This is a genomic window from Providencia sp. PROV048 (assembly GCF_033688165.1).
Taxonomy (GTDB): domain Bacteria; phylum Pseudomonadota; class Gammaproteobacteria; order Enterobacterales; family Enterobacteriaceae; genus Providencia; species Providencia hangzhouensis.
The window spans coordinates 1,153,432-1,211,102 of the sequence record NZ_CP096360.1 but is presented as its reverse complement, the minus strand read 5'-3'; the positions used below and the strand labels follow the sequence as shown (position 1 = coordinate 1,211,102).

The 57,671-nt window shown below is 39.2% G+C and carries 35 protein-coding genes and 1 pseudogene (2 of these 36 only partly in view); 10 read left to right on the top strand and 26 right to left on the bottom strand.

Annotated features, from left to right (window positions below):
• Window positions 1–1,588: the 5' portion of a bifunctional UDP-sugar hydrolase/5'-nucleotidase UshA gene (gene ushA / locus M1F26_RS05105; RefSeq protein WP_096863262.1), read on the bottom strand. The gene continues 77 nt to the left of window position 1, outside the view; 1,588 of the gene's 1,665 nt are visible here — the first part of the coding sequence; the start codon lies at window positions 1,586–1,588; its stop codon lies off the left edge, out of view.
• A 258-nt stretch (window positions 1,589–1,846) separates the two neighbouring features.
• Between ushA and M1F26_RS05100 the strand changes: the two genes are divergently transcribed.
• From M1F26_RS05100 to M1F26_RS05090, 3 genes are all read left to right on the top strand, one after another.
• The gene (locus M1F26_RS05100; RefSeq protein WP_140171215.1) at window positions 1,847–3,070 is read left to right on the top strand and encodes an MFS transporter; all 1,224 of its coding nucleotides are present in this window, start codon (window positions 1,847–1,849) and stop codon (window positions 3,068–3,070) included.
• A gap of 286 nt (window positions 3,071–3,356) precedes the next feature.
• The gene (gene ybaL / locus M1F26_RS05095; protein ID WP_140171217.1) at window positions 3,357–5,105 is read left to right on the top strand and encodes a YbaL family putative K(+) efflux transporter; all 1,749 of its coding nucleotides are present in this window, start codon (window positions 3,357–3,359) and stop codon (window positions 5,103–5,105) included.
• Between the two features lie 113 nt (window positions 5,106–5,218).
• Window positions 5,219–6,010: an RHS repeat domain-containing protein gene (locus M1F26_RS05090; protein ID WP_140171218.1), complete on the top strand. Its 792-nt coding sequence runs from the start codon at window positions 5,219–5,221 to the stop codon at window positions 6,008–6,010.
• A 73-nt stretch (window positions 6,011–6,083) separates the two neighbouring features.
• On the opposite strand, the gene M1F26_RS05085 is transcribed toward M1F26_RS05090, so the two are convergent.
• From M1F26_RS05085 to M1F26_RS05070, 4 genes are all read right to left on the bottom strand, one after another.
• Window positions 6,084–6,434, bottom strand: coding sequence for a DUF1937 family protein (locus tag M1F26_RS05085; RefSeq protein ID WP_140171220.1), 351 nt, complete (start codon window positions 6,432–6,434; stop codon window positions 6,084–6,086).
• A gap of 110 nt (window positions 6,435–6,544) precedes the next feature.
• On the bottom strand, window positions 6,545–7,321 hold the full coding sequence (locus M1F26_RS05080) for a DeoR/GlpR family DNA-binding transcription regulator (RefSeq protein ID WP_004260363.1): 777 nt from the start codon (window positions 7,319–7,321) through the stop codon (window positions 6,545–6,547).
• 35 nt (window positions 7,322–7,356) lie between these two features.
• Entirely contained in the window at window positions 7,357–8,586 is a 1,230-nt protein-coding gene (locus M1F26_RS05075; protein ID WP_140171222.1) for an NAD(P)/FAD-dependent oxidoreductase, read from the bottom strand.
• Window positions 8,583–9,983, bottom strand: coding sequence for an NAD(P)/FAD-dependent oxidoreductase (locus M1F26_RS05070; RefSeq protein ID WP_140171224.1), 1,401 nt, complete (start codon window positions 9,981–9,983; stop codon window positions 8,583–8,585). Before M1F26_RS05070 ends, M1F26_RS05075 begins: the two co-directional genes overlap by 4 nt.
• A gap of 241 nt (window positions 9,984–10,224) precedes the next feature.
• Between M1F26_RS05070 and M1F26_RS05065 the strand changes: the two genes are divergently transcribed.
• The gene (locus tag M1F26_RS05065; protein WP_140171357.1) at window positions 10,225–11,664 is read left to right on the top strand and encodes an FGGY family carbohydrate kinase; all 1,440 of its coding nucleotides are present in this window, start codon (window positions 10,225–10,227) and stop codon (window positions 11,662–11,664) included.
• Window positions 11,665–11,686: 22 nt separating this feature from the next.
• Window positions 11,687–12,937: an ethanolamine utilization protein EutH gene (eutH, locus tag M1F26_RS05060; protein WP_200129243.1), complete on the top strand. Its 1,251-nt coding sequence runs from the start codon at window positions 11,687–11,689 to the stop codon at window positions 12,935–12,937.
• A gap of 340 nt (window positions 12,938–13,277) precedes the next feature.
• Here eutH and M1F26_RS05055 read toward each other — a convergent pair whose 3' ends face one another.
• The 9 genes and pseudogenes from M1F26_RS05055 to apt all read right to left on the bottom strand — a co-directional run bounded on the left by M1F26_RS05055 (window position 13,278) and on the right by apt (window position 23,742).
• A complete protein-coding gene (locus M1F26_RS05055) occupies window positions 13,278–14,591 on the bottom strand; it encodes an inosine/guanosine kinase (RefSeq protein WP_140171228.1) in 1,314 nt (437 codons plus the stop codon).
• 106 nt (window positions 14,592–14,697) lie between these two features.
• Window positions 14,698–15,819, bottom strand: coding sequence for an LPS O-antigen length regulator Wzz(fepE) (gene wzz(fepE), locus M1F26_RS05050; protein WP_140171230.1), 1,122 nt, complete (start codon window positions 15,817–15,819; stop codon window positions 14,698–14,700).
• A gap of 123 nt (window positions 15,820–15,942) precedes the next feature.
• The gene (hemH, locus tag M1F26_RS05045) at window positions 15,943–16,908 is read right to left on the bottom strand and encodes a ferrochelatase (RefSeq protein WP_140171232.1); all 966 of its coding nucleotides are present in this window, start codon (window positions 16,906–16,908) and stop codon (window positions 15,943–15,945) included.
• Between the two features lie 181 nt (window positions 16,909–17,089).
• Window positions 17,090–17,734, bottom strand: a complete 645-nt coding sequence (gene adk / locus M1F26_RS05040) for an adenylate kinase (protein ID WP_102139393.1) — start codon at window positions 17,732–17,734, stop codon at window positions 17,090–17,092.
• Window positions 17,735–17,926: 192 nt separating this feature from the next.
• Window positions 17,927–19,795, bottom strand: a pseudogene (gene htpG / locus M1F26_RS05035) (molecular chaperone HtpG).
• A 362-nt stretch (window positions 19,796–20,157) separates the two neighbouring features.
• Window positions 20,158–20,757: a recombination mediator RecR gene (recR, locus tag M1F26_RS05030; protein ID WP_004260396.1), complete on the bottom strand. Its 600-nt coding sequence runs from the start codon at window positions 20,755–20,757 to the stop codon at window positions 20,158–20,160.
• Entirely contained in the window at window positions 20,757–21,086 is a 330-nt protein-coding gene (locus tag M1F26_RS05025; protein WP_004260403.1) for a YbaB/EbfC family nucleoid-associated protein, read from the bottom strand. Before M1F26_RS05025 ends, recR begins: the two co-directional genes overlap by 1 nt.
• 48 nt (window positions 21,087–21,134) lie before the next feature.
• Entirely contained in the window at window positions 21,135–23,078 is a 1,944-nt protein-coding gene (dnaX, locus tag M1F26_RS05020; RefSeq protein ID WP_140171236.1) for a DNA polymerase III subunit gamma/tau, read from the bottom strand.
• Window positions 23,079–23,190: 112 nt separating this feature from the next.
• Window positions 23,191–23,742: an adenine phosphoribosyltransferase gene (gene apt / locus M1F26_RS05015; RefSeq protein ID WP_036958374.1), complete on the bottom strand. Its 552-nt coding sequence runs from the start codon at window positions 23,740–23,742 to the stop codon at window positions 23,191–23,193.
• Window positions 23,743–23,884: 142 nt separating this feature from the next.
• On the opposite strand from apt, the gene priC reads away from it, so the two are divergent.
• The gene (gene priC / locus M1F26_RS05010) at window positions 23,885–24,433 is read left to right on the top strand and encodes a primosomal replication protein PriC (RefSeq protein WP_004260412.1); all 549 of its coding nucleotides are present in this window, start codon (window positions 23,885–23,887) and stop codon (window positions 24,431–24,433) included.
• 18 nt (window positions 24,434–24,451) lie between these two features.
• Window positions 24,452–24,628, top strand: coding sequence for a DUF2496 domain-containing protein (locus M1F26_RS05005; RefSeq protein WP_140171237.1), 177 nt, complete (start codon window positions 24,452–24,454; stop codon window positions 24,626–24,628).
• A gap of 5 nt (window positions 24,629–24,633) precedes the next feature.
• Here the strand turns inward: M1F26_RS05005 and mscK are convergent, their stop codons facing one another.
• The 3 genes from mscK to acrR all read right to left on the bottom strand — a co-directional run bounded on the left by mscK (window position 24,634) and on the right by acrR (window position 29,136).
• Window positions 24,634–28,011 (bottom strand): mechanosensitive channel MscK, encoded by a 3,378-nt coding sequence (gene mscK, locus M1F26_RS05000; RefSeq protein WP_140171239.1) that lies wholly within the window; start codon window positions 28,009–28,011, stop codon window positions 24,634–24,636.
• A gap of 108 nt (window positions 28,012–28,119) precedes the next feature.
• Window positions 28,120–28,473, bottom strand: coding sequence for a DsrE/DsrF/TusD sulfur relay family protein (locus M1F26_RS04995; protein WP_140171241.1), 354 nt, complete (start codon window positions 28,471–28,473; stop codon window positions 28,120–28,122).
• A 12-nt stretch (window positions 28,474–28,485) separates the two neighbouring features.
• Window positions 28,486–29,136: a multidrug efflux transporter transcriptional repressor AcrR gene (gene acrR / locus M1F26_RS04990; protein WP_094960963.1), complete on the bottom strand. Its 651-nt coding sequence runs from the start codon at window positions 29,134–29,136 to the stop codon at window positions 28,486–28,488.
• 134 nt (window positions 29,137–29,270) lie between these two features.
• Here acrR and M1F26_RS04985 point away from each other — a divergent pair, with 134 nt between their 5' ends.
• Together M1F26_RS04985 and M1F26_RS04980 are read left to right on the top strand one after the other, a co-directional pair.
• A complete protein-coding gene (locus tag M1F26_RS04985; RefSeq protein WP_318837656.1) occupies window positions 29,271–30,458 on the top strand; it encodes an efflux RND transporter periplasmic adaptor subunit in 1,188 nt (395 codons plus the stop codon).
• 15 nt (window positions 30,459–30,473) lie between these two features.
• Window positions 30,474–33,632 (top strand): efflux RND transporter permease subunit, encoded by a 3,159-nt coding sequence (locus tag M1F26_RS04980; protein ID WP_004260435.1) that lies wholly within the window; start codon window positions 30,474–30,476, stop codon window positions 33,630–33,632.
• A gap of 60 nt (window positions 33,633–33,692) precedes the next feature.
• Here the strand turns inward: M1F26_RS04980 and M1F26_RS04975 are convergent, their stop codons facing one another.
• The gene (locus M1F26_RS04975; protein WP_140171243.1) at window positions 33,693–39,587 is read right to left on the bottom strand and encodes a TcdA/TcdB pore-forming domain-containing protein; all 5,895 of its coding nucleotides are present in this window, start codon (window positions 39,585–39,587) and stop codon (window positions 33,693–33,695) included.
• A 257-nt stretch (window positions 39,588–39,844) separates the two neighbouring features.
• Between M1F26_RS04975 and M1F26_RS04970 the strand changes: the two genes are divergently transcribed.
• Window positions 39,845–40,780: a filamentous hemagglutinin N-terminal domain-containing protein gene (locus tag M1F26_RS04970; RefSeq protein WP_112307166.1), complete on the top strand. Its 936-nt coding sequence runs from the start codon at window positions 39,845–39,847 to the stop codon at window positions 40,778–40,780.
• 73 nt (window positions 40,781–40,853) lie between these two features.
• On the opposite strand, the gene M1F26_RS04965 is transcribed toward M1F26_RS04970, so the two are convergent.
• From M1F26_RS04965 to dgt, 8 genes are all read right to left on the bottom strand, one after another.
• A complete protein-coding gene (locus tag M1F26_RS04965) occupies window positions 40,854–42,239 on the bottom strand; it encodes an SLC13 family permease (RefSeq protein ID WP_140171245.1) in 1,386 nt (461 codons plus the stop codon).
• 393 nt (window positions 42,240–42,632) lie between these two features.
• Window positions 42,633–48,521: a TcdA/TcdB pore-forming domain-containing protein gene (locus M1F26_RS04960; protein WP_180359479.1), complete on the bottom strand. Its 5,889-nt coding sequence runs from the start codon at window positions 48,519–48,521 to the stop codon at window positions 42,633–42,635.
• A gap of 211 nt (window positions 48,522–48,732) precedes the next feature.
• A complete protein-coding gene (gene eno / locus M1F26_RS04955; RefSeq protein WP_004260453.1) occupies window positions 48,733–50,034 on the bottom strand; it encodes a phosphopyruvate hydratase in 1,302 nt (433 codons plus the stop codon).
• A gap of 65 nt (window positions 50,035–50,099) precedes the next feature.
• Window positions 50,100–51,737: a glutamine hydrolyzing CTP synthase gene (gene pyrG, locus M1F26_RS04950; protein WP_004260455.1), complete on the bottom strand. Its 1,638-nt coding sequence runs from the start codon at window positions 51,735–51,737 to the stop codon at window positions 50,100–50,102.
• Between the two features lie 574 nt (window positions 51,738–52,311).
• The gene (mazG, locus tag M1F26_RS04945) at window positions 52,312–53,106 is read right to left on the bottom strand and encodes a nucleoside triphosphate pyrophosphohydrolase (RefSeq protein WP_140171249.1); all 795 of its coding nucleotides are present in this window, start codon (window positions 53,104–53,106) and stop codon (window positions 52,312–52,314) included.
• Window positions 53,107–53,590: 484 nt separating this feature from the next.
• Window positions 53,591–55,822, bottom strand: a complete 2,232-nt coding sequence (gene relA, locus M1F26_RS04940; protein ID WP_140171250.1) for a GTP diphosphokinase — start codon at window positions 55,820–55,822, stop codon at window positions 53,591–53,593.
• A gap of 16 nt (window positions 55,823–55,838) precedes the next feature.
• The gene (gene rlmD / locus M1F26_RS04935) at window positions 55,839–57,170 is read right to left on the bottom strand and encodes a 23S rRNA (uracil(1939)-C(5))-methyltransferase RlmD (protein ID WP_140171252.1); all 1,332 of its coding nucleotides are present in this window, start codon (window positions 57,168–57,170) and stop codon (window positions 55,839–55,841) included.
• A 175-nt stretch (window positions 57,171–57,345) separates the two neighbouring features.
• On the bottom strand, window positions 57,346–57,671 hold the end of the coding sequence (gene dgt, locus M1F26_RS04930; RefSeq protein WP_140171254.1) for a dGTPase. It continues 1,201 nt past the right edge of the window; the window shows 326 of its 1,527 coding nt (coding positions 1,202–1,527); its start codon lies off the right edge, out of view; the stop codon is at window positions 57,346–57,348.

Sequence of the window (57,671 nt, the reverse complement as noted above, 5' to 3'; positions counted from 1 at the left end):
CTTTGAGCACTTCCGCATCGACAAAGCCGGTATTAACATAATTAGGGTGGTTATCAATTTTCGGGTAACCGTCCCCACCAATTGCATTGAAATTCAACGTTGCCATACGATACGTCTTGGCCGGGTCAACAGGCTTCCCATCAATTTTGACATCACTAATCGTGCCATCTTTATTCAGGGTTAAATTCACATTGTAGAACTGACCATACGCGCCTGCATCTGGTTTCATATTCGCAACCGCAGTCAGATATGGGATAACTTCATCACCTTTGAAGTCCACATAAACTAACTCATTGGCAAACGGTTGAACCTTAAGCACATCTTTATAAGTGATATCGCCACTTTCGATAGAGTCACGAACACCGCCGCCGCTCATAATCGCAAAATCAGCCCCTGCGCGTTCTTTTTGTGCGGCTAACAGAAGGTGCCCCATATTGGTTTGCACAAAACGCACTTTACTGCGATCACCTTCAAGTTTACCTTCAACTGAGCCCACTTTAACACTCAATTGCTTGTCACCTTTTTCTTGATAAGGTGTCAGTAATTTCATCATGTCAGGGTTATGAGCAATTTCTTGCGTATAGTAAACTCGCTCGCTAGTCCCATCTTCTTTTGTGACTTTTTTCTTCAAGTTAATTGGGATTAACTGGTAGTGCTTCAGGGTAAACTTACCGTTTTTAAATTCAAAATCCGCACGGCCAACATATTTACCCCATTCATGGGCTTGCACAATCCAAGTTCCATTTTGGTTATCTGGCGCACACGGTGTACCGGGTACATAGTCTTCCTGTTTGTAGTTTTTCTTTTCTTGAGACATACAAACAGGGTCTTGTGAGTGACCACCCACTATCATATCCAAATAACCAGCGGGTAAGCTGCGTGCCATTTCTACATCGCCTGGGGCATTCGAACCATGGTTGCCATCATCATAATGCCCCATATGGGTTGCTGCGATAATAATGTCTGGTTTTTCTGTCGCACGGAGCTCTTCAACCACTTTTTTGGCTTCGTCCGCAGGCACACGGAATTCGACATCAGGGAAGTTGGCAGGGTTACCAATACGCACGGTGTCATCAGTGGTTAAACCCATAACCGCAATTTTTACACCTTGTTTATCAAAGATTTGATAAGGTTTGAAAAGGCGTTTACCTGTACTGGTTTGATAAATATTGGCGGATAAAAACGGAAAAGTTGCCCATTTTTCTTGCTGACGCAGCGTTTCAAGTGGGTTATCAAACTCGTGGTTTCCTAATGCCATTGCATCGTAACCGACTAAGTTCATTCCTTTAAAATCAGGTTCTGCATCTTGTAAATCAGACTCTGGTACACCGGTATTAATATCGCCACCAGAGAGCAGTAAAACACTGCCACCTTGCTTAGCAACTTCGTCACGAATTTCATCAACTACCGTTTTTTGCGCTGCTAAACCATATTCACCGTGGTCGTTGTGCCAAAAGTGGCCATGATGGTCATTGGTATGCAAAATGGTAATATTGTATGTTTTGTCTTTTTCCCACGCATTTGCCATAGTTGCGGGTATTAACGCTAACGATACCGTTAATGCGCATGCCTTAAATGCAAACTTCATACATTTCTCCCTGCTGGTATAGGAATTTTTATACAGTCATATTAGATTATAGTTTGTCACTACCTGCTGTCTTATAGCATAAAAATATGAGCAGGATTTGATACCTATTGCAGAATAAGAAATTCGTTTCATAAAAATGAGATCGCCATCAAACAATTAACGAGCACTAGTTATTCACGTGATTTATTTATTCATTTAAATAAATTGTATTTCAGTTATATTAATAACAATTATGTAACACAAAAAGTTGATAATGACATGAGTGAGCAAACCACAACCCCCAACAACCCAAGCCCGTCAAAGCCATTAAATAAAACAGGGAAAACGCTCTTTAGTATCCTAACTGCGATCAGTGTTTCTCATTTACTCAATGACATGATCCAGTCACTGATCTTAGCCATTTATCCTTTATTACAATCTGATTTCTCATTGAGTTTTGCCCAAATCGGGATGATTACCCTTACTTATCAGATTACCGCATCACTGTTGCAACCGATTATTGGCTACTATACGGACAAACATCCACAACCTTATTCCTTGCCAATAGGAATGAGCTTCACGCTAACGGGGTTAATCTTGTTAGCGATGGCAGAAACCTTCCCGACCATATTACTTGCAGCAGCATTGGTTGGAACTGGTTCTTCTGTCTTCCATCCTGAATCTTCTCGTGTTGCTCGTATGGCTTCAGGGGGTCGTCATGGTCTGGCACAATCATTTTTCCAAGTCGGAGGCAACTTGGGCGCCTCCCTTGGGCCACTACTTGCAGCACTAATTATTGAACCCTACGGAAAAGGCAATATTGGCTGGTTCTCGCTCGCTGCTCTGCTTGCAATTGTTATTTTGTTGCAAGTCAGTAGCTGGTACAAACAACAACACCGCGCAGCAAGTAAAAAGCCGATCAGTGCAGGGAATGTTAAAGTCTTACCACGAAAAACAATTATTGGCTCTTTGGCAGTACTGTTAATTCTGATTTTTTCAAAATATTTCTATTTGGCGAGTATCAGTAGCTATTACACCTTTTATTTGATCGATAAGTTCGGTGTTTCTGTACAAAATGCTCAAATTCATTTGTTTGTTTTCTTATTTGCCGTTGCCGCAGGTACTATGATTGGTGGGCCAATAGGTGACAAAATAGGACGTAAATACGTTATTTGGTTCTCAATCCTTGGAGTTGCGCCATTTACCTTAATTTTACCCTATGCATCTCTTTATTGGACTGGGGTGCTTACCGTAATTATTGGTATGATTTTAGCCTCTGCATTTTCGGCTATTTTAGTCTACGCACAAGAGCTGATCCCCGGTAAAACCGGCATGGTATCAGGGTTGTTCTTTGGGTTAGCATTCGGTATGGGGGGCGTTGGCGCCGCCGTTTTAGGCCATATCGCAGACCAGACCGGTATTGAACAAGTTTATCATTATTGTGCTTTCTTACCCTTACTTGGGATTTTTACAGTATTGCTGCCAAATATTGGCAAAAAATAGATTTATTTTCTTATTTTATCCATACTTACCTAAAAATAAGTATGGGTCTTTCCTTCCATAATTCAGATTAATTTCAGATAAAAATCTCATAAACACACAGCTTGTAACGATTTAGCTCCTTTAACCTGTCTTTTTTTTAAAAACATTTCATTTTTTTAAGGAAATTTATCTCAAAAAAAGTTAGAATATAAAAACATGCAATTTGCATTTTAAAATGAAGGCCTCATTTTAAAAGTCAACGGCATGTACCCACCTTTCTATTTTTATATTCACCAGAGGAGACTAAATGGAGCATTCAACGCCCTTAATCACAACCATTGTTGGTGGTCTCGCCCTTGCATATTTGTTAGGTATGATCGCGCAGCGATTAAAAATTTCCCCTTTAGTTGGCTATCTTGCGGCCGGTGTTCTCGCAGGCCCATTTACCCCTGGCTTTGTTGCTGATGCAGCATTGGCGCCTGAACTTGCTGAAATCGGTGTTATCTTACTGATGTTTGGGGTAGGCCTACATTTTTCATTAAAAGATTTACTTGCTGTTAAAGCTATCGCCATTCCTGGAGCCATTGCACAAATCGCAGTAGCAACCTTACTGGGTCTTGGCCTGTCCATGTTATTTGGCTGGGGAATATTTACAGGTGTTGTATTCGGCCTGTGTTTATCAACCGCCAGTACCGTCGTATTACTACGTGCTTTAGAAGAACGCCAACTGATTGAAAGTCAGCGTGGGCAAATTGCTATAGGCTGGCTGATTGTTGAAGACCTCGCCATGGTCTTAACACTTGTTCTTCTGCCTGCTGCTGCGGCTATCATGAACACCGATGACGCTAGCTTCAGTGAACTCACGTTAGGCCTTGCATGGACAATAGGTAAAGTTGTTCTATTCATATTTATTATGATTGTCGTGGGGCGTAAAGTTATCCCATGGATTTTATCACGTACCGCATCAACAGGTTCTCGTGAACTGTTTACTCTTGCCGTACTAGCACTTGCATTGGGTATTGCCTATGCCGCTGTGGCTATTTTCGATGCCTCATTTGCCCTCGGTGCGTTCTTCGCAGGGATGGTATTAAATGAGTCTGAGCTCAGCCACCGTGCTGCACAAGACACGCTGCCATTACGCGATGCCTTTGCCGTCCTGTTCTTTGTCTCAGTTGGGATGCTATTCGACCCAGTGGTATTAATTGAGCAACCGCTAGGGATTTTAGCCGTTCTCGCCATTATCATTATTGGTAAATCCGCAGCCGCCTTAGTACTTGTTAGGATGTTTGGTCATTCTCGGCGAACCGCATTAACTATTTCTGTTAGTCTTGCACAAATTGGTGAGTTTGCCTTTATCTTAGCCGGTATGGGCTTAACCCTAGGCGTAATGGATAAAGACGCACAAAACTTAGTATTAGCAGGCGCAATTGTCTCGATTATGCTAAATCCTGTGCTATTTAGCTTATTAGATAAGTACCTTGAGAAAACTGAGACTATCGAAGAGCAACTGCTGGAAGAGACTCTGGAAGAAGAAACCCAAGTTCCTGTCGATATCTGCGGCCACGCAATCATCGTCGGTTATGGTCGAGTAGGTGGCATGCTTGCAGACAAACTGCGTAGAAGGGAAATTCCGGTTGTTGTTGTTGAGGATACCCGCGCTCGGTTTGAAGAACTTGCTGAAAATGGCTTTAGTGCAATTTTAGGCAATGGTGCAAATAAAGATATCATTAGCCTTGCGCGTATTGAATGTGCCAAAACATTGCTTTTAACCATTCCGAATGGTTATGAAGCTGGGGAAATTGTCGCAACAGCAAAAGAAATGAACCCAGATATCACTGTGATTGTTCGCGCCCATTATGATGATGAAGTCAGTTTTATCAAAGAACGAGGGGCTGAGCATATCATTATTGGTGAACATGAAATTGCTAAGTCCATGGCAACACTCATGTGCAATGATGTGGAAGAGTTCGGTTGTTCTATCGATGATTTTATTGATAACGACAATAAAAAAGTTGAAGGCAAAAACTTAGATGAATATCTAAAACCTAGCCACTAAACACCACCCTATCTTTAAAGCCGTAGCCTTTGGATTACGGCTTTTTTACGCAAACTTTTTGCTCATCTCTTAGGTAGTATTCCGTAAACATAAATCATCTAGGAACTTACCGAATGAAAAAAACAGTTTTACTTTCTCTATTAACCTTGCTTGCTTCATCTGCTTATGCCGTTGAAAACTGTAGTGATGAACAACGGAATATGCATGATGATAATTTGCATTTGATGACGCAAAAAATCGTGTATGGCCCTATCAAAACAATTAAAACCGTAAACTATAGCTCAGCCCATATAGGTTCATCCTTAGACAGTAAAACTCTTAAAATGGCATTTTTACCTTGCGGTGAACTAGAAAGCTATCAAAGTGAATCAAAATGGTTTTTAAATGGAGAGCTCAATTCATCACTGAAAAGAACAATCCAGAGAAAACCAACTTATCAAATGGTGAACCTGATTTCATTAGGTCAACCCGTGCAGAATATGGAAAGCAAGTTCACTTTTGAACAAGATCCATCCGGCAAAATATCAGCAGTCAAAACTCAAGATCAGGCAGGCAAAGACTACACTGTCACTGCTAAGTATAACAATGGCAAAATAGATTCGACAAAAGGGTTTTCTGAAGGGATGGAGGTGTTTTACCAATATTCTTATGATGACCAAGGTAGGTTAGCCGCTATTCATGGAAATTCAGGGCGTGATACTCGCCAATTTACTTATGACTCTGATGGCTTCTTTCAGAAAGAAACTCGGACAATTAAAATTGATACTGATGAGATAACTACCATTATTGAATGCCTAGAAACTGATAAATATGGTAATTGCTTAACTGAAACAGTAACCAACTCACATAGTAGCCAGCCAGCCCCTTTAATTGAGACGTTTAAATACCAGTACCAATACTATTAAAATTAATTAATATTCCACAAAAAATCCATGACGATAAAACGTCATGGATCATCAAGATAACTATAAATAAACGTTATTCTGCTATTTGTAGTTTAAACTCATCCCCTGTCCAAACCGGCAACCCTTGGTCTTTAAAAAACTGAATTTCCGCTGCAACACCACCGCTCTTTTCCCAGCCTGGCAATGTCAGCACAATTAAACCATCACAGCGCTTTAGAAATTCCATATCAATAGAAGACCATGCGACTTTTAGCCCTTGTGAGGCCAAGTATTGGTTAATTGGATGGGTCATCGTGATTTGGCTATAAGTAGCGATACCTTTAAGCGCAAGTTCTGCCGCAAATTTAGTACATTCAGCAAAGCGCATTTCTACGACACTGCTGTCGGGGTCTGAATAAGGGCAAGCAATAAAATAGAGGCTCATAATCATTCCTAGTATTGGCGTTAATCAAATTTTGGGTAAAGTAACCCTATGAAAAATAATTAAATATATTTCATAGGGTGTGTTTATAATTGAATGATGAAAATTAAAGCTTATTCAACATCCGCAACAATAATTTTCGTTTTAGGATGTTTTTTATTCTCAGGTAATTTAAATTCTTTGCTGGTTGTCACCAAATAATCAATATTGTCCCAACTCGTCACAAAATTAATCGCATGCTTATTAGCCTTTGTGCCATCCGCTAACACCATTAATTTATCGCTGTTTTCCATCATCTTTTGCGCAATTGCGGCTTCATCGACGTGCTGGTCCATCACACCATGCAATGCATGTATCGCCCCTGCCCCAATCACTGCGTAATCTGCAAAAAACTCAGCAATATTTTTTAGCGCAATAGCACCTAAGCATGCGTTTTGTGCGGCGTTAAATTGCCCACCAATCAAAATTGTTTCGATAGTTACGTTTTCTTGTAACGTATTTGCCAATAAAGGCGAATTCGTAATAACCGTTAAATTATCAATCAACTTGATTCTTTGGCTAAATTCAAAGGTCGTCGTGCCAAAATCGATAAACAATGTGTCTCCGGGTTTAATCAGCTCCGCGGCTTTCGCTGCAATCGCTTTTTTCTCATCAACCGCGGCTTGGGCTCTTTCCGTAAAATTACGTTCAAATTTTGACTGAATGTTTACGGCTCCACCATGGACTTTTTTTAGTAACTTTTGTGTTTCAAGTTTACTAAGGTCACGACGGATAGTTTCTTGCGCGACATTAAAATGTTTAGCAAGCTCCTGTACGTAAACCTGCCCTTGAGTAGAAAGTAACTCAATGATGGTTTGATGACGTACTTTTGAGGAACGTCCCTCACACATAGTTTAATCCTTCTTAACCATTTAACTTTCCAGCACTATACAACAGTGATGCTAATTTCAGTAGCGTCCCGTTGTATTTTTGTTAAATCAATATTTTTCAGTAAAATACGTCGTGTTGGTAAACAGCGATGGCGTTTTTCATATAACAGGGTATTTCCTGCCATAACTCGAATAGTTCCGCTCACGGGTTGTTCAACTTTGATATTAAAATCAATTTGTCGCACTGATAAATTATCAATATCAATACATGCAGGAACACTAAAACAAATTTTCGAGTCAAACTGCACAGGAATATGTTGGGTTTCTTTTAATTGTTGTTGATGATGATTTGCTAATAAATCGTCAGCGATCCGTTCTCCTGTCACTAAGCCTTCTTGATAACATTGGTCGCCCATATCGGCCGGATGCAACATATTGCCCGCAGCATAGTAACTGGCATCTGAGCAACGTCCATATTGGTCTGTTACCGGTTTCCCTGTCGCCGCATCAAACCCCAAATGACTTTTACGGATTAACGTGTTTTCACCGACAAATTGCCCGGTAAAAATGACCGAATCACACATAATTTTGTGGCTTTTACCTTTGGTTTCAACAATCACATATTCCACGCGATCTAATCCACCAATCTCCGTAATCTTACTGTTTAGATGAATGGGAGTCCCCATTGCCTTGGCAAATAACGTCGCGGGTTTAAAGGCTAAAATCCGTTCGCCACTTTCAATCATCGCTTGGGCTTTAACGCCTGCGTTTTTTAATGTCCATAGCGCCGAAAAACTCACTAATTCACTGCCAACTATCACAGGATTACGGCAAGGCTTCTTACCATTTAGATAAACAAATTGCTGTAATGCTCCGGCTGTTAATACCCCTTGAGGGCGCAAGCCTGAAACTAAGCGCGGGTGTCTAGGTGTTTCTCTGACCCCTGTTGCTATCAGAACCCGCTTAGCTTGCATTTCGACAAGGCCTTCTGGTGTTGAAACCGTTAATTTTCCATTAGGCTGTAATGCCGTTACCGTACTACGGGTGAAAATCGGCGTATTTCCCAGTTGATTGACAATTTTTTCTGCAAATTGATTGCCTTTCATCGGGCGCTTGAATGCGAGTATGCCAAAAGTTGGGTGTTGGCAATGACGCGGAACACCGCCTGCCTGCGCTTCACGTTCAATAATGGCGATATTTTGAATACCGCGACGACGCAAAACCTGTGCCGCAGCAACACCAGTAGGACCCGAGCCAATGATAATCACATCATAATTTAAACTCATTTTACGGCCTCCACTGCCAGTGTGTGGTCGAAACGACCATTAATGATTTCAGCCACCTGGCTACTACAATAAAACCCATTACAGCGCCCCATCATCACTCGCGTTCTGCGGCGTAAAGCGCCTAAACACTCGGGAGGAATATCCGAATCAAATGCGGCTTCAATCTCCCGCTGAGTCACTAATTCACAATGGCAAACAATACCGCCATTGCTTTTGCATTGGTAATCCCGTTGATGATATTCAGAAATCATTGGCATAGTGGGCCAAATGAGCGCTTCTGGCGGTGATAATTCAAAAAGTGGTGTGAAGTTTTCTTGATACAATTTACCAAGATAGCTCGCCACACCTAACGCTGAGGTTAAGCCTGTGGAACGAATTCCCCCCGCACATATCCACTGCTTTTCAGGGTAATCATTAATGCGGTAATATTTTTCTTCTGTCGCAGGACGTAACCCCGCATAGGTTGCGGTCACACTGTAATTGTGCAATGAAGGTAACATACGTGAACCTTGGGCAATTAAGTCCTCAAGGACTTCCTGTTTTACTTCTGCCTTCCAACGGTCATCTTGTTCTTCCGCTGTTGGGCCAAGTAAGAGGTTGCCAAAGATGGTTTTTGATAGCAAAACACCTTTTGTGATAGCCGTTGGCACAGGCAAGATAATCGCATTGATATCTGCCGCTGCGGCTTTATCATAAACAAGAAACTGCCCTTTACGTGGTTTTATTTGAAACGGTGATGGGTGGCAAATGGATTCAACAATATCCCCATTAATTCCTGCACAGTTAATGACTAAACGGGCAGAAAACTCACCTTTTGATGTGGTTAAATTCCATACTCCATCATTAAGTGCTCCGCCGCTTACCTCACAATGAAAACGGTATTCAGCCCCATGTTTCACAGCTTGAGTTAAATACGAAAGCGGTGTACTCCATGGGTCGATAACCGCCTCACCGGGAACAGAAACGGCTGCTAGAGCACCTTCCGCTAAATGTGGTTCTCTACGATAGAGCTCTTCTTTATCAATAATTGCCACATCTAATACATTGTTAGTGTGCGCTTGTTCGACTATCGAAGGTAATTTACTGAGTTGCTCATCATTCCATGCAACCACTAATGCTCCTGTTTCAAGAAGAGGTAAATTCATTTTTTCTCTAATTTCAATGAATTCACGATACCCTTCTTGCATGCACTCAAGCTCTAGACTCCCTGGTGTGGCGTCAAAACCTGTGTGTAATAGCGCACTATTTGCCTTACTTGCTCCCGAAAGGATGTCACCTCCACGTTCAAGTAACAACGTGTTGGCACCCATCAGTGTGAATTTACGTGTCACAGCACAGCCAATGACACCACCGCCGATGACAATGACATCCCAAATTTTTTTATTATTAATATCCATGGCTGAGATCCTTAACTTAAAACTTGTACACATAAAACCACACAATTCCCACAATCACAATAAATAAAACAACACAAAGCACAACAACAACCAAAAACTTACTCACATTGTTACTTTATTGTGATTTTTGTCACATTAGTGAAACTTACTGTGAGTTTTTTGTGGATTTTATTTCCGATTGAACGATAGTAAGCAAAAAAACAGACCTATTTACAACATTTATAACACTGGGAACATTGTGATGCTCAATCAACGTTATGCGGCTATCGATCAGGGAACAACGGGAACCCGGGTCGTTGTCTTTGAAGAAGGCGGCCATTATCACTCCCCTATGAGCATTCCTCATAAGCAAATCACATTAAATAGTGGTTGGGTTGAACACGACCCAGAGGAAATACTGGCAAACATCATTAAGTGCTTACACAGTTGTGAAGTTGTTGATGCTATTGGGCTTTGCCACCAAGGCGAAAGTATTGTGGCGTGGGATGCGGACAGCAAGCGCCCTTTATACAATGTGATTGTTTGGCAAGACTTACGGACAGAAAAAACTATCTCAATGCTCAAGGAAGCAGGGTTAGAGCCGCTGGTACAGTCTAAGTCAGGCTTACCGCTAGACCCTTATTTTTCCGCCAGCAAAATGGGTTGGATTATTGAAAATGTCGTCGGTGCGAAAACATTAGCGGATAAAAATAAATTACGCATTGGTACGATGGATGCATTCTTCCTCGACCGCTTATGTGGCGTATTTGTCACCGACTACAACTCAGCGTCTCGAACTTCATTACTCAATATTCATACCTTGGAGTGGGACCAAGAGCTATGTGACATTTTTGGTGTTCCCATCCATTGCTTGCCGCCTATTAAAGACAATATTGGTGACTTTGGCGCAATAAATCTTGATGGGCACCTCACACCAGTCACCGCCATTATTGTTGACCAATTTGCCGGCACATTCGGCCATGGTTGTCGTGAAAAAGGTGATGCCAAAATCACCTTCGGCACAGGCGCGTTCTTGCAAGCACTTACTGGCACCGATATTCCACAAACTCATAACAGTGGTTTATTACCGACACTCTGTTGGAAGTTTCCCAACCAACCCCCTGTCTTTGGCTTAGATGGCGGCGTATACAACGCAGCATCTGCCATTAATTGGGCTCGCAAAATCGGTTTGTTTGACTCATTCGATGAACTGGGTGATTTCAGGGCTGAATCCGCCATTAAACGTGGTCTTGCCTTTGTCCCAGCGTTATCTGGTTTAGGGTGCCCATACTGGGATCGCAGTGCCGCAGGTCTCTGGGCTGGGTTTTCATTAGATACTGACAAAAAAGACATGATGCAGTCTGTCTTGGAAGGTATAGCAGCACGCTCCGCTGAAGTTATTTTTGCAATGGAAAAAATTTCACCGCTAGGCCAATCAATCTCAGTCGATGGAGGGCTTTCTTCAAATCAATATTTTAAGCAATTTTTAGCTAATTTATTACAAAAAGACATTGAAGCACCAGCAAACCGTGAAGTAACCGCACTAGGCGCTGCCTTATTGGCTCGCAAAGGCATAGGGATCACTCACGAAATGGCGGTAAGACGCAACGCTACTGTGACACATCCTGATGGAACGAATATGCAAGGTGTGATGGAACAATATCGCGACATCATTGCCCGTTCTCGCCAATTAAGACACTAAAATAATAAAAGGAAACCCTGCCATGGCTGAATTCGGAAATTACATTATTTATTTGATTATGTGCGGAGCCATCATTGGCGCAGTCGCATCTATTGTGAAACCAACCAGTGAACTGGGGAAAGAGTTTGTTAACGGGATCTTTTCTATCGGCCCCGTATTTCTTGCTCAAGCGGGGATCATGGCCGCAGTTCCACTACTCTCACAGTTAATATCTTATGTACTCGGCCCCGTGTTTTCATCGGTCGGGTCTGATGTTTCAATCGCGGCTTTATCAATTATTGCGGTTGATATGGGCGGTTACCAGCTAGCTGATGCTTTGACAACTAATCGAGATATGTGGATCACGGCAATGTTGATCGGTTATACCTCAGGTGCCACCATTGTTTACCTGATCCCTGTAGGATTAACAATGTTAAATCGCAAAGATCATAAGTATCTTGCGCTTGGTGCAATGGCTGGGTTGATCTCAATACCATTTGGCGTACTCGCTTCACTGCTATTAATTACGTTCAATAATATTCCAGTCAGGGACATTATTTCTACGAACTCACCAGCGGCACATCAATTAACCTTAGATTTCTTTACCATGTTGCAATACTTGATGCCGCTGTTTGTATTCTGTTTTTTATTGGCTGCTGGGCTAAAATATCGCCCGATGTTAATGGTAACCGGCTTCCTGATTTTCGGTAAAATCATGGATGCATTCGTCAAATTAGTCTTAGCATTTTCCATTGTTGAGCACTTTACCGGAGTATTCACCAAAGTTTTCGGTGCATGGGGCTTCGACCCACTGTTTGCAGACCAAAATGAGCTATTCCGTGCCATCGAAATTGCAGGTTATATCGGTATTATGTTAGCGGGTACATTCCCAATTTGTTATTTGTTCCAACGCTACTGTAAACCTTTAGTACGTGCATTAAGTAACCGTTTAAAACTGAGTGATACGGGTTCTTTAGGATTTATTATGGTTATGGCAAACATTATTGCTACTTATCACTTATTCAAAGAAATGCGTGCGAGGGATAAAGTATTATGTGTCGCATTCGGTGTTTGTGCACAGGCAACCATCGGTGACCATCTTGCTTTCACCGCTAACTTCCAACCCACTCTCGTTTTACCTATTTTACTTGGTAAGTTGGTAGGCGGCTTCTTAGCGGTATTTATTGCGATTAAAATCTCAGTACCGCAGGCGATGCGTTATGAAGCTGAAGATGCCAAAGCAGCCGAAATAGTTAAAGAAGAAAGTGAACTCGCTGTTGCTAAACAACATTAATTAGCATTAACCATACTTATATATTTAAAGATAATTAGCTGTATGCCAAATATGAATACTCATAAAGTAGCATACAGCTTTTATTTATTAGTCTGAAATTAACTCAAACTCTCATCAATTATTAATATTGTACTCACTATATGGTTATCTATATTAGTCATCATTAACCATTACATTATTTATAGATACATAATTTGAAGGTAAATAATTACCTTAATTAATAAAATTTAGTGACAACAACTCATCAAAATAATTGTTCAAAAAGAAAGGCACCTCAATAACAATTATATTGAAGTGCCTTAAAATCGATATCATTAATTAAAATGAGAATTATTTCGCTTTAACGTTCCCAATAAGACTCTTCTAAGCTATCTTCTTTTTCAGGTAAGCCACGAGTCAAACGAGGCGAATGCTGAGTTAATACTTGATAACTTACACGATTAGCATATTTACATACTTGAGCTAAAGAAGAATACGTTAAGTATTGGCGCTCATGTTTACTGGAATTAGGCACATTAGAACGGTGGTAAGAATTGGCGGTAATATCGTGAAGTAATGCCGATAAAGCCCCGTCTCCCGCCCCATTTGTGTTCATTATTTTCTCAGGTCCCCCCATATAAGGCTCGATATGAGAGAAAATTCGTAATGGAACTTGGCAATCTTGCTGGCGCATTGCTCGGCTAAACTCGTACAAGTTAAATTCTGCAATTGCCCCCGGTAATAGTGGATGTTGCGTCGTACGTTTATAGGCGTCTTCGGTGTAGCCTGCCATATACAGGCCTGATGAGCCCGCCGTACATAAAACTAAATCTACCCAGTCTAATGCCATATTAGAGGCAAGTAATGGGTCACTCAGCCCTGTAAGTTCCTGCGCTTCGTCTTCATTCATTGCAACTACTGAAATATGTTCCGCTAAAAAATTACGCCAAAACTGAGGGTCTTGAGCAATAACAAATTTAGTTCCGAGTGTTAACACGACGGGGACATTGTGCTTTTTCGCATACGCAATAGCCTGCATAGTTGCATCAGGCATGGTTTCTCCGGGTTTACAGCGGACTAAATAAGCTGTTAATACCAACGCAGAAGCCCCGGCAATAATGTCCTCGGGAATGCTATTTGGGTGCAAGCGATTCATATGGCCAGGGCTGATAGCAAACGTTCGCTCGCCATTTTCAGTGATCAAGGTAAAACAGCGCCCGATAGGCCCGTCCACACCTTGTAGAAAATTCAAATCCATGCGACTTGAGGTGTGACATAAATAGCGATACGCATAGCTACCAATTTGGATGCTATTGCACATTGTGCCCAATAAAACTGACCTGTCATCGGCTAAAACCGAATAGTTGTGCAGCGTATTGCCAATCGTTCCACCTGCAAACTCATGAGTAATCAAGGCATTATCTGTAAGTTCTTTATACAAAGCTTCGGCGACATCGTCTTCAATAACCAGCGAATGCCCCTTACTCAATTGATAGCGCTGAATGAAGTCGTCATCCACTTTCGCTTCAATATCGACTAATGTTTGGTCGATACCAACAATATAGGACTTACAATTCTCATCATCCGCCAATGTTTCTTTTAAAGGCTGTAATAAAGGATCTCTGAGACTAACAGGAAAATAGTGTTTTGACTTGCGTTGACCGGGGAATTTCATAATTAGAAGATTAACAATGGAACATCACCCTATTCTAGCACGATAAAATAAAGCCAGCACCTGCAAAGAAGGCACTGGCCCCATTGTTTGTCATTTGGAAGTTATTTTATTGATTTTGATATTTATAATCGCGATAAAGCTCCCGACTTAACACAAATGCACAGCTCAAAATTAAACCGAGTATTGCGCTTAATGCAACAATTAACGATGATTTTGGTGAATCTTTATGCAACGGTAAGTCTGGCGTTAAAATAAACTTAACGGGTGTAAAATCTAATTCTTTAGCGGTTACTTCTTGTAAATTATCAAGGTAAATTTTACGGTTCTGTAAATTTTCGCTCATCAATGCCAAATCACGATTTTGAGTTTCAATCAGTAATTTTTTCTCTAAAGCTTCAGTCCCTAACGCAATAGGGTAATCAGGGTCATCATTGATAGCAACAGATTCGCTGGCGATCGGTTTTTCAATTCCAGCGGCTTTTGCAATATCAACAGCTCGTTTAAGCCTTTCAACCTTAACATCGTATTCAGTTTGAATTTTGCTGACTTCACGTTTTAGTGACTCACTGGCATAAATAAGTTTCTCTGAAATCATATTATCGATTTCAACTTTTAGCTGTTGCCTTACTTTCGATGCACTATAACGAATATAGCCTTCAAGTAAATCTTGGGCTTCAGTTGGCAACGGAGCAGTGAAGCTTAAAACAATATCATTTGAAGTACTGTTTTTTTCTTTTGACAGATCTTGAATTTTAATATCATTCGAAATGATTGAATTTACTAGCCTTTGCTGAGCGATAACATCATCTTTTGGGTCAATTTTCTCTGCCAGATTATGGTAATAATCAGTACTTCTTATATAACTTTCTTGATTAACTTTCGAACGATACTGGTCAACAAATGCATTAAAAATACGTTGAGCACTTAAATCAATCGGAATATCTAATACATCCAGTTGAGCTTTAAATGCGTTAACTTCTTTGAGCTCTTCAGATGCAGGAGGAATGACAATAGCAGTACTGCTCCATTTTTGAGGTAATAGTTTTACAACACCAACACTCACCACAATACAAACAACCGTAAATATAAGAATCAAAAATTTATGTTTTAACAAAATGGAAAACAAGGCCATTAAATCAATTTCATCGTTTTGCTGTATTTGAAATTGATGAGCAGAAGGTGACTTCTGCTCTATATTACCTTGTGGTGGCTGCTGCTTATTGCTCATATTAATTCCAAAAGACATAACATTTATTCAATCATTTATAATTTCAGATAAGTGATTATAGTCTATAATCAGCTTATTGATATATCGATAAGCAAACTTTTCTGCATTATTTTACTGAATTGATTACTTTAGAACATCTTGAATTATTGAATTAATCATATGAATGCTATTCGGATTATCATTTAATGCCGGTATGTAATTATATTTATTACCACCACTACTCATAAAAAACTCTTTATTTTGCTCGCTAATTTCTTCTAATGTTTCTAAGCAATCAACTGAAAAACCAGGGCAAATGACCTGAACTGACTTTACGCCTTGGGAGGGTAACTCATGCATCGTTTTATCCATATAAGGCATCAACCAAGGCTCACGTCCAAAACGCGACTGGTAGGTCAGCATGACTTTATCACTTGGGTAATTTAACGCCTCACGGAGCACCTCTGCCGTTTTTTCGCACTCTTGCTGGTAAATATCACCTGTATCGCAATAACGCTGTGGAATGCCATGGAACGACAATATTAGCCTATCGGGTTCACCATGCAGGGCAAAGCTTGCTTCTATCGAGGCCACTAAAGCTTGAATATAAGCAGGATGTGTCGCATAGCTACGAATGAATTGCACGCTTGGAATGGTACGTCTACTTTCAAACGCTCGGGTTAATGCATCATAAACCGCTGCAGTTGTCGTGCAGGAATACTGTGGATACAGTGGAAGAACCACTAAGTCGGTAACACCTTGGTCTAGCAAACTATCTACCGCACTTTTAATTGAAGGCGAACCATAGCTCATGCCTATCTCTACAGCAATATTAGGCAATAACTCTGCTAACTTTTGTTTTTGACGCAAAGAATAAACCAGTAATGGTGCCCCCCCTTCTAACCAAATAGACTTATATAACTTCGCCACTTTAGAAGAGCGAAGAGGCAAAATCGCCCCATGTAAAATCGGCTTCCAAATCAAGCGCGGTACATCAATAACGCGTTTATCACTAAGAAATTCAGCTAAATAGCGTTTCACTGCTGAGGTTGTTGGGGCATCAGGGGTTCCTAAGTTTGCTAACAAAATGCCGTATTTTTTTTCTGACATGAAACAACTCCTAATTGATAATTATTCCCAACTTTAACACAGTTAATTAACGATTTTTGTCACCAAGTGGTATAAAAAACAAAGGCAGCGATCATCGCTGCCTCCATATAATACCTTATACTTAAAATAATTCGAATTGCAGTTACGATTACTGCAACACAAAGCATGGTAAGTACAAATATTAACCTAAGATTTTTGCTAGTTCTTCACTAACTTCTGCCACTTTACGAGTACCGTCTAATTTGAAGTACTTGGTATTACCTTGTTTAGCTTCATTTTGGTAATACGCAATTAAAGGTGCAGTTAATGCATGATATTCAACCAGACGCTTACGCACGGTGTCTTCTTGGTCATCTTTACGGATGGTTAATTCTTCACCTGTTACATCGTCTTTGCCTTCAACCTTTGGTGGGTTGAAGTTGATGTGGTAAACACGGCCTGATGGCGCATGTACACGACGGCCAATAATACGCTCAACAATGATTTCGTCTGGTACATCAAATTCCAGTACGTTATCAACAGTGATACCCGCTTCTTTCATCGCGTCCGCTTGTGGGATTGTACGAGGGAACCCATCCAACAAGAAGCCATTGCGGCAGTCATCTTGTTTGATGCGCTCTTTAACTAATGCGATAACTAATTCATCAGTAACTAATTTACCGTTATCCATCAGCTCTTTAGCTTGTAAGCCGAGTTCGCTCCCTGATTTAACAGCTGCACGTAACATGTCACCTGTTGAAATTTGAGGGATCCCAAACTTTTCCATAATAAATTGAGCTTGAGTGCCCTTACCAGCGCCTGGAGCGCCAAGCAGAATGATACGCATTGCGTAAACCCCTTGCTATTTAGATTTTTATAATTTGAAAAGAAAACAAGCTACCATACCATTAGCATACGGCTTTACTCAAGAACACACGTAAACGATTTCGCATTTATCTTTTTTCGCAAAAGAAAAAAACCACGCTAAAGCACAAGCAAAAGCGCGGTTTATGCTCAATATCGAAAATATCAAATTAAATTACTTTAGAAGTAATTCATTGATTTTACGAATAAATAGGTTTGGATCTTCCAATGTACCACGTTCTGCTAATAATGCTTGATCCAACAATACATCTACCCAATCAGCAAACACAGATTCATCTGACACTTCTGCGGCTTTTTTCACCAATGGATGTGTTGGGTTCAATTCGAAGTTATATTTTACTTCTGGCGCGGCTTACCCTGCTGCTGCAAACAGTTTTGCCATTTGTGTGCTCATTTCATCCGCATCTGTCGTAACAATGGCAGGCGTATCCGTTAAGCGATGTGTGAGTTTAACTTCTTTAACACGCTCACCAAGGAATGATTTAACGCGTTCAACAAATGGCTCTAATTGCTTATCCGCTTCCTCTTGCTCCGCTTTGTTTTCATCCGCTAGCTTATCTAATGACTCGTCTGCTTTACTCACGGATTGGAACTGTTTACCGTCGAATTCAGACAGATAGTTCATCATCCATTCGTCAATACGGTCAGATAACAGTAGGACTTCAATACCTTTTTTACGGAATAGCTCAAGGTGTGGGCTGCCTTTCGCCGCCGCATAGCTATCTGCAGTGATGTAATAAATTTTATCTTGGCCTTCAACCATGCGGCTTACATAATCTTCTAAAGATACGTTCTGTACGCTGCTATCGGTATGAGTTGTTGCAAAACGCAGAAGTTTAGCAATAGTTTCACTATTTGCCATATCTTCCGCAGGGCCTTCTTTCATCACCAAGCCAAATTGTTGCCAGAAGGTTTGGTATTTTTCTGTGTCAGATTTAGCCAGTTTCTCAAGCATTTGCAGAACACGTTTCGTTAATGCGCTGCGTAAACTACGAGTTAATGCGCTGTCTTGCAGTATTTCACGAGACACGTTCAGTGGTAAATCATTGGAATCCAACACCCCACGAATAAAACGCAGGTAATTAGGCATAAACTGTTCTGCGTCATCCATAATAAATACGCGTTGAACATAGAGTTTCAAGCCGTGCTGTTGGTCACGATTCCATAGGTCAAATGGCGCTTTAGACGGCACATACAGCAAGCTCGTATACTCTTGCTTACCTTCTACACGGTTATGTGACCATGTTAGTGGGTCTGCGTAGTCATGGGAAATATGTTTATAGAATTCAGCGTATTCTTCGTCTGAAATTTCAGATTTGCTACGAGTCCACAATGCTTTCGCTTGGTTAATTTTTTCCCAAGTTACCGTACCGTTTTCTTCATTTTTTTCTTCGATTTCAACTGGTAAAGCAATATGGTCAGAATATTTGCTAATCACTGAACGTAAGCGCCAGTTATCCAGATATTCCTTTTCATCATCGCGCAAATGCAAAGTGATTTCAGTGCCGCGTTCCGCTTTTTCAATATCAGCGATGGTGTATTCACCTTCACCAGCAGATTCCCAGAACACACCTTCATCGACAGGGGCACCAGCTGCGCGGCTACGTACAGTCACTTTATCAGCCACAATAAATGCAGAATAGAAGCCCACACCAAATTGACCAATCATTTGGCTATCTTTGACTTGGTCACTACCTAATGACTCTAAGAATGCTTTTGTGCCTGACTTCGCGATAGTGCCGAGGTTTTCAATCACCTCTTCACGGCTCATACCGATACCGTTATCACTGATGGTCAATGTACCTTTTTCTTTATCGGCACTAATACGCACGCGCAGGTCTCCATCGTTTTCATACAGTTCTGGTTTAGATAATGCACGAAAACGCAGTTTATCCGCCGCATCTGATGCGTTGGAGATTAATTCACGTAAGAAAATCTCTTTATTTGAATAAAGAGAGTGGATCATTAATTGGAGGAGTTGTTTAACTTCTGATTGGAAACCACGAGTTTCCTGTCCTTTCATACTCATTAATCGCCTCTATTTCATCAATCTAATTGGATAGGTTTGACTTATCGATGCAGATTAGTTGGGGGCAAAAAAATAGAATTCAACCACTAACCACAAATTAGAAGCTAAATTAATATGAATGAAAGGAAATGACCGAAGACTACGATGCTTTTGCTTGAAGGATATTTTTGAATTAAGGGTTTTGCTTTGAGGGGTTTGCCTTTAAATTTTAAAAACAGCACCTCACCATCATCCTCTAAATAATTTGTGCCGTAGCTAGGCGTCGAATGCATTAATCCCTGGGAGCATACACAAGTATGTGACTAGGGTTGATGCATGAAGACAACAACGCTACGGCGCAAAGAATGACGAGGACTTTAGAGCCGTTGGCGCCCCGCCAACGAGTGAGAAAGTGTGGTTCCATCAACCATTTCCAACTCCCCCCCCACAGGCACCCCGTGTGCAATTCGGCTCGCAGCCACCCCATATTGCGCGCACATTTGGCCAATATAGTTTGCTGTCGCTTCACCTTCAACCGTTGGGTTGGTTGCTAAAATCACTTCATTGATAGTCTCTGATGCCAAACGCTCTTCTAGTCTATCAAGACCGATATCCATTGGGCCAATACCATCAAGTGGTGACAAATGCCCCATCAGCACAAAATAACGCCCGGAAAATTGCCCGGTTTGTTCTATTGCATAGATATCTGCTGGGCTTTCAACAATACAAATCAAACCATTTTGTTGGCGGCGAGGGTTATCGCAGATATTACAGACCTCTTGTTCTGTAAATGTTCTGCAATCACGGCAGTGACCTATTTCAGACATGGCACGAGTGAGCGATTGCGCTAAACGCATTCCCCCACTGCGGTCACGCTGTAAAAGATGAAAAGCCATTCGCTGCGCTGACTTGGGGCCAACCCCAGGGAGACAGCGCAGAGCTTCCATCAAAGATTCAAGAAGCGGACTTGTTTGCATTAGAATGGCATCTTAAAGCCTGGTGGTAATTGCATACCACTGGAAACACTTGCCATTTTTTCTTTCTGCGTTTCTTCGATACGACGAGCAGCATCATTAAATGCCGCAGCAATCAAGTCTTCTAACATTTCTTTGTCGTCTTCGAGTAAGCTAGGGTCAATTTCAACACGGCGGCAGTTGTGTGAGCCGTTAATCGTCACTTTAACTAAGCCAGCACCAGATTCGCCTGTAGCTTCTAGTTGAGCGATTTCTTCCTGAACTTTTTGCATTTTATCTTGCATTTGCTGGGCCTGTTTCATCAGGTTACCCAATCCACCTTTACCAAACATAGTTATCTCTCACAACTGAGGCTACAGCTTAACAATGAGACTGTAGCGTTAAACGGGGCGAATACTCTCTTCATCTAATTGCGCATCAAACATTGAGCGCAGTTTTTGAATCGTTTTATCCGCAATAATAGACTGGCGCGCTTGTGCCAGTTTTTCTTCATAAATCGCCTGTCGCCATTCTAGCGGGGTTTTCACCTCGCTATTATCATCATGAACGATTTTCAGTTCAACAGTACGACCATATAGTTCGCTCAGAGCTTCTTCCAATGCTTTATGTGCCGATGGTTTATCGAGGTGCTTCTGAGCCGAGCGCAAATGTAAAACAATTTGCGACTCACTTAATTCTTCTATATATGAATTCAAAGCTAATTGTTCAACCAGTTTGGGAATATTTAATTTTGCGATTTTCCCAGACCAGCTATCACGAATTCGCCCTTCCTCAATAATTTTAGCGGCTAATTCAGGCGTTTTTTCATATTCCAACGCCTCTTTGATTTCACTTGGCGTTGTTATTGCCTCTTTTGGTGCCATCGCCTCTTCATTTTGAGGCTTCCATTGGTACTGCTTTGATTTTTGTGGTTTTGCTGCCTGAGCCGCTTTATTTACCACATTTTGTTGATGTTTGCTGGTCACGGCGGCCAGCCTTTCCAGTGCTGATGCCGCCGGCTTAGCCCTTTCAGGCATCACCGGTTTAGCCTTTTTTGGGCTAGGATCCTCACTTTGTGGAGATTGTAGCGCCTGCCTAGCCTTCAATAACTGTAATGTTGGGCTATTGTCTGGCAGATTTTCTGCTCGTGCTTGAACAGGAGGCACCCTTTGCACCATATTTGGTGCAGCAGGCGATGCCGATTGAACAGCCGCCTGCGTAATAACTTTTGGTGGAGCTTCAATTTCAGCAATCACATTTTTCGGATGAAAAGCTAATGCACGTAACAATGCCATTTCAACCCCCATACGCCGCTCAGGAGCATAAGGGAGTTCTTTTCTTCCAACTAATAACGTTTGGTAAAACAGTTGGAGATCTGCAGGAGAAATTACCCTTGCGACCTGCCGTAGCCGCCCTTCTATCGATGATGGGTCTGTTTCTTGTTCAGCAGGAAGCAGTTGGATCATCGCGATACGGTGTAATTGCGACAAAACTTCCACCAGCAAGTTTTCCCAATCCGCACCGCGACTAGCAGCTTGCTCTACCTGTTCCATCACCGCCATGCTATCGGCACGTACTAACGCTTCAATAATCGCTAATGGCTGTTCATCATCAAGGGTTCCTAGCATTTGGCTAACTATATCAGCCGTTACTTTCCCTTGCCCCATCGCAATGGCTTGATCAGTTAAGCTTAATGCATCACGTAAACTGCCATCCGCCGCTCTTGCAATGAGCTGGCGAGCTCGTTGGTCATGTTCAATATTTTCTGCATTCAGAATAAGTTCAAGCTGTTCACTGATTTGCGTGACATCTAATGCTTTTAGGTGGAATTGCAAACAGCGAGACAAAATGGTCACGGGGAGTTTTTGCGGGTCCGTCGTCGCTAACAAAAACTTCACATGTTCAGGCGGTTCTTCAAGGGTTTTTAATAACGCATTGAAACTATGACGAGACAACATGTGTACTTCGTCAATTAAATAAACTTTGAAGCGCCCACGTGCCGGCGCGTATTGGACGTTGTCTAATAATTCACGAGTATCTTCGACTTTAGTTCGGGAAGCCGCGTCAATTTCAATTAAGTCAACAAATCGCCCTTGTTCTATTTCAAGGCAGTTGGCACATTTACCACAAGGTGATGCAGTGATCCCTGTTTCGCAATTAAGGCCTTTGGCAAATAGGCGAGCAATCGTCGTTTTTCCTACACCACGTGTACCGGAGAAAAGATAGGCGTGATGAAGCCGCTGATGCGTTAGCCCATTAGCGAGTGCAGTCAAAACGTGCTGTTGGCCAACAACGTCTGAAAATTTTTGGGGGCGCCACTTACGGGCAAGTACCTGATAGCTCATGGATTCCACTGTCATTTAACATGGTACGTGAATATATATAATCATAGTACCATGCTACCACAGCCTCAACCTATACAGCGAGACTGTGATAAAAATAGAGGGAAAATAAAGATTAGTGGCCTGGGAATTCAACAAGGCTATAAGAAGAAACACCTTCTTTTTGCAGGCGCTCAACGCCGCCAAGGTCAGGTAAACAGATGATAAATGCGGCATCAACAACATTAGCACCGAGTTGTTTGATCATTTTAACTGTCGCTTCCACTGTACCACCTGTGGCAAGTAAGTCATCAACCACTAAGACATTATCTTCAGGGCTGATACTATCTTTATGGATTTCAAGTGTATCCGTGCCATATTCAAGGTCGTAAGTCATACTCAATACTTCACGTGGTAATTTCCCTTTTTTACGTACAGGGACAAAACCTACGCCTAAACGTAATGCAACTGGAGCGCCGAATAGAAAACCACGCGCTTCAGTTCCTACAATTTTAGTGACGCCTTTATTTTGATAATGTTCCACTAACATATCAATCGTTGCTTGGTATGCAGCAGGGTTATTTAATAAAGTCGTAATGTCACGAAAGATCACACCTTCGATTGGATAATCTTGGATAGATGCGATACTTTCTTTAATCAATTGCAGTTGTTGCTCTTTAGCGGTCATAATAAAAGCCATGTAGTAAACACGAAAGTGTAGAATCTATGTAAAGTACCATAAAAATGCAATAAGAAGCCGTCAATTTGGCATCAGTTTTGTTGCTGAATATCAATTTTCCGCTATTTTTCACATTTAATGAGAACAAAAAATGAAAATTCCCGCTCTTTTGGATGCGTTAAAAAAGCAAATTGATGAATTGAAAACACGAGTGGAGCCCATAAAAGACCTTGAGTTTTCACATTCACGTTTCGATATGCAATTGTTTAGCCGCAAATCAACCCGTTTAGGGGATTGCCAAAATGAATTGCAGACGTTGTACCAGCAATTGTGCCATAGCGTAACGTTAAACCACACTGAGCAAGTTAATTTTCTTACTGAAAAAATCGTCCATCAAATGCAGGCAATTTCACGAGAGATCTCTACACAAGCTTTACGCGAAAAAGAATCAAATTTTACTAAGAAAAAGGAACAAGTTGATTTATATGAACGTTTATCACAACACCAAGACTATGAACGACGCTTGCAGGCCATGGTGAGTGAAAAAGAACTTCATTTAAGTGAGCTAACCGACCACCGTTCGCAGCACCAGTGCCAAAAAGAACTCGCTGTACTCGCAGGCCGTTTGTACCGTTGCCGCCAAGCACTTTTGCGTATTGAAAAAGCCATTGAACATCAAGAAAATCAATATTTTGATTAAATCTTAGAAGGAATCAGTATGAGTTCACTCAAGGATGCTCCACAAGAAATCCAACTTGCTGTTGATTTAATCTACTTATTAGAGACGTCTGAGATAGACACCGATGTAGTTCTCAAAGCACTTGAAATCGTGAAAAATGATTATATTGCAAAACAAGTGCAAGCAGCAAAAACTGCCTGCACCAAAGAAACTTAATGAGTTTAGTGCGTTTTATCATCACTATCTTTAGGTGTTCGCTTCACTTCTTGCACTTCATCACCTTTACTATTGTGTAAATGCACTTCTAACTGATTGAATGCAATATCAATATCATTTTCTCGACATAGTTTGTCTATCGCACGGTTCACTTCATCGCTGGTTACGCCACGGTCACCAATCTGCCGTACATAAAAACGTAATTCGTGATCTAACGTGCTTGCACCAAAACTGGTGAAATAGACATTAGGAGCAGGTTCAGTCATTACCTTGCTATTATTGGTTGCCGCAGACAATAAAACGCGTTTCACTTTATCAAGATCAGAGCCATATGCCACACCGATCGCTATGGTGATACGTGTGACGGTGTCCGATAGCGACCAGTTGATCAACCGTTCAGTCACAAAAGCCTTATTAGGAATGATCACTTCTTTGCGATCAAAATCAACGATGGTTGTCGCACGAATGCGAATTTTACTAACTGTTCCTGAATAGGTCCCAATAGTGACGGTGTCGCCAATACGGATCGGCCGCTCAAACAGTAAAATGATCCCTGAAACAAAGTTGGCAAAAATTTCCTGTAAGCCAAACCCTAACCCGACGGTCAAAGCTGCTGCCAACCACTGCAATTTGTTCCATGTCACGCCAATCATACCTAATGAGGCAATCGCGCCAATCCCCACGATAATATAAGTTAATATTGTCGTGATCGCATAAGTAGAGCCCTGACGGAGTTTTAACCGTGATAACACCAATACTTCCAGTAACCCAGGGAGATTTCGCGTCATCACCCAAGACACAATGATAATCACAAGAGCTAAAATTAAATTCGCTAAGGTTACGAATTGTAAGATATTTCCCCCTTCTGCCGATGTGGCGGTATAGCTCCATAAGTTCACGCTATCTAAGAAAGAGAAAATGGTGATGAAGTCAGACCAAATTGCATAAAACGCTAACGCAAAGATAATAAACAACACCATCGTTGTGAGACGTAATGATTGCTGGCTAATCAGCTCAATAGTCATTGGTGGCTCTTTAATTGGCTCGTTTTCAGTATCTTCTTGCTTCGACATCGCACGGCGTTCTATGGCACGTTGATATGCTAATTTACGAGCAACCAGTGTTAAGCCTCTCAAACACGCGCTATAAGTGATATACCATAGGAGTAATAGGTATAAACTGTCGATCCAACGGTTTGCCAAGCGCAATGTGGTGTAATAATACCCCGCCATCATTAAGCCCACTAAAATTAATGGCGAAAATGTCAACAATGTCACAACGATACTGCGCGTTAAGTGACTCCCTTTCTCTTGCCAAACTTGTTTGCAAAATGGAATAGTAAAGATGCACAGTAGAATAAGAGAAACCAGCACGATCAACTGGCCAATCACGTCCTCAGACACTTTCAGTGGGTTGCTAACACCATAAGTAGAAAAGAAAATGAGTGGCAATAGAGGAATAGATAGCCTGATCATCCTGCGTCGAGTCTGGGATATTTTTTCTTTTTCGATACCAAAGTGTTTTTGTGCAATACCTTGTGGTTTTAATACTCGGAAAGTCAGCTCAAATAATGCCCAAAATATCGCCAATTGTTGGCAAAATTGCCAAAAGAATGGCCCTTGCACATTCCCTGTTTTCAAAAACCAATAGCCAAATGCCAGTAAAAACAGTGAAATAGGTAATGTTTGCATTAATGTTAACAACAGTGCCAACGGGGTACTTAATACACTGTCATTACGTAAGCTGGAAAGCCGTTGGTCAATATCCTGCAGTCGGTTACTAATTTTGCGATTAAACCAAATAAACAGTAATGCGACTAAAACCAGTGGAACAACGACCAATAATGAAGCCGTCACTCCACGCTTAATACTACGATTCGATAAACTAAAATCAAAATTATGAATCTGTGCTGCCGCAGCTTCAGGAAAACCTTTAACCCATTCCAAATCCATCGGTTTATTACTATTCACCCAGAATATTTGCTGCGCCAAGGTATTTTCAAGAGACCCCACTACACTCAATAATTGGTTTTGATCAAGTTGCAAGTTGATTGCTTGGGAAATTTGCCCGCCAAGCTGCTGGTTGAGTTCATCTAATAACCCACGACGTACTTCCAATAGTTTCAATAACGTAGATTTATCCTCAGCGGATAATAATGCGCTATTTGCCAGCTCATCCCCTGTTTTTACCTCAAATTGCTGTTCCAACTTAGTAATATAATCATTAGGTTGATAAAGCTCATCACGCTGTTGGTTAATATCAAATTGCTCAAGCCGCAAATCAGCAATCGTTGTGGGTAAATTTTTCGTTAAAATGTCTGGCGGCAAGTCAATTTGTTGTTGAAATAAAATTCGTGAGAGCAATAAGCTACCGCGTAATACATTAATTTGCTCTTTTAAATTTCGTTCGGACTGCGTCGCTCTTTCAAGCCATGTTTTAACTCGAATACCATTTTGCACCAGTTTATTGCTATTTTCGGTCACTGCGATTAAACGGTCACTGAGCGCATTATTAATCGCAATTTCTTTTTGAATAATGGGATTCTGTTGCGCTTCAATATCGGTTTCAGAAGTACTCAGCGCCTCGCGTACCGTTGATTGGGAGTCATTTAGTCGGCGATGGCTAATCGCATTTTGTACTTGCTGAATATGGTGTTCCAATTGCTCAATATATGCTGCGGTATAATCACGTTGTTTTTGCAGCACATCTTGTAATTGAGTGTTAGCCTGTAGAATACGTTTTTGATATTCATTTTGTTGCTGCAATAAATACTGTTCAACTTGCAGCATGGTAATTTGAGTAGGTCTTAAATTTACAGATTCATTCAATGAACTATTTAGCTCATTGCGAATTTCTTGTAAGCGCCTCGCATTTTCCAACATCATCGCTTGTGCCCTTTCAGGCTGTGTCTGTAAGCCAATTAATTGGCTACTATAGGTTGCAAGGTCATTTTGTTCTGTTTGCAGATTTTCTAAATAAGAGGCTTGTAATGCTTCTAGTTGTGAAAGAGAACTATCTTGTATTTTTCGTAGGAAATTTTCGGTGCGTTGCTCATTTTCATTTTTTATTTGCAACAAACCTTGTGCTGCTTGTTTCGATTCTTCACTCGCGCTATTCAGTTTTTTTTGCAGTTCAGCCGTTCGCTGTTCGAGTTTATCCAGCTCGTTATAAAAATCTGAGGTTTTTTCCAGATCAGCGAGAGCAAGTTTATCTTCCTCACTGAGTGAACTTTTTTTATTCAATGCGTTGAGCGCATTTTTTATTTCATTCTTATCAGGTAAGTTATTTGATGTTAATGCCGTAATTGAACTGGAAAAAGATATGATGAAAAAAAACAGTGTTATTGATACTAACTGCCGCCACTTCCATTGTTGTTTCATCATAATGGCATTCCTTTATACAAATAATAATATTGTTTAATTAAACCAAAGTGCCGATAGTCGCCTACCAACACTTACTTTCACCTAATTAAACACATTTTACGTAAAATGTTAGAAAGTTAATACTTTATCTGCCGTTAATGTCCAGCTTGCAAGCTCGACTAACGTGCCTACCTCAACACCATCAGCAAGGGTTAACTCACTTACACCTCGGGCATCTGTACAAGTTTTACATAATTTAATGGGGACATTTTGTGCCGTTAAAATCTCTAACATTTGTTGAAGATTATAGCCTTCTTTCGGCTTTTGAGCTGCCAAACCTGCGGTCACAGCATCTGACATCAGAAATATTTTTAAATCTAACTGCGGCTCTTGCTCTTTTAACGTTATCGCTAATCGCAATGAGTTGAACAATATTTCACTGCCGTAAGGTGCGCCATTAGCAATAATCAAAATAGAGGTCATATTGTACTCCACTTATTCAGTTTGAATGGGTTTTAACCGGATTGCGGTATTACATTTTAGTGTTTCTAATAGTGTATCAACCAATGTAATTGTATGTTGATTAGTATTAAAATTTTCTGATTGGAGTAGCCAGTTTTCTAACAAACCAGACATTAATGAACGGATCATAATCGCAGCACATTCCACATCAAGATCAGCAGGAAGTTGACCTGCATCAATACAGGCAGTCAAGTTATCAACTATTCGACATTGACTTGCGACATAATTAGCGCGTTTAAAATCAACTAACTCTGCCATTTCGCCAACTAATTCACACTTCAAAAAGAAAATTTCCATCAAAGCGCGGTTTTTAGGGCTTTCAATAAAATCAGTCAAAATATAAACTAATAATTCTCTTAGTATTGAAAGTGGATCATTGGTATATTTAGAACGATAATATTCTTCAGCTTGTACTATTTGGTTATCACCAAATTCACAAGCTTGATAAAAAAGATCAACTTTGTTTTTGAAATGCCAATATATTGCACCTCGGGTAACCCCCGCTGCTTTTGCAATATCGGCTAATGATGTGGCAGAAACTCCTCGTTCAGAGAATGTTTTGATGGCAGCATCTAATATTTCCTGACGGGTTTCTTCAGCCTGTTGTTTAGTTTTTCGTGCCATTGTGACCCGTTTCTATCGAAAGCTGATTTACATACATTCGTGTATGTTTGTACTATAGCATAGTGATAAATCATATTGTTTACCATTTTTCTTATTTTTGTTTTGAACTCATATTGATTAATTGAGGTTAACTTATGCGAAAAAACAGAGGGGTGTTACCTCTGGCTCTGTTAGTTCTTTCAGGTGGCTTGGCTTTATCTGGTTGTAACGATGAACAACAAGGTGGCGGAGAACGCCCGGCGCCTGAAGTAGGAATTGTTACGCTTAAAGCCGAACCTCTGACTCTCAAAACCGAGTTACCAGGCCGTACATCCGCATTTCGTGTTGCCGAGGTTCGCCCTCAGGTTAGTGGCATCATATTGAAACGCAACTATAAAGAAGGTAGCGACGTAGAAGCAGGGACATCTTTATACCAAATTGACCCAGCACCATTCCAAGCAACCTATGACAGCGCAAAAGCGGAACTTGCAAAAGCACAAGCCAATGCGAATCTGGCTGCATTAACGGTGAAGCGTTATAAACCATTGTTAGGTACTAATTACATTAGTCGTCAGGAATACGACGAAGCGACCTCAACCTATGCACAAGCACTTGCTGCCGTCAAAGCGGCTGAAGCTGCGGTTGAAACGGCACGTATCAACCTGAATTATACCAAAGTAACTGCACCGATCAGCGGCCGTACCGGTAAATCGAATGTGACTGAAGGGGCTTTAGTATCCACAGGACAAGCCACTGAATTAATGCGTGTTCAGCAACTTGATCCTATCTATGTTGACGTAACACAATCGAGTGACGATTTTTTACGTCTCAAAAATGAGATAGCGAAAGGCGCTGTACAGCGAGAATCAGGGAAAGCACCTGTCTGTTTGATCAACAACAACGGTCAAGAATACGCACAAAAGGGTGTTCTGGAATTCTCTGATGTCACTGTTGATGAAACAACAGGGTCTATCACCATGAGAGCCATGTTCCCTAACCCGAACAAAGAGTTACTTCCAGGTATGTTTGTTCGTGCTGTATTAGAAGACGGTGTTATTGAAAAGGCGATTCTAGTTCCACAACAAGGCTTGACTCGTACGGCTCAAGGAACTTCTCAAGTCATGGTTGTTGGCGCAGAGAATAAAGTTGAAGTCAGAAAAGTTAAAGCAGGACAAGCAGTTGGCAACAAATGGCTGGTAACTGAAGGTCTACAAGCAGGTGATCGTGTCATTGTCATCGGCTTACAAAAAATCAAACCAGGAATTGTTGTGAATCCTAAGGAAGCAAACTTAGAAACGCAATCCATAGACAATCAGGCAAAACCTGAAGAAAAGTCTAAATAAGGGAGCGGCTGATTAATGCCTAAGTTTTTTATAGAAAGACCAATTTTTGCGTGGGTAATTGCAATTATCACCATGCTTGCTGGTCTGTTGGCAATTATCCAGTTACCTGTTTCGCAGTACCCGACCATCGCGCCACCGGCTGTTTCTATTTCAGCTAACTATCCGGGAGCGGATGCTGAGACGGTACAAAATACAGTAACGCAGGTTATCGAACAGAACATGAACGGTATCGATAACTTGGTATATATGTCATCGAGCAGTGATTCATCAGGTTCTGCTAGCATTACGCTAACATTTGAAGCAGGAACTGATGGTGATATCGCGCAAGTACAGGTGCAAAACAAATTGCAACTGGCGATGCCATTGTTGCCACAAGAAGTTCAGCAGCAAGGTATTAGTGTCGATAAATCAACTAGTTCATTCTTAATGGTTGCGGGTTTCGTTTCTAGCGATGGCTCAATGGGGCAATACGATATTGCCGACTACGTAGGGTCAAATATTAAAGACCCACTTAGCCGAGTTAACGGTGTAGGTGAAACTCAACTGTTCGGTACCCAATATGCAATGCGTATTTGGTTAAAACCAGAGCAACTCGTTAAGTACAACATGACCACAACAGATGTCATTAATGCGATCAAGGTACAAAATAACCAAGTCGCAGCAGGGCAACTCGGTGGTTCACCGTCTGTAGCAAACCAGCGTTTAAACGTTTCTATCATTGCGCAGACACGTTTAAATAGCCCTGAAGAATTTAGCAATATTCTATTACGTGTAAACCAGGATGGTTCACAAGTGCGTATTAAAGATGTTGCTGATGTCCAATTAGGTGCTGAAAACTATAGTACGATTGCCCGCTTTAATGGTAAGCCAGCAGCAGGTATCGGTATTAAACTGGCAACCGGAGCTAACGCTTTAGATACGTCTAATAACGTCCGCGCTGCGCTTGAGGAAATGAAGCCTTTCTTCCCTCAAGGATTAGAGATTGTTTATCCATACGATACGACCCCATTCGTTAAAATTTCAATTAACGAAGTGGTTAAAACGTTAGTAGAAGCAATCATGCTGGTTGTTGTCGTTATGTATTTGTTCCTACAAAACATCCGTGCAACACTGATACCAACGATTGCAGTACCTGTCGTATTGTTAGGTACCTTTGCTATCTTGTCGGCATTTGGTTATTCCATAAACACCTTGACCATGTTCGCGATGGTACTCGCCATCGGGCTTCTCGTCGATGACGCCATCGTCGTTGTTGAGAACGTTGAGCGTGTTATGCAAGAAGAAGGCTTGTCACCAAAAGAAGCGACCAAAAAATCAATGGGTCAAATCCAAGGTGCGTTAGTCGGTATTGCAATGGTGCTGTCTGCGGTATTTATTCCTATGGCCTTCTTTGGAGGTTCTACAGGGGCAATTTACCGTCAGTTCTCAATTACCATTGTATCCTCCATGATCTTATCAGTACTGGTTGCGATGATCTTAACGCCAGCACTGTGTGCCACCATGTTGAAGCCAATTGAAAAAGGCAGCCATGGTAGCCAAAAAGGATTCTTTGGATGGTTTAACCGCACATTTGAAAAACAAGCACACCACTACACCGACAGTGTAAGCCGTATGCTTAACGGCACGGGCCGTTATTTAGTGATTTACCTGCTGTTAGTGGTTGGTATGGCGTTCATGTTCGTCCGCTTACCGTCCTCTTTCTTACCAGCGGAAGACCAAGGGGTATTCTTGTCAATGATCCAATTACCACCGGGATCAACGCAAGAACAAACCCAAGCGGTATTGGATGAAGTGAATAACTACTACCATACCGAAGAAGCCAAAAACGTTGAGTCGGTCTTTACCGTTGGGGGCTTTAGCTTCGCAGGTCAAGGTCAAAACATGGGTCTCGCTTTCGTCGTTCTGAAAAATTGGAGCGAACGTAAAGGCGATGAAAACCACGTTGATGCGATTGTACAACGTGCGAATATCGCACTGTCACAAAAACAAGAGGCACTGATTTACGCCTTTAACCTACCAGCGATTGTTGAGTTAGGTACCGCAGACGGGTTTGACTTTGAGTTAGTCGATAAAGGTAACTTGGGGCATGATAAACTGATGCAAGCCCGCAACCAGTTACTTGGATTAGCTGCTCAGCACCCAGAAATGCTTCAAGGTGTTCGTCCAAATGGTCAGGATGATACCTCGCAATACCGTATTTATATTGACCAACAAAAAGCACAGGCTCAAGGTGTCGCTATCAGTGATATCAACGCAACATTGAGTTCTATGTTTGGTGGAAGCTACGTGAATGACTTTATCGACCGTGGTCGTGTGAAGAAAGTTTACGTACAAGGTGACGCAGAAAGCCGTATGTTACCTTCTGACATCAGTAACCTGTATGTTCGCAATAACCAAGGTAAAATGGTTCCGTTCTCTGCCTTTATGGACGAATCCAAAGATCCTTGGAAGTATGGTTCACCGCGTTTAGAGCGTTATAACGGTGTCCCTGCGATGAACATTCAAGGTCAGGCAGCTCCAGGGAAAAGTACTGGTGATGCGATGCTGTTAATGGAAAAACTCACCACTGAAAACCTGCCTGAAGGAATTGGTTACGAGTGGACAGGTATGTCATATCAAGAACGCTTAGCAGGTAACCAAGCCCCTGCTCTGTACGCAATCTCCTTGATAGTGGTCTTCCTGTGTTTGGCGGCTCTCTATGAAAGCTGGTCAGTTCCATTCTCAGTTATGTTAGTCGTTCCATTAGGTATTATTGGTGCGTTACTGTTTACCAGTGTTCGTGGTCTAGACAACGACGTTTACTTTAAAGTGGGTCTCTTAACAACCATTGGGCTCTCGGCGAAAAACGCAATCTTGATTGTTGAATTCGCCAAAGACTTGATGGAAAAAGAAGGTAAAGGGTTAGTCGAAGCAACACTGAATGCAGTTAAAATGCGTTTACGACCAATTCTGATGACATCTTTAGCATTTATGTTAGGTGTTATCCCACTGGTGTTTAGTAACGGTGCAGGTTCTGCATCCCAGAACTCAGTAGGTACTGGTGTTCTTGGGGGAATGTTTGCCGCAACCTCATTGGCTATCTTCTTCGTTCCTGTATTCTTCGTGGTGATCCGTCGCCGTTTCTCGAAGAAATCAGAAGATATTGAACACAGTCATCCACCAACAGCACAATAATTGCTGATCGATAAATCGAAAAGAGCCACTTATGTTGTGGCTCTTTTTTTATATATTAATTTAATACTGACTTGTTGTAGATAACATGGCGAAATGAGGTTTATCCTGCTCTTTGGGTGCAGTTTGAATTTCAAAGTCTTCCTGAGTAAAATCTATTCGATTCAACAACTCCCCTAATAAAGCTATCTTATCATTGATATTAAAATAGCTTCTGAAATGCATTGATAAAGACATTAAACCGTGACTCGCCAAAGCTTGTTCAGCTAATAAACTCACATCAATGTGTTGATCTGTTCCATCAATTCTAAGTTGTAGATGACGATAAGAGTGAGCCTGTAAACCATAAATTCCACGGATATAAAGAGATGTATTATTTATTGAATCTGTAATAACCAAGTCATCTCCTTGGCGATTAATAAAAATCTCCTTCAATTGGTTTTTTATGGGTAGGATAAGCAAATCAACAATTCGGTCTACCGAATAATTATCAATAATAATCGTTTGATAACGCTGCCAATCTACTTTTTTAAACTGATAAGTATCGGAGCCCTCACCACCATTAAGAATTAAAACAGAAACATCGCCTAATGCTGCAGGAATAACGACATCATCCTCCGGTGTTCCTTTAATAATTAATGATAAGCCTAATTGTTCATGAGATGATGTTGGATGATAAATAATTGCATTTTCTTCTGTTAACAGCATTAAGCCACCCGCTATTTTTTGCACTGACTTAAAAGTAAGCTCAGGGTATAAATCAACATGCTTAGGTAATTTATTGGGAAATCGAAGAACACCCTGACTATCGAAAATATTGTTAAACTTCATCTCTCCAATCGCGTTTATTCGATATAGCTTCTTTGATTTTGAATCAAAAATAACGCCATATTGTTTATCGTGATCAAAATCGATAATTTGTAACTCACTTTCTAACGAAAATGAAGGCGCAACAACAACCATCTCGTTAAAATACCATGCTGGTAATATGCGTTCCCCATTAGTATCTTTTAATCCAAACAATGCAATGGGGTCCTTTTCATTGGAAAATTGAGCAAAACGCTCCCACTTCAAAGGCTCTCTCGCAAACCAGTCTTTATTGAGGGCAACTAATTGTGTACTACCATTCGCACCCAGCTGCCTAACAAAGCCTTCTTTTTGGATAACAAGGAGCTCCCCTTGCCAGTGCGTGACATTTTCTATTCCACTCAAATTTAAACGAAAGGCGGCACTTGGCTTATTTGGATTAATATTATCTTGCCCTAACCCTTTCTGATAAAAAATGGAGTCTTCTTTTCGGCTATAAAAGAAAAAGACTTCCTTTCCATTTTCATTTAATAAACTTCCTAATAATTCCAAGTCCTTAGGAGGAAACCAATACCATAAATCATACCTCGGATTATAACGTCCCAGGCTTGTTGCAAATATTTTTGCAAGTGTAGGTTTAATTCTATAACGCTTTAATTGAGATATCGCCTCTTTACCATCGCTAATAGATAGAGCAAACCTCTCTCGCCAAACTTTTTCTAATGGCGTATTTTTTGCGAGCTCACAATCAATATATTTTAAATCTTCTTCACTTATCGAAATAAACTCATTCAAGAATAGCCGTTCATTCACATTTTTTCTTTCTAAATTGGCTTTAACCAATGTTCCACTCTCATTGCGTAGCCAGTAATGATGCCAAAAACCATTTTCATCAGTGCCCGATATCATCACCGTGTTCGCAATGCTGGGTTTGATGGTAATTGTCTTTTGATATTCAGGACTCATATATCGACAGGCTAAGTAGTCATGGCTACTAAATTGCTTACGTTGTTCAAATGATAATAATGTTTGTGTGTCATGTAAGTTATCGAGTAATAACCTGTTATTCACAACGCTCACGAGCTCTAATTTATCACTCTGTATTAGCCTATAGGTATTTTCAACCGTACTGCCAGTACTTCTTTCTGTTAGTGTTATATACAGTTGGTCATCAACCAATGTGACTTTAATAATTTCTGCATCTAGACCTAAAACCATATTCGCTTTAAGTTGAGTCAGTAAAGAACCTGTATTTATATCAACCTGCCAAATTACTGATTCCACTGATGAATAAAAATAGGCTGTATCCCTATTAATTTTTATTAGTTGTGCCGAATGATTTTCTTTATTTTTTGAGTGAGTAAAAATGACCCGATCATGTTGAACATCATAAAATGCACGTCCCACGTTTAAACCGTTATATTGATAATTATCGATGGCAACATACTGGCCGTTAAGCTTATTTTTAATTGATAAATCATGAAGATGCTGTTTAATTGTCTGGCTTTTGTTTATCCATTGACTACCATCTACATTAATAATCTTTGCAGTCTTATTAATAAAATCTATTTCACATACTTCATGTTGAGCATTGACAAGTAAAATCGAATTACCCGCCACCGATGTATCAACATTGATAGTAATGCCGCTAATTTTAATGTGATCATCCATGATTTGAATAACATGCTCTTTTCCATCACTTTCTATTAAACTCGTATCAATTATCCAGCTAGATTGTTTTCCATACATAGCCCCCTCAATTAACGTAAGAGATGCGCCATAATTAACTGTAATTTGATATTCCCCGCCATTACCAGTGACTGCGTGCGTAATATGCCCTTGCCATGGAATAGGCATTTTAGGAACGGCTAATTGTCTATTTTGGCTATCTAGATTGACATGAATGGTAGTATTTTCATATTCATGCTCTAAAGTGGTGATAACATACTCTAGGCCACAATAAAAAAAATCAAAATAGAATTGATAGCGTTCTTCCATTCCTCTCAAAATAGAAAAACCATTATCCCCTCGAGAAGTTCCACCAAAAAGAGAGCTATATCTGTAACGAATAAACGATTTAGGTACAACTGGTAATATCACCACCCCAGTTTGGCTCCCATTAAAGTTTACTCTTGGCTCAGTAACACCAACAGCTTCTCTAATATTAATTGCATATGATTTATCAATCTCTGCACTCGGGCCCGACTGAAAATCATTCAACCAGCAATGCTCTATATACCACTTTTTTTTCACACCTCGATATATATATTGGCTACCAAGGTCAAAATAGCCATTTTTGAAATCTAATTTCTCGATGACAATATTGGGTGTTGGTACCAAAAAGTCTTTTTTTGCATCATAACTTATCGCTGCATTTTGATAGTCTCGTTGATAAATCGCGAATTCTTCCCCTACAGCAACAGCTTTTTGTGCGTGTCTTTCATTAATATTAACCAGTTCGGTGATACCAATACCTATTCCCATAAGTGGTACAGCTAATGGCCCTGCAACACCTGCCACCGTTTCCGCACCAAGTAGAGATGCTCCCGTGCTTACAATACCTAACCCTAATGATGATGAATCAAAAGCTAGTTGAGTACCAAATACAGCTCGCTGAGTTTCATTTTGTGCATTCGCTAACTCATAAATATCGAAACCAACCATAGCTCCTTGGAAAATAACCCCTAACCCTTCATTCGCTGTACGTACTAGAGACGAAGAAAAGCGATTCATTACTGATTTTGCCACTCCATTCCCTTCACACCATAATGAATATGCAATTTTTCCAGTTTTCACGGCATCATTGATAGCACCATGGGCTATCATAGAATAGCTAATATAACTATGAATACGCAGTGCTGTTGCTAAATTAGATGTTGGCCTAGAAGAAACCACTGACTGTCGATTTCTATTCTCCGACCATTGAATGATTGCTTGTATTCCCATCGCTATATTGAGGCCATCCACATGTTCTGTACCCTCAATATCTCTTTCACATTGCAACTCCCCATCACTAAAAGAATAATGACTCTTTAACATAGCCATTTGCTTGTGAAAATATTCTTTAAACTCAATAAATGTTGTGTCTTTCGTTTCAGCCCAATATATCTTTTCCTCTATCCCTTGATGTATAAATTGAATACGATATCGGCCATCTTCCAAATTCTCAACATTTTCAAAAACAGGTAACCATTTTTCATCTAGTTGATGACTTTTGCACACTTCATTAATTGAGTATTCAAGACGTTCCCCCCATTTCTCTGACTCCAAAATAATTAAGGATGTCTGTATTTTCTTATCTTTTGCTATTAAAGACTGATGTTCTAGAATACTCTCCATTTTCTTATGTAGAGAAATAGATTCCATTAAATTATCTGAATAAACCAAATCGGAAACAGTTAAACCACTACCAATTTGTACTTCAGACATTTTTCCCGTATTAATAGAGACCAATTCAAAACTACTATTTAAAACCGCATACTGCTCTGCCATCTTGTTTTTAAATAAAAATTTATTTAAAGTTAAAAATAACTTATCAGAATCATTAAAAGCATAAATACCAAAGTTTGGATCATAAAAATAATAATTAATTTCATTACCACTTTTGACTTTACCTAATAACATTGAGTGTGTTGTGCTATTTAGCGCATAAATATTTCCTTGTTCAGCATTAATCAGAATTTCTTTTATTTCATTTAACTCGAATTGGCCAATTATAGTTGATGCGTGTGCCGCTTCTATATTTACATGAAGTTCTTTTAACGCAGCTTGTAACAAAGTTGAATTCGGCTCCGTTGGTGATGCCCCAGCTAAAAACATCTTATTAAGCAATTTATTTGCACCCTCACCGCCCTCTAAGGCTAATGCAACAGCCATTGCCCTAACTAAAGAGTAACAACGTCCCCCTGAATTATCATCCATTAAATATAAATAAAAATCTTGTGGTGCGAGACGTTTCTCAATATAACCGCTATCTCTAAAGATTGAATTAAATTTATAAGTAAAATCTAAAACATCATAAATAAAACCTGAATTTTCTCTCGAGGTTATATACTGAGCTAATACTCCGCACTCAATGGCAGTAAACTCATTCTCAAAGTTAAATATTTCCGCTTTTACTGATAATATATCATTATTAAATTTATCAATAATATACATACATGGGAGTAACAGTGGCTCCGTAACAAATCGCTGAATATCTTGGCTTATTCTATGATTTTTAAGCAGCATACTGTCAAAAAGACTATTTTTTAAATGACCATCACGCTGTATTTGCGCAACTAAACTAGGATTATTTGTATCGTAGCCTACTTTTTGTAATACTTTCGGTAAGATTTGTTTTACTGGCCGGTCTGTTAATAAAGCTTCTGTGATAGCGTCAGCAATGACCTGTGACCTCGCTTGCCCATGGCTTGTTGACTGACCTTTTGGTGTTTCCGAATAAGAAATGCCAGTATCCATTTTTTGCATACCAACTGGTGTATGTTCAATAAATGCATCCGAAGGAATCAATGTATTAAGTCGCTGGGTAATTTCCTTTGCATGCTCAAGCCCCGATTCAGATAAGTAAATAACAGCTTGATCCGTTTGTATACCAAATTTTCTAGGCCCCATAATTTTGGCTTGTTCTATACACTGAAGTGACGGCTCATGAAATAACTTCACCAAAGATTTTGCCAGCCGATTAATATATTTTTTATGTATATTTATAGTTAACCTAGCATTTATACTAGAACGAAGTTTTATCCTTTGTTTTAAATTTTTAGGGAGAATACGCAGTGCTTGTGAACTTAATAAATCGGAATCAACAAGGTTAGATAATTCAATATCCTCTTTACCTTGAACTCTTATATCGACATCATTATTTCCTGTTGATAAATGCCTTATATTATCAATAAATTTCAGCTCTTCTTGACTACTGAGTTTTTCAATACCGATAGGAACATCATTGTTATATACAAAATAAGATTTCTGTTCTATTTCTTTCTTTAATTTATCATGTTTTTTCAATAAATCTGGAGACCACTTTCCTTCATGACGATATTCATATTTAATCGCCTCAACCAGCATCATAATATTTTTATCAAACTTTACTTTATCCATTACATAAATGGTATGATTCAATAGAGAGCTATAGCTATCACTAGACATATTATTAAATCCCTTTATTTTTAACTTAAAAACATAACAAGTAGTAATTTATTAGCAAGGAAAATGAAATTCACAAACGGCCAAAAACATAATATAACAATTACTTACATTATATTTTTTCATTTTTCCGATTTTTCCTGAGTGCTAACCGTATCATATTTTATTAAGCCAAACTAATTTTTGATTATTATAAAAAACGACTAAATACATTATACTTTTAATCATAAAAGGATTTTTACAGCAAGGAGCTAATACCAATGAAGAAAACCATATTATTCACTCTACTAAGTTGTACTTTATTTCATACCACATCATTAGCCGAGGCCCCTGATATCACAAAAGCAAAAGTTATTAATATAGAAGCCCCTCTCAAAAATAACATCTCGTTTAATACCTTCGAAAGTCTCTCATCTAATGACGATGGCTTAATTTTTAATAATGATATTAACAGTAATACTAAGCTTAATAATAAGGCAGCAAAGCTTATTTTTGCAGAAGTAACAGGGACTGAAACAAGCAACTTACAAGGGATATTAGGAATAAAAGGGCAACGTGCTAACCTTGTTATCGCAAATCCTAATGGTATTTCATGGAAAGACGGCGCCGTTGATAATATTAATAGCCTCTCCTTAATTGCCGGTAAATTCGAAAAAAAATATATTAAAAACAAAGAGAAAGATAACCAGCTTGAACTCCAAAAATTGGAGGACTATAACCAACTGAAGTTTTCAACTCAACCTGCTAGCCAAATCAGTATTAGTCAGCAACAAGGAACTCCAATTCAACTATCAAAATTAAATATCGTTGCAGACCAAATAAAGCTGCAAAATACACTTAATATCCACTCTGCCATACAAAATTATATCAGCGCATCGGGTAATAGCACCCTTTCTCCTAGTGAAGGCGTTGTCAAGTACAGCACAAAGTTCAAAACTGACATTCCTTATATTCAAGGAAATCATTTAGAGATGGATGAGCAAACTAAATTAACAGGTCGTAACATTGTGCTTGAGAGTCACCAATATCACTGTAAAGATAATTTCCTTTGCCCACAAAATAAAATAGATATTCAAGGGCTTATTAACACGATGAGTTTCTCTGTGCGCGGAGACGCAGACATTACTTTTTCTGATACGGGCGTGATAAAAATAGGGAAAAACCAACAGGCTCTTATTGCTAAAACAACGCAATAATCTCAATTTAGCGTACAACAACAAATAACGGCCTCAATAAGAGGCCGTTAAGTTAAAGTGAATTGATCCTAAGTTACATCCAGATAAACCAAGCAAACAATGAAATCACAAGGATACAAGCCACGTTTAATACCGCACCAACACGTACCATTTCAATTTGCCTAATATAACCGGAACCGAATACAATCGCATTTGGCGGTGTAGCAACCGGCAACATAAACGCACAAGATGCACCAATCCCAATAATCATGGTTAATACAATGACTGGCATACCTAATGCTTCAGCAACTGTTGCAAAGATTGGTACTAATAAAGCTGCGCTCGCCGTATTACTGGTAAACTCAGTCAAAATGATAATAAAGGTAGTAACAGCTAGAATAATAACAAACCAGTGACTTTCACCGAATGTCATTTGCATCCAGTCTGCCATGATCTTACTTGCCCCAGAAGAACTTAAAATTGCGCTGAGTGTTAAACCACCACCAAACAGCATCAATACGCCCCACTCGGTATTTTTTTGAATTTGAGACCAGCTAGCAACACCTGTTACACCAATTAAAATCGCAGCACTCATCGCAATGATTGTATCTAAATCTTTTACACCACCTAATGCATCACTAATAAACGTACTCGTGATCCAACAAACTACGGCTAAAAGGAAAATCGTCATTGCTGTAATACGCTTGCCATTCCACTCAACGTGTTCTAACTCAATTTGAAAACGATGTTTCAGGTTTGGACGTAACATCATGTACATCAATACAAACATCATTGGTAGTAACACCACCATGATTGGAATACCATATTTCATCCATGATAAGAAATCTAAACCTAAAGCTGCTGCCGCAATCGCATTTGGAGGGCTACCTATAATCGTGCCTAAACCACCGATACTTGCACTATAAGCAACACCTAATAGTACAAACACGAAAGTATTACGTTCATGACGTACATCGAGATTAGACAGTATACCTAATACTAGTGGTAGCATCATTGCAGCTGTTGCTGTGTTACTAATCCACATAGAAAGTAACGCTGTTACACCAAACAGCAATAATACCGCGACTGATAAGCGCCCTCGAGCTGCCATTAGTAAGCGATTTGCAATTAGCCTATCAAGGCCTTGGATATGTAAAGCCGTCGCTAATGCAAAGCCACCGAAGAATAAGAAAATAATCGGATTTGCAAATGATTTCAATGCATCCCCTGTATTCATCAGCCCTAAGCCTACCGCCAAGATCGGAATACACAGTGCAGTAATGGTGACATGGATAGCTTCAGTTAACCAAAGCACACCGATGAAAACCATCATTGCAAGACCTGCATTTGCTTTATCATCAAATGGTAAATATTTTAGTAATAAAATTAAGAGTACGATATCAACAGCTAAGATTATCCATCCCCGTTTATTCGAGGGGGTTGGGCTCACTGATGGTGTTAAAGATTCTGAAGCGTCCATGTTTACTCCATAGCTTTGGAAGCAAGTTTATTTTTAGCGCATATTGTTAATAATTATTTATAAGCTGTGAAATATAGAGTTAATTTATTGAGATGAAAATGTGGATAAGCTAAAAGTGCGATCTACCCCGCGCAATTTTTTGTGTTTTTAATATCTCTACCGGAAAATGTTCTATTTTGTAGGCAAATAACCGCATAAATTAACAGTTTCAATCGACAGAACAATTGCGCTAATACGCCAACACATCAGTCAGCAGTTAATTCCACCCAAAGCTAAATAAATGATATTAATAGATGAAAAACAAACTTAAACTAAAATATCAACCAATGAAACTAGACAACTAATTAAGCTAGCCAGTTAAAGTCCAGCTAGCTTAACTAATTCATACCTGCTCTATCCCACTAAAACAGGCGCAGTAACCAACGAAGGCTGTATTATATCCTGATGTATAATCATGCTTTCACGATGATTTAATGATGATGTCATTGCTGAAAGCTGTGCTAGCTGATTGTCATGAGCCAACAGTATTTCTTCATCAGACTCATTTGGTGTATTAGTAACCATAAGCCCATCAGTCAATAAATAATTATCTACAATAGTTTTCACCCCAATATCTTCGTTAGAATTTAAAAATCGCAATTGAAGGTGTTCATATCCTTGAGCATTAGCAGCAAATATCCGCCTAATAATAAGTATGCTATTTGTATTTATATCCGTCAGAATAAGGTCATCCCCTAGGCGATTCACTGCTAGAGAGTTCATATCGTCAACAGGTAAAACAAGTGTATCTGTCAAACGATCGCTCGCATTATTATCAATGATAATTGCTTGATAATGTAGCCACGCCGTTCTAGAAATAACATAGCTATCTTCTTTGTCTCCCGCACTTAATATAATATTTTTTACATTATTGATAACCGGTGGGTTGATTATATCCCTTGAATTTCCACCGTTAATTAATAAAGATGATGAGAATTCCTCTTTATTACTATCTGAATTATTCTCTCCCTTACTGTAATATAAAATCTCATCATTAGTTGTATACATTAACAATCCATTTTTTAATTTTTTAACTGTATCAAATTTAATATTTGGGTATATCTCATACATTGAAGGTAGTGATAAAGTATTTTTTAAATTATTTTTATCAAAAGCTTTAACTAAAGCAGCTTCATTTACAATTGGTTGCCAATAAAGTTTTTTATTTTCCATATCAAAAATAATTGCTGCTGAACGGTACTCGTCTATTCCTAAATATTGCAATGTATTCTTTGATGATAATTGATATGCAATAACAATACTTTTATTTTCATACCAAGCAGGAATAATAGCTTGATTATCACTCATTTTTAATCCAAGTAAAGCATATACTCCTTGATTTGACTCTAATTGACCAAAATCTTCCCACCATCTTGTTGAATGTGAATCAAACCACTTTTGATTTAGTGCCACAGGTTGAATATTACCTTGAGCGTTAATTTGACTCACAATGCCATTATTACTAATAATTAAAATTTTACTTTGACTGAATATAACACTCTCAATATTTTCGGCTTCTATCCTTTTGATTTCTTGCTTTTCTATTTGAAAGAAATTTGGGTTCTCTCCAACTTGTCGATATATTAATTTTTCCTTATGACTATAAAAAAAGAATACTTCTTTCCCATCATTGTTTAATAAAAACCCAACAAACATTAAATCTTTAGGCTCAAATAATTCTTTGTTATCGAGAGCAAGATTATATGAAGCAACATTTGGCTTTATAATAACACCGTCTCTTTCTCTTAACCAATAATGATATATATTATTATTTTTATCAATTCCTGATATTTGGATGATATCAGCCAACTTCACACTTTTACTATATATTGTTTTTTTATCTTTTACTTTATCAACTAACAACAGATACTTACCAAAAATCACATCTGAAATATCCTTAGGTAGGACCGATTTTTCTTCAAATAACTGATAATGAGTCAGTTCATCAATAGAAACACTAACTAATATAATTTCATCTCCATTTATCATATAATTTGCGACTTCATGGGCTCCTTCACTAGGATAACGACATGAGAAATAAATATTTTCATTACTAACCCATAACTTAGTTAATTCAAAACCCCGCTGAGAATTATTATTAATAATATATTTCCACTGAAGTTTATTATCCTTATCAACTAACCACAATAGATTATTATCTTTTGAATAAAAACACGCACCCGCCCCTAACAAAGAAAATAGATCAGCATTTTTAGTATATTGTTCCAATGAATCAGTGAAAATATATCTCCCTGTAGAAACCTGATAAAATGCCCTGCCTACATTAACTTTTCCATACTCATAATTTTCAATTAATACGTACTGCCCCATAATTTTATGTTGTTCATTTAATTTATTTAAATGATTAGATAACTCTTCATTATGGCCGACCCACTTATTTCCATCTTCGCCAATTAAATTTAAATCTAAGTTTAAAAAATCCACTTTATAAACTTCATTATTATTATTAATATATAAAAAATCTTTTTTTGATACTGATTGGTCTATTTTTATTTTTACTCCACCAATATTTATACAGTCAGAACTAACAATAATATCATCTTTATCTAATAATCCACCACTAATTATCCAATGAGAAGGCGATACCTTATTTGAATCATCAATCAATTCTATCTCTGCGCCTATTTGTGGGCTAAGTTTATATACCCCACCATCCCCCCTTATCGAATGCTTAATTTTCCCATGCCACTCACTGGGTATTTTTGGAATAACCAAATGTCTATATTGATTATTTAACTTTATTTCGATTTCTGTATCTACATATTCATGGAATATCTGAGTTATAGTATTTTCACTTGGGAATATATAAAAGTCATAATCAAATTTATCTGTATTTTCTAAACGTCGAATAACATCAAACCCACTATCATGACGTGTTGTTGCTCCTGGCCATAAATTGTAATCATATTTAATATACGATTTTGGCGTGATAGGTAAGGCAATTATTTGTGCATCTAAATAGCCATACTGTCGGCTACTCATGTTATATCCGATACCTTTACGAATATTAATTGCCTGTTGACGGTCATGTACCATTGTAGGGAAGTTACCCGCCCAAAAAATATAATTTTTCCGTCCGCCCCCTGCAGAATGTGCGCTAGTCCTATAGATATACTGGCTATCAAATTCAATTTGGTTATTTCTGAGATCTATTGTTTTAAAAACTGCACCAGCGCGCGGAAGAGCAATACTTTTATCAGGTAAGTAATCATATCCGTTATTTTTATATGCTTGGTCTAACTGATAGAAATATCTACCTACCGATTTAGCATCTTCTCCTATCACTGCATAATTACGCGCCAAACCAGTGACACCAATACTTAACCCAGCAAAAATAACCCCAGCTCCCCCCATAAATACTGAAGCTTCCGTTACTCCTAAAGCACCGGTTCCTAAACTGAGTCCTCCTGTGACAAAGCTTGCAGAGTCAAAAGCAAGTTGTGTACTAAATATAATCTTATGAGGTTCATCTTTTGCATAGGTCAATTCATATATATCAAAGCCGACTAAGGTACCATTAAATAAAACAGTAACACCTTCATTTACTGTTTGAGCTAATGAAGTAGAAAACAGACTAATATTTTTAGCTTCATAGCTAATATTTTCATTTAACCCACTACGAATTATACCTACAATTTTAGCTAAATCATTCATAGCTCCATGAAATATCATTCCATAATTAATATAACTATGTATTTTCAATGCTAATGCTACGTTAAAATTATCATTATTCATTCCGTTTCTATTATGGTTTTTATCTGAATACCATAGCATCAAAGACTGAATAGCTATTCCTGCATTTAATCCATCGAACGATGGCTCATTGATATTATATTCACTGTTATTATCTATATATTTTTGGGGCTTTATTTTTTTACCATCGAAAAAATAATTTTCCCTAAATAATGCTACTTGCTTTTCATAGTAATGATTAAATTCTTTAATTGTCGGATCATCCATTTCAATCCAATGACTTTTTTCAGGATCATCATAATCTATAAATTGAAGTTGATATTTACCTTTCTCATCCTCTTTCAGTGTAGAAAATATAGGCACCCATTTTCTATTAAATTGATAGTTCATTGATAAATTGGCAAGAGAAGTTTCTAAACGGTATCCCCATTGTTGGGCTTCTAACATAGCCAATGTTCCTTTCAATTGAATGTCTCTTTGAATAGCAAGTTGTTTATTAACGATACTACTAGTTTTACTTTCACGTTTAGTAATTAAACTCAGTGAAATAGGCTCACTTAAATGAGTTACACTTAACCCACTCCCCACAGGAACACTCGACATATCATCGGTAATAATCGAAATCACTTCGAAAACCGGATCTTTGTTGCTCCCAAAGGCTGAGTAAAAATCAGCCATTTTGTTATCTACCATAAATTTTTTAAATGCTGAAAATAGTTCTTTACTATTATTAAACGAAAACAAACCGAAGTTAGGGTCATAAAAATAGTAGTGTGATTTTTTATCATTTATAGTTTTACCAATAAGCATCGAGTGATTTTGGCTATTAATAGCAAACATCATTGTTTTTTGCTTCGCCTCTAATAAATTCTGTGTCTCTTTGATATTAATTCTACCATGAGAAAATGATGCCTCTATTGCTTCCACATTCGAATGTAATCGCTCCAATGCTGTTTTTATTAATATTGAATCATTATCTTTAGGATTCGCTGATGCTATATAGAGTTTATTAAATAAAGTATCCGCGCCTTTTTGGTCATTTTTTGCTAATGCAACTGACATAGCTCTAACCAAAGGATAACAACGCCCCCGAGAATCATCCCCTATCAGGGTTAAATAAAAATCTTGTGGCATTAATCGATTAATTTGACTGTTTAGTGAATAAAACAATTCACTAACTTTTCCTGTTTCATTCAAAATATATTTTATATATTCGGCATGACCTACATTATTAATTCTTTGATATAAAGCCCCTCGTTCTATAGGACTAAGGTCTTGAGTTAAATATAATTTTTTCAGTTCTATTGACGTCATATTCTTCTTTAATCCTGATATATTGACTTCTAAAAAACCGTTCATGCCCTCACTAAAACTATTTCTAAATGAAGGTTTATTAGAATTTTTATGAACAAAAACTAAATTTTCATATCGCTCATTGATTGTTTGCTTATATTCATTAATACCGCCATATATTGATTGTTCTTTATTTTTAACAACAGCGTTCATGCCTTTACTTTTTTTTATTTCCCACCATAATTTACTTCTTTCTATTTGGTTCCCTTCAAGCAGTATTCTATTATAATGATTATGATAAAGACTAATTTGAATATCACTTTGTGCTAATTTTCGTGTTAAAGATTTTATTTTAACTTTATCATCTATTGTTTTATTTATCTTCCTATTTAGTTCCTGAAGTTGTTTCTGCCATACTTCTTGAAAATTTTTTAACATTTTTACATGATTATTTATTTTTATACTTATAGATGTAATAAACTCATGCCATGCTTTAGCGCTATCTAGTTTTCGTTCCGTTTCAAATATATTATTACCTTTCTCATCCACATATAAGCAATTGAATTTCTTTGCTATAGACAATATTTTGACATGTATATTTTCCCGAGTGTTTTCAAATTTATTTTTATTTATACTATCCATTTTATTATTAGGAATATATTTTAATATTCTATTTCCCCCTTCTATTGCAAATGATTTTCTTTCACCTTTAAAATCTTTAACCTCTTGTTTTTGTACGACTAATTGCCAATCATTATTTACAAACTGCATATATGCTGTCGCATTACCATTTGTACTATTTTTTATTTTATAATCTTGATAATCAGCAGACATAACAACATCATCATATAAAATTGAACTATTCATTCTGCAATCATTATAGACTCGATAATGATCTTTATCATGATTGGTAACTATAATAGAATTTTTATTTAAAGTACCTGTAAATAAGAGAAACGTATCTGATGGTTTTTTAGGAATATCTACATAGGAGGGATATAAATGAGTTGTATCATAATTATTATTATTGAGTAAATAACTTTTAATTACAAACGGATCAGGCTGCTCGCTATCATAATAACTAATATCATATCGTGAGTTATCATATTTAGTTAATGTTATATCTCCTTTTTCTGCCGTTGAGCCAATTTTAATTAACTCGCTTGTATCTAGCGTATATTTATTGATGATTTCATTTATTTTTTCAATTACTTCTGTATATTTTTTTACTGTCATTGCATTCATTCCTTTGAATAAAAATTAATTATTTATCTAAAATGAATAATGACTGTAAATTAATATCTCCTTTAGTACCATAATCAAAAAACAAATTCAGATTGAATTTTATAAAAAAACTCAATTATATTTGTTGCATTAATACAATAAATAACCCAAAAAAAGGGAAGCCTAAGCTTCCCTATTCATTAACTTGCTAAGCAATAAATAATTATGCTTGGCCTTTAACTTCTTTTAAGCCATTGAATGGTGCATTTTTACCTAATGCTTCTTCAATACGAATCAATTGGTTATATTTAGCAACACGGTCAGAACGGCTCATAGAACCTGTTTTGATTTGGCCTGCTGCTGTACCAACTGCTAAATCTGCAATAGTTGCATCTTCAGTTTCACCTGAACGGTGAGAGATAACAGCTGTATAGCCTGCATCTTTCGCCATTTTAATTGCAGCCAAAGTTTCAGTTAAAGAACCAATTTGGTTGAATTTGATCAGGATAGAGTTAGCGATGCCTTTATCGATACCTTCTTTTAGGATCTTAGTATTAGTTACAAACAGGTCATCACCAACCAGTTGGATTTTGTCACCAAGAACTTTAGTTTGGTATGCGAAACCATCCCAGTCAGACTCGTTCAGACCATCTTCGATAGATACGATTGGGTACTGTTTAGTCAGTTCTTCTAAATAATGTGTGAACTCTTGTGAAGTGAAGGTTTTGCCTTCGCCTTTCAGCTCATAATTACCGGTTTCTGCGTTATAGAACTCAGATGCTGCACAGTCCATCGCCAGTGTTACGTCTTTACCTAACACATAACCAGCTTGCTCAACTGCTTCTTTAATTGCTGCTAATGCTGCTGCGTTTGATTCTAAGTTAGGCGCATAACCACCTTCATCACCTACAGCTGTATTCATACCTTTAGATTTCAGTACTTTTGCTAAGTGATGGAAGATCTCAGAGCCCATACGGACAGCTTCTTTCAGCGTTGGTGCGCCAACAGGCTGGATCATGAATTCTTGGATATCAACGTTGTTATCAGCATGCTCACCACCATTGATGATGTTCATCATCGGCAGAGGCATAGAGTATTGACCGTGAGTACCATTCAAGTCAGAAATGTGCTCATACAGAGGCATACCTTTCGCCGCTGCTGCTGCTTTAGCATTTGCTAAAGATACAGCGAGAATTGCGTTTGCACCAAATTTAGATTTGTTCTCAGTGCCATCGAGGTCAATCATGATTTTATCGATGTTAGCTTGGTCTTTAGCATCTTTACCGATCAGCGCTTCTGCGATTGGACCATTAACAGCAGCAACTGCTTTCAGAACACCTTTACCCAGAAAACGTGCTTTATCACCGTCACGCAGTTCCAGAGCTTCACGAGAACCTGTTGACGCACCTGATGGTGCCGCAGCTAAACCAACAAAGCCACCTTCTAAATGAACTTCAGCTTCTACAGTTGGGTTACCACGAGAGTCAATGATTTCACGACCGATCACTTTAACAATTTTGGACATTAGGTTTTCCTCAGTACAAGTTAAATTTTGGGAAGTTGGTGCACCTGCGCCGACTTCCCCATATCTTATTTCAACTCACCTTTCTGGTACTTACCAGCGGCTTTAACAAAACCTGCAAACAACGGATGACCATCTCTTGGTGTAGAGGTGAACTCTGGGTGGAACTGACAAGCCACAAACCATGGATGATTAGGGTTTTCAATAATTTCCACCAGCTTATTATCCACTGAACGGCCTGCAATTTTTAGGCCCGCATCTTCAATACGTTTCAGTAGTAAATTATTCACCTCATAACGGTGACGGTGACGTTCAATGATAGTTTCTGAACCATACATTTCACGTACAAGGCTACCATTCACTAAATGACATGGTTGGCCACCAACACGCATTGTTCCACCAAGATCGCTCTCTTCTGAACGTACTTCAAGGTTACCCTCTTCGTCGCGCCATTCAGTAATCAGCGCAACAACAGGGAATTTACAATCCGCTTTAAATTCTGTTGAGTTTGCATCTGCCATATTGGCAACATTACGTGCAAATTCAATCAATGCGACTTGCATACCCAAACAAATTCCTAAGTAAGGGATCTTGTTTTCACGTGCATATTGAGCGGTCAGAATTTTCCCTTCAACGCCACGCTCACCAAAGCCGCCTGGTACTAAAATAGCATCTAAACCTTTTAGTAACTCAACACCTCGAGTTTCAATATCTTGTGAATCAATTAATTTGATGTTCACAGTTAAACGGTTTTTCAAGCCGCCGTGTTTTAATGCTTCAATTACAGATTTATACGCATCTGGTAACTCGACATATTTACCCACCATTCCAATGGTGACTTCACCTGCAGGATTAGCTTCTTCGTAAATAACTTGTTCCCACTCAGCTAAATTAGCTTCTGGCGCATCAATGCGGAAACGGTTACAGATGTATTCATCCAAGCCTTGTGATTTCAATAAGGCTGGGATTTTATAAATTGAATCAACGTCTTTGAGAGAAATAACCGCTTTCTCTGGCACATTACAGAACAATGCGATTTTTGCACGTTCATTTGCTGGGATCACTCTGTCTGAACGACAAATCAGCACATCTGGTTGAATACCAATTGACAGTAATTCTTTCACAGAATGTTGAGTTGGCTTAGTTTTTACTTCACCAGCCGCTGCAAGGTATGGCACTAATGTTAAGTGCAAATATAATGTGCGTTCACGGCCAACTTCAGCTGCCATTTGACGAATCGCTTCAAGGAATGGCAATGATTCGATATCACCAACTGTACCACCAACTTCAACCAAAACAACGTCATGGCCTTCACCGCCACGGATGATGCGGTCTTTAATTTCATTAGTGATATGAGGGATAACTTGAATTGTAGCGCCTAAATAGTCGCCACGGCGCTCTTTGCGCAGAACTTCAGAGTAAACACGCCCAGTCGTAAAGTTATTACGACGTGTCATTTTAGTACGGATGAAACGCTCATAGTGACCTAAATCTAAGTCAGTTTCAGCGCCGTCTTCTGTAACGAAAACTTCCCCGTGTTGGGTTGGGCTCATAGTGCCTGGATCTACGTTAATATAGGGATCCAGTTTCATAATAGTCACATTGAGTCCACGGGCTTCGAGTATAGCCGCCAAAGAGGCTGCGGCAATGCCTTTACCCAGTGAGGATACGACCCCGCCGGTCACAAAAATATAATTAGTTTTCATGCTGAACCTGAAAGTTTAGGTTTAAAAGATGATGGATATAACAGGACGGGAAAACAGTATACCCGAACCTTAATTTCGCTACAAATGTTCTAAGCATAATAAGGCTAAATTTCATCAATACTCTAATATTATCAGCAAGTTAAAAGCGAAAAATATTTATCGCTTCAAAATTAGTCATCTTTATCTATTTTTATAGATTAACACAGTTCAAACACAAAAGCTAAATCCTTTCAGCTCATTGTATGGTGTAAAAAATGCGATTCTGCACTAACTTTGATTTTGAATAACTATTTACTCTAACTCTCCACATTTAACCTTCGAAAACTTCAACCTCCATATTATTTTTGAAGCTTTGTTTGGAGCCATTGCATGAGGTGATTTTAGAACAAACCAACCATATCGAACATATCGAATTTTTCTGTAGATGCTTCGTTCTATATATAATTAATGCTCTAGATAGTTCGTGCTACAGCTAGGCGGCAAGAGAGGATATCTCAGGGAGCATACACAAGTATGTGACCTGAGTAGCCGAACATAGCCAACAACGCTATAGTGCAAAATATGACGAACCATTTTATTCTTGACTCTTAACCTGCTGCCAAAGCCCTTCCATCTCATCAAGTGTAGCACTTTCTGTCGTTTTGCCACTTTCCGCTAGGCTTTTTTCGATTTGACGAAAACGGCCTTCAAATTTGTTGCAAGCTTTTTGCAACGCTATTTCAGGTTTATGACCTAAATGGCGAGATAAATTCACTACGGCAAACAATAAATCGCCGATTTCTTCCTCTAGGTGAGTTTGGTCAACAACCGCCTGTGTGGCTTCTTCCATCACCTCTTCAAGTTCTTCATGAACCTTACCCACAACAGGGCCTAGCGTATCCCAGTCAAAACCGACCGAAGCACAACGCTTTTGAATTTTATAGGCTTTCATTAGTGCTGGGAGCGAATTCGGGATATCATCTAGCACAGAAAACTGCGATTTTTCAGCTCGCTCTTTTGCTTTTCGTTTTTCCCACCCCTCAATCACTTCCGAGCTGCTCAATGTGTTATTTGTATCAAAAATATGTGGGTGACGATGTTCAAGCTTATCGCTCACTGCTTGGCAAATATCATTAAAATCAAACAATGATTTTTCATTCGCCATTTGCGCATAGAAAACCACTTGGAACAATAAGTCGCCCAGCTCACCTTTTAAGTCGTTAAAATCTTCACGTTCTATCGCATCAAGCACTTCATAGGTTTCTTCAAGTGTATAAGGTGCAATAGTTTTAAATGTCTGTACTTTATCCCATGGGCAACCTGTTTGTGGGTCACGCAGCTGTGCCATAATGGATAATAAGCGTTCGATTTCGGGTTTTTCCTGACTCATTGTATTAACCTTTGATTTTCTTTTGTTTCTAATTGTCATCTTTATCTCAAACTTACCAGATATAAAGGCAAATCAACAAATTTTTCCCAACAAAAGAAAAAACAAAGAAAAGATTATTGAATATTTGCAAAAAATTATTTTCAAAATAGTTTGAATTGCAGCTAGGCGGCAAGTAAACGAGCCCCTAGTCACATACATCAGTATGTGACTAGAGTGAGAGCGCGCAGCCAACAACGCTGCAGCTCAAAATATGAAGAAAATGTAGGAGCATACATCAGTATGTGACTAAGGTGAGAGCACGCAGCCAACAACGCTACAACTCAAAATATGAAGAAAACCACTGACAATATAACAGTACTGATTTTCAAAATAGTTTGAGATGTAGGTAGGCGGCAAGCGAAGATATCTCGGGGAGCATACATAAGTATGTGACCCGAGTAGCTAAGTGTAGCCAACACCCCTACAACTCAAAATATGAAGAAAATCACTGGGAATGGCGTTTTGCCTCAATAACATCCGGCAACTGATTTAATTTTGCTAACACCCGGCTCAGCACCTCAATATTATACAGCTCAATTGTCATATCTATCGTTGCTAATTGCTGCTTCACATCGCTGCGGCTACTGACGCCAAGCACATTAACCTTCTCATTAGCTAATATTGTCGTGATATCACGTAGTAGACCACTACGGTCATTGGCGACAACTCTAACCACGAGAGAATAACCACTGGAATAGTTTTCTCCCCAAACTGCATCTATCACACGTTCTGGCGCATGACTTTGCAGCTCAGCTAATTGTTCGCAATCCGCACTGTGAATAGAAATACCTCGTCCTTTCGTGATAAAACCGACAATTTCATCCCCTGGAATTGGCTGGCAACAACGTGCAATATGGTGCATTAGGTTACCAACCCCTTCAACCACCACTCGACCACTACCATGGGATGGTGCTCTTGGGAGTGAAGACTTACTTTCTAATGTCTTCATTGCCGCGCGGTCTTCTTCTTCTGCGGTGGCTTTGTTAAATTTGCTTTGCAGGAAATTCACTAATTGGTTGATACGAATATCACCACCACCAATTCCGGCTAAAACTTCATCCAATGAGTGAACATTATAGCGCGCGATTAGCAGTTTTTCGGCCTCTCGGAGGCTGATATCAAGCTGCGATAATTCGCTATCAAGAATTTGGCGCCCTGCGAGAATGTTTTTATCTCTATCTTGTTTACGGAACCAATTTTGGATTTTGGCTCGTCCACGGCTGGTTGTTACATACCCTAAGTTAGGATTTAACCAGTCACGGCTTGGGTTTGGATGCTTTTGAGTGATAATTTCAATTTGGTCACCCATTTGTAATTGATAGCTAAATGGAACAATACGCCCACCTATTTTTGCACCAATACAACGATGGCCGACATCACTGTGAATGTGATAAGCGAAATCAAGCGGCGTCGAGCCTGCTGGCAAATCCACCACATCCCCTTTTGGGGTAAAAACATACACTCTGTCATCAAACACTTGGCTACGAACTTCATCTAGCATTTCGCCAGAATCTGCCATTTCTTCTTGCCATGCAATCAGCTTACGTAACCACGCAATACGGTTTTCGTAGCTACTTCCTTTGCCAATACCAGTCGCGCCTTCTTTGTATTTCCAATGCGCCGCAACCCCCAGCTCTGCATCTTCATGCATTTGACGGGTACGAATTTGAATTTCAAGTGTTTTGCCGTTTGGCCCTAATACTACTGTATGAATCGATTGATAACCATTAGGCTTTGGATTCGCCACATAGTCATCAAACTCATCAGGAAGGTGGCGAAAATGGGTATGAACAATTCCTAATGCAGCGTAACAATCCTGCAAGCGTTCAACGACAATACGCACCGCTCGCACATCAAACAGTTCATCAAATGCCAATGATTTTTTCTGCATTTTACGCCAAATACTATAAATATGCTTAGGTCGGCCATAGATATCTGCTTGAATATTCTCTTTTAACATGTACTTACGTAAGGTTGTTACGAAAGTATCTATGTACTCTTCACGGTCAATACGACGTTCATGGAGGAGCTTTGCAATTTTCTTATATTCATCGGGATGCAAATAACGAAAACAAAAGTCTTCTAACTCCCATTTTAACTGCCCAATTCCTAGGCGATTTGCTAAAGGAGCATAAATATTTGAACACTCTTTTGCAGCTAAGACGCGCTCATCTTCCGTTGCATCTTTGACTTCACGTAAATGAGCAATTCGTTCCGCTAACTTAATAACAACGCAGCGGAAATCCTCTACCATTGACAGTAGCATACGACGAATATTATCAACTTGTGTCGAGCTGGTTTCGCTTGATTGTGTTGCTTTGAGTTGGCGGATCGCATCCATTTCCAGCACGCCTTTAACAAGTTCGTGAATGGATTTGCCAAATTCCTCAATAACTTCTTGTTCTTCTAACTTCCCTTCTTCCACTAAGGGGAAAAGCAAAGCCGCTTGTAAGCTGCCGATATCCATACTTAATGTCGATAGGATCTCGGTCATTTCAATACCGCGCCACAGCAACAGAGAGGCGATTTCTTGTCCGGCTAATTTATCGTGACAATATTGCCAGGTATGGATGAGCTTTTCTTCTGATTGTTTATTGCTCAATCCCAGGCCGTTAACCCACTTTTCTGGGGCAAACTCACCTGCTGGGGTAAGATGCGCACTTCTTACTGCAACCATATGTTCTCCCTACCTATTAAACCTCTGGGCGACGGATAAATAACGCCATTGACTCTAAATGGCTAGTTTGCGGAAACATATCTAGCATCCGCAACTGTAATAATTGATAGCCCCCATCGAGTAAAGCTTTGCTATCTCTTGCCAATGTTGTGGGGTTACATGAAACATAGACAATTTTTTCTGGCATCAGTTTAATTAAATGTTCCATAACGCCAGCGGCTCCAGCCCTAGCTGGGTCTAATAACACTTTATTAAAGCCATGAACCGCCCAAGGTTGTGTGTGTATCTGGGCTTCTAAGTTTTCATTATAGAATGTCGCATTACAAATAGTATTGAGCTGTGCATTGTTTCGTGCCTGTTCGACTAAATTTTCCACACCCTCAACACCCACAACGGATTTCACTAACCGTGCAATTGGCAACGTAAAGTTACCCATTCCACAAAAAAGATCTAATACCCTATCTTCACTGTTTAGATCTAACCATGCTAAAGCTTGTTCTACCATCTGCTGGTTAACTTGCCCGTTCACTTGAATAAAATTTAACGGATTAAATTTTAGTAACTCCCCTGCAACTTGATATTCAGGTTGTGGCGAATTTGGTGACAGAGCCTGTAAGTTTTCATCATTACCCGCTAACCAGATAGACACTCCGTGCTGATTTTCAAAATCGCTTAACTTTTGGGTATCTGATAACGAAAAAGGGGTTAAGTAGCGAATCAATACAATTTTACAATTGTCTGCACGAATAAGTTCTACATGCCCCAGTTTCGCTTTATTACTGAGCTGGTTAATACATTCAGAAAGTGGTTTTAATAAAATATCCAAATCTGGGGATAAGATAGGACAATTTTTTATATCAACCAATGTGTTAGATTGAGATTGACGAAACCCCATAACGACATTTTTACTTTTAGGCTGATATTGTAGCCCTAATCGAGCTCGACGGCGGTAACCATATGGCTCACCACTAATCACCGTAGGAACAGATATATCTAGCGATGTTTCGCGCTGCATCAGGTAAGCTAAGGCATGAGCTTTGCTTTCTCTTTGCAGTGCAATGTCAACATGTTGCTGTTGACACCCCCCACATTGATTAAAATAACGGCACCGAGGCTTTACTCTTTGTGGGCTCGTGCTCAAGCGTTTAGTCACCTTCCCTTTAGCAAAATGCCGCTTCTCTTCCGTCAATTCAATTTGTGCTTCTTCTCCAGGCAATAAACCTGTTACAAAAATGGTTTTTCCTTCGATACGGGCAACACCTTGCCCAGCAGCATCGAGGCTATCAGCTACAACCGTGATTTGACGGCGTGAAGTGGTACGGCGATTAGGAGAGTAAAATTGAGCCATAAAGTAGTCACTACAGAGTATTAAGTTATAAAAATCATGATTGCCGAATTTTCAATTTTAATGCGTTGTTTTTTTCGCTAATTAATCCAGAAAAACGGTCAGTCCCATTATACCTGTTTTTCCTATCATTTGATTGACTACTTTTCCATTTTTATTATGCCATTCAATTATTATATTAGTTACTAACCATAAATTTACGATATTCTTCATAGGCATAGTGGTCTGTCATACCGCTAATATAGTCTTGAATCAAACGAGCTCGATAATAAAACTCCAGAATAGATTTATCTGCTTCATTCGTTGCAGAAATTTTCTCAAGTGCTTCCGTGTAAGATAAGCGATGCTTATTAGATAATTTATGGAACAATCTCGTTTCAATGAAAAAGTGCTTGTGGTAATTTTTTTCAACGAGCTCAGCAAAATCCCTTCTATTCATCATCAGTAATGGGCTATAAAAATCTAATAACCCACTGATAATTCGATAGCCTTGCAACTCTAACT

Coding starts and splice junctions, on each gene's coding strand:
- M1F26_RS05100 (WP_140171215.1), top strand. CDS start 1,847: ATGAGTGAGCAAACCACAACCCCCAACAACCCAAGCCCGTCAAAGCCA.
- ybaL (WP_140171217.1), top strand. CDS start 3,357: ATGGAGCATTCAACGCCCTTAATCACAACCATTGTTGGTGGTCTCGCC.
- M1F26_RS05090 (WP_140171218.1), top strand. CDS start 5,219: ATGAAAAAAACAGTTTTACTTTCTCTATTAACCTTGCTTGCTTCATCT.
- M1F26_RS05085 (WP_140171220.1), bottom strand. CDS start 6,434: ATGAGCCTCTATTTTATTGCTTGCCCTTATTCAGACCCCGACAGCAGT.
- M1F26_RS05080 (WP_004260363.1), bottom strand. CDS start 7,321: ATGTGTGAGGGACGTTCCTCAAAAGTACGTCATCAAACCATCATTGAG.
- M1F26_RS05075 (WP_140171222.1), bottom strand. CDS start 8,586: ATGAGTTTAAATTATGATGTGATTATCATTGGCTCGGGTCCTACTGGT.
- M1F26_RS05070 (WP_140171224.1), bottom strand. CDS start 9,983: ATGGATATTAATAATAAAAAAATTTGGGATGTCATTGTCATCGGCGGT.
- M1F26_RS05065 (WP_140171357.1), top strand. CDS start 10,225: ATGCTCAATCAACGTTATGCGGCTATCGATCAGGGAACAACGGGAACC.
- eutH (WP_200129243.1), top strand. CDS start 11,687: ATGGCTGAATTCGGAAATTACATTATTTATTTGATTATGTGCGGAGCC.
- M1F26_RS05055 (WP_140171228.1), bottom strand. CDS start 14,591: ATGAAATTCCCCGGTCAACGCAAGTCAAAACACTATTTTCCTGTTAGT.
- hemH (WP_140171232.1), bottom strand. CDS start 16,908: ATGTCAGAAAAAAAATACGGCATTTTGTTAGCAAACTTAGGAACCCCT.
- adk (WP_102139393.1), bottom strand. CDS start 17,734: ATGCGTATCATTCTGCTTGGCGCTCCAGGCGCTGGTAAGGGCACTCAA.
- recR (WP_004260396.1), bottom strand. CDS start 20,757: ATGCAAACAAGTCCGCTTCTTGAATCTTTGATGGAAGCTCTGCGCTGT.
- M1F26_RS05025 (WP_004260403.1), bottom strand. CDS start 21,086: ATGTTTGGTAAAGGTGGATTGGGTAACCTGATGAAACAGGCCCAGCAA.
- dnaX (WP_140171236.1), bottom strand. CDS start 23,078: ATGAGCTATCAGGTACTTGCCCGTAAGTGGCGCCCCCAAAAATTTTCA.
- apt (WP_036958374.1), bottom strand. CDS start 23,742: ATGACCGCTAAAGAGCAACAACTGCAATTGATTAAAGAAAGTATCGCA.
- priC (WP_004260412.1), top strand. CDS start 23,885: ATGAAAATTCCCGCTCTTTTGGATGCGTTAAAAAAGCAAATTGATGAA.
- M1F26_RS05005 (WP_140171237.1), top strand. CDS start 24,452: ATGAGTTCACTCAAGGATGCTCCACAAGAAATCCAACTTGCTGTTGAT.
- mscK (WP_140171239.1), bottom strand. CDS start 28,011: ATGATGAAACAACAATGGAAGTGGCGGCAGTTAGTATCAATAACACTG.
- M1F26_RS04995 (WP_140171241.1), bottom strand. CDS start 28,473: ATGACCTCTATTTTGATTATTGCTAATGGCGCACCTTACGGCAGTGAA.
- acrR (WP_094960963.1), bottom strand. CDS start 29,136: ATGGCACGAAAAACTAAACAACAGGCTGAAGAAACCCGTCAGGAAATA.
- M1F26_RS04985 (WP_318837656.1), top strand. CDS start 29,271: ATGCGAAAAAACAGAGGGGTGTTACCTCTGGCTCTGTTAGTTCTTTCA.
- M1F26_RS04980 (WP_004260435.1), top strand. CDS start 30,474: ATGCCTAAGTTTTTTATAGAAAGACCAATTTTTGCGTGGGTAATTGCA.
- M1F26_RS04975 (WP_140171243.1), bottom strand. CDS start 39,587: ATGTCTAGTGATAGCTATAGCTCTCTATTGAATCATACCATTTATGTA.
- M1F26_RS04970 (WP_112307166.1), top strand. CDS start 39,845: ATGAAGAAAACCATATTATTCACTCTACTAAGTTGTACTTTATTTCAT.
- M1F26_RS04965 (WP_140171245.1), bottom strand. CDS start 42,239: ATGGACGCTTCAGAATCTTTAACACCATCAGTGAGCCCAACCCCCTCG.
- M1F26_RS04960 (WP_180359479.1), bottom strand. CDS start 48,521: ATGACAGTAAAAAAATATACAGAAGTAATTGAAAAAATAAATGAAATC.
- eno (WP_004260453.1), bottom strand. CDS start 50,034: ATGTCCAAAATTGTTAAAGTGATCGGTCGTGAAATCATTGACTCTCGT.
- pyrG (WP_004260455.1), bottom strand. CDS start 51,737: ATGAAAACTAATTATATTTTTGTGACCGGCGGGGTCGTATCCTCACTG.
- mazG (WP_140171249.1), bottom strand. CDS start 53,106: ATGAGTCAGGAAAAACCCGAAATCGAACGCTTATTATCCATTATGGCA.
- relA (WP_140171250.1), bottom strand. CDS start 55,822: ATGGTTGCAGTAAGAAGTGCGCATCTTACCCCAGCAGGTGAGTTTGCC.
- rlmD (WP_140171252.1), bottom strand. CDS start 57,170: ATGGCTCAATTTTACTCTCCTAATCGCCGTACCACTTCACGCCGTCAA.